General features: G+C 68.3%; 55 protein-coding genes (1 of these 55 running past the window's edge). 42 read left to right on the top strand and 13 right to left on the bottom strand.

The genetic code is table 11. The features are described from left to right. The first annotated feature begins 254 nt into the window (after positions 1–254). The gene (locus tag ACIA49_RS35795; protein ID WP_396382669.1) at positions 255–2,642 is read left to right on the top strand and encodes a hypothetical protein; all 2,388 of its coding nucleotides are present in this window, start codon (positions 255–257) and stop codon (positions 2,640–2,642) included. Positions 2,643–3,412: 770 nt separating this feature from the next. Next, complete coding sequence (locus ACIA49_RS35800) at positions 3,413–4,267, top strand: CHAD domain-containing protein (protein ID WP_396382671.1); 855 nt, start codon at positions 3,413–3,415, stop codon at positions 4,265–4,267. A gap of 16 nt (positions 4,268–4,283) precedes the next feature. Here the strand turns inward: ACIA49_RS35800 and ACIA49_RS35805 are convergent, their stop codons facing one another. Then, positions 4,284–5,444, bottom strand: a complete 1,161-nt coding sequence (locus ACIA49_RS35805; RefSeq protein ID WP_396382673.1) for a DUF1015 family protein — start codon at positions 5,442–5,444, stop codon at positions 4,284–4,286. Positions 5,445–5,468: 24 nt separating this feature from the next. On the opposite strand from ACIA49_RS35805, the gene ACIA49_RS35810 reads away from it, so the two are divergent. From ACIA49_RS35810 to ACIA49_RS35870, 13 genes are all read left to right on the top strand, one after another. Beyond that, a complete protein-coding gene (locus tag ACIA49_RS35810) occupies positions 5,469–6,581 on the top strand; it encodes an HAD-IIA family hydrolase (RefSeq protein WP_396382675.1) in 1,113 nt (370 codons plus the stop codon). Positions 6,582–6,648: 67 nt separating this feature from the next. After that, positions 6,649–7,170 carry a polyhydroxyalkanoate synthesis protein PhaF gene (locus ACIA49_RS35815; RefSeq protein WP_396382677.1) on the top strand — a complete coding sequence of 174 codons (522 nt, stop codon included), beginning with the start codon at positions 6,649–6,651 and terminating at the stop codon, positions 7,168–7,170. A gap of 1 nt (position 7,171) precedes the next feature. Further along, entirely contained in the window at positions 7,172–7,609 is a 438-nt protein-coding gene (locus tag ACIA49_RS35820; RefSeq protein ID WP_396382679.1) for a hypothetical protein, read from the top strand. Further along, positions 7,610–8,425 carry a TlyA family RNA methyltransferase gene (locus ACIA49_RS35825; RefSeq protein WP_396382681.1) on the top strand — a complete coding sequence of 272 codons (816 nt, stop codon included), beginning with the start codon at positions 7,610–7,612 and terminating at the stop codon, positions 8,423–8,425. A 17-nt stretch (positions 8,426–8,442) separates the two neighbouring features. Continuing rightward, positions 8,443–9,369: an NAD kinase gene (locus ACIA49_RS35830; protein ID WP_396382683.1), complete on the top strand. Its 927-nt coding sequence runs from the start codon at positions 8,443–8,445 to the stop codon at positions 9,367–9,369. 3 nt (positions 9,370–9,372) lie between these two features. After that, positions 9,373–11,100 (top strand): DNA repair protein RecN, encoded by a 1,728-nt coding sequence (gene recN / locus ACIA49_RS35835; protein ID WP_396382685.1) that lies wholly within the window; start codon positions 9,373–9,375, stop codon positions 11,098–11,100. A gap of 98 nt (positions 11,101–11,198) precedes the next feature. Next, entirely contained in the window at positions 11,199–12,380 is a 1,182-nt protein-coding gene (gene steA, locus ACIA49_RS35840; protein ID WP_396382687.1) for a putative cytokinetic ring protein SteA, read from the top strand. After that, positions 12,377–13,324, top strand: a complete 948-nt coding sequence (locus ACIA49_RS35845) for a copper transporter (protein WP_396382688.1) — start codon at positions 12,377–12,379, stop codon at positions 13,322–13,324. The genes steA and ACIA49_RS35845 overlap by 4 nt, the downstream gene beginning before the upstream one ends. 1 nt (position 13,325) lies before the next feature. Further along, on the top strand, positions 13,326–14,138 hold the full coding sequence (locus ACIA49_RS35850) for a hypothetical protein (protein ID WP_391547708.1): 813 nt from the start codon (positions 13,326–13,328) through the stop codon (positions 14,136–14,138). Further along, positions 14,135–15,700, top strand: coding sequence for a murein biosynthesis integral membrane protein MurJ (gene murJ, locus ACIA49_RS35855; RefSeq protein WP_396382690.1), 1,566 nt, complete (start codon positions 14,135–14,137; stop codon positions 15,698–15,700). Before ACIA49_RS35850 ends, murJ begins: the two co-directional genes overlap by 4 nt. Further along, on the top strand, positions 15,697–16,722 hold the full coding sequence (locus tag ACIA49_RS35860; RefSeq protein ID WP_396382691.1) for a glycosyltransferase family 4 protein: 1,026 nt from the start codon (positions 15,697–15,699) through the stop codon (positions 16,720–16,722). Before murJ ends, ACIA49_RS35860 begins: the two co-directional genes overlap by 4 nt. Before the next feature lie 21 nt (positions 16,723–16,743). Continuing rightward, on the top strand, positions 16,744–18,474 hold the full coding sequence (locus ACIA49_RS35865; RefSeq protein ID WP_396382692.1) for a CTP synthase: 1,731 nt from the start codon (positions 16,744–16,746) through the stop codon (positions 18,472–18,474). Next, positions 18,474–19,121 carry an NUDIX domain-containing protein gene (locus ACIA49_RS35870; RefSeq protein ID WP_396382903.1) on the top strand — a complete coding sequence of 216 codons (648 nt, stop codon included), beginning with the start codon at positions 18,474–18,476 and terminating at the stop codon, positions 19,119–19,121. The genes ACIA49_RS35865 and ACIA49_RS35870 overlap by 1 nt, the downstream gene beginning before the upstream one ends. A 199-nt stretch (positions 19,122–19,320) precedes the next feature. Here ACIA49_RS35870 and ACIA49_RS35875 read toward each other — a convergent pair whose 3' ends face one another. Genes ACIA49_RS35875 through ACIA49_RS35890 form a run of 4 tightly spaced genes read right to left on the bottom strand, consistent with a single transcriptional unit; the run spans position 19,321 to position 21,469 of the window. Beyond that, complete coding sequence (locus ACIA49_RS35875; RefSeq protein ID WP_396382694.1) at positions 19,321–19,851, bottom strand: flavoprotein; 531 nt, start codon at positions 19,849–19,851, stop codon at positions 19,321–19,323. Between the two features lie 15 nt (positions 19,852–19,866). After that, positions 19,867–20,709 carry a helix-turn-helix domain-containing protein gene (locus tag ACIA49_RS35880; protein WP_396382696.1) on the bottom strand — a complete coding sequence of 281 codons (843 nt, stop codon included), beginning with the start codon at positions 20,707–20,709 and terminating at the stop codon, positions 19,867–19,869. Then, positions 20,706–21,275, bottom strand: a complete 570-nt coding sequence (locus ACIA49_RS35885) for a DUF6879 family protein (protein WP_396382698.1) — start codon at positions 21,273–21,275, stop codon at positions 20,706–20,708. Before ACIA49_RS35885 ends, ACIA49_RS35880 begins: the two co-directional genes overlap by 4 nt. Beyond that, positions 21,275–21,469, bottom strand: a complete 195-nt coding sequence (locus ACIA49_RS35890; protein WP_396382700.1) for a hypothetical protein — start codon at positions 21,467–21,469, stop codon at positions 21,275–21,277. The genes ACIA49_RS35885 and ACIA49_RS35890 overlap by 1 nt, the downstream gene beginning before the upstream one ends. Before the next feature lie 130 nt (positions 21,470–21,599). Here ACIA49_RS35890 and ACIA49_RS35895 point away from each other — a divergent pair, with 130 nt between their 5' ends. The 3 genes from ACIA49_RS35895 to ACIA49_RS35905 all read left to right on the top strand — a co-directional run bounded on the left by ACIA49_RS35895 (position 21,600) and on the right by ACIA49_RS35905 (position 26,173). Continuing rightward, complete coding sequence (locus ACIA49_RS35895; RefSeq protein WP_396382702.1) at positions 21,600–22,004, top strand: hypothetical protein; 405 nt, start codon at positions 21,600–21,602, stop codon at positions 22,002–22,004. 243 nt (positions 22,005–22,247) lie between these two features. Further along, a complete protein-coding gene (locus ACIA49_RS35900; protein WP_396382703.1) occupies positions 22,248–25,454 on the top strand; it encodes a GH92 family glycosyl hydrolase in 3,207 nt (1,068 codons plus the stop codon). Next, positions 25,454–26,173 (top strand): peptidylprolyl isomerase, encoded by a 720-nt coding sequence (locus ACIA49_RS35905; RefSeq protein WP_396382704.1) that lies wholly within the window; start codon positions 25,454–25,456, stop codon positions 26,171–26,173. The genes ACIA49_RS35900 and ACIA49_RS35905 overlap by 1 nt, the downstream gene beginning before the upstream one ends. Here the strand turns inward: ACIA49_RS35905 and ACIA49_RS35910 are convergent. Beyond that, positions 26,156–26,764 (bottom strand): hypothetical protein, encoded by a 609-nt coding sequence (locus ACIA49_RS35910; protein WP_396382705.1) that lies wholly within the window; start codon positions 26,762–26,764, stop codon positions 26,156–26,158. The genes ACIA49_RS35905 and ACIA49_RS35910 overlap by 18 nt on opposite strands. Positions 26,765–26,841: 77 nt before the next feature. Here ACIA49_RS35910 and ACIA49_RS35915 point away from each other — a divergent pair, with 77 nt between their 5' ends. Both ACIA49_RS35915 and ACIA49_RS35920 read left to right on the top strand, forming a co-directional pair. Then, positions 26,842–27,582 (top strand): hypothetical protein, encoded by a 741-nt coding sequence (locus tag ACIA49_RS35915; RefSeq protein WP_396382706.1) that lies wholly within the window; start codon positions 26,842–26,844, stop codon positions 27,580–27,582. Beyond that, a complete protein-coding gene (locus tag ACIA49_RS35920) occupies positions 27,572–28,003 on the top strand; it encodes a cupin domain-containing protein (protein WP_396382707.1) in 432 nt (143 codons plus the stop codon). The genes ACIA49_RS35915 and ACIA49_RS35920 overlap by 11 nt, the downstream gene beginning before the upstream one ends. 5 nt (positions 28,004–28,008) lie before the next feature. Here ACIA49_RS35920 and ACIA49_RS35925 read toward each other — a convergent pair whose 3' ends face one another. Further along, positions 28,009–28,839, bottom strand: coding sequence for an LLM class F420-dependent oxidoreductase (locus ACIA49_RS35925; protein ID WP_396382708.1), 831 nt, complete (start codon positions 28,837–28,839; stop codon positions 28,009–28,011). A 284-nt stretch (positions 28,840–29,123) separates the two neighbouring features. On the opposite strand from ACIA49_RS35925, the gene ald reads away from it, so the two are divergent. The 11 genes from ald to ACIA49_RS35980 all read left to right on the top strand — a co-directional run bounded on the left by ald (position 29,124) and on the right by ACIA49_RS35980 (position 41,275). Beyond that, positions 29,124–30,239 (top strand): alanine dehydrogenase, encoded by a 1,116-nt coding sequence (ald, locus tag ACIA49_RS35930; RefSeq protein ID WP_396382710.1) that lies wholly within the window; start codon positions 29,124–29,126, stop codon positions 30,237–30,239. Then, the gene (gene xerD, locus ACIA49_RS35935) at positions 30,236–31,162 is read left to right on the top strand and encodes a site-specific tyrosine recombinase XerD (protein WP_396382904.1); all 927 of its coding nucleotides are present in this window, start codon (positions 30,236–30,238) and stop codon (positions 31,160–31,162) included. The genes ald and xerD overlap by 4 nt, the downstream gene beginning before the upstream one ends. Positions 31,163–31,172: 10 nt before the next feature. After that, on the top strand, positions 31,173–32,432 hold the full coding sequence (locus ACIA49_RS35940) for a low temperature requirement protein A (RefSeq protein ID WP_396382711.1): 1,260 nt from the start codon (positions 31,173–31,175) through the stop codon (positions 32,430–32,432). Positions 32,433–32,762: 330 nt separating this feature from the next. Next, positions 32,763–33,671, top strand: a complete 909-nt coding sequence (locus ACIA49_RS35945; RefSeq protein WP_396382905.1) for a ParA family protein — start codon at positions 32,763–32,765, stop codon at positions 33,669–33,671. Then, positions 33,656–34,021, top strand: coding sequence for a hypothetical protein (locus ACIA49_RS35950; RefSeq protein WP_132407981.1), 366 nt, complete (start codon positions 33,656–33,658; stop codon positions 34,019–34,021). Before ACIA49_RS35945 ends, ACIA49_RS35950 begins: the two co-directional genes overlap by 16 nt. A gap of 2 nt (positions 34,022–34,023) precedes the next feature. After that, positions 34,024–35,013: a segregation and condensation protein A gene (locus ACIA49_RS35955; protein ID WP_396382713.1), complete on the top strand. Its 990-nt coding sequence runs from the start codon at positions 34,024–34,026 to the stop codon at positions 35,011–35,013. Next, positions 35,010–36,677: an SMC-Scp complex subunit ScpB gene (gene scpB / locus ACIA49_RS35960; RefSeq protein ID WP_396382715.1), complete on the top strand. Its 1,668-nt coding sequence runs from the start codon at positions 35,010–35,012 to the stop codon at positions 36,675–36,677. The genes ACIA49_RS35955 and scpB overlap by 4 nt, the downstream gene beginning before the upstream one ends. Beyond that, entirely contained in the window at positions 36,670–37,404 is a 735-nt protein-coding gene (locus ACIA49_RS35965; protein WP_391547728.1) for a pseudouridine synthase, read from the top strand. Before scpB ends, ACIA49_RS35965 begins: the two co-directional genes overlap by 8 nt. A gap of 93 nt (positions 37,405–37,497) precedes the next feature. Next, on the top strand, positions 37,498–38,859 hold the full coding sequence (pafA, locus tag ACIA49_RS35970; protein WP_325056951.1) for a Pup--protein ligase: 1,362 nt from the start codon (positions 37,498–37,500) through the stop codon (positions 38,857–38,859). Between the two features lie 51 nt (positions 38,860–38,910). Continuing rightward, on the top strand, positions 38,911–40,155 hold the full coding sequence (locus ACIA49_RS35975) for a GNAT family N-acetyltransferase (RefSeq protein WP_396382717.1): 1,245 nt from the start codon (positions 38,911–38,913) through the stop codon (positions 40,153–40,155). A gap of 142 nt (positions 40,156–40,297) precedes the next feature. Next, positions 40,298–41,275, top strand: coding sequence for an FKBP-type peptidyl-prolyl cis-trans isomerase (locus tag ACIA49_RS35980; protein WP_396382718.1), 978 nt, complete (start codon positions 40,298–40,300; stop codon positions 41,273–41,275). 34 nt (positions 41,276–41,309) lie between these two features. Here the strand turns inward: ACIA49_RS35980 and ACIA49_RS35985 are convergent, their stop codons facing one another. Both ACIA49_RS35985 and ACIA49_RS35990 read right to left on the bottom strand, forming a co-directional pair. Next, positions 41,310–41,768: a hypothetical protein gene (locus ACIA49_RS35985; protein WP_396382720.1), complete on the bottom strand. Its 459-nt coding sequence runs from the start codon at positions 41,766–41,768 to the stop codon at positions 41,310–41,312. A gap of 69 nt (positions 41,769–41,837) precedes the next feature. Next, a complete protein-coding gene (locus ACIA49_RS35990; RefSeq protein WP_396382722.1) occupies positions 41,838–42,914 on the bottom strand; it encodes a DUF3866 family protein in 1,077 nt (358 codons plus the stop codon). 77 nt (positions 42,915–42,991) lie between these two features. Here ACIA49_RS35990 and ACIA49_RS35995 point away from each other — a divergent pair, with 77 nt between their 5' ends. Both ACIA49_RS35995 and ACIA49_RS36000 read left to right on the top strand, forming a co-directional pair. Beyond that, complete coding sequence (locus ACIA49_RS35995; RefSeq protein ID WP_396382723.1) at positions 42,992–43,948, top strand: helix-turn-helix transcriptional regulator; 957 nt, start codon at positions 42,992–42,994, stop codon at positions 43,946–43,948. Beyond that, positions 43,941–44,912 carry a helix-turn-helix transcriptional regulator gene (locus ACIA49_RS36000; protein ID WP_396382724.1) on the top strand — a complete coding sequence of 324 codons (972 nt, stop codon included), beginning with the start codon at positions 43,941–43,943 and terminating at the stop codon, positions 44,910–44,912. The genes ACIA49_RS35995 and ACIA49_RS36000 overlap by 8 nt, the downstream gene beginning before the upstream one ends. Here the strand turns inward: ACIA49_RS36000 and ACIA49_RS36005 are convergent. Then, complete coding sequence (locus tag ACIA49_RS36005) at positions 44,909–46,117, bottom strand: winged helix DNA-binding domain-containing protein (RefSeq protein WP_396382725.1); 1,209 nt, start codon at positions 46,115–46,117, stop codon at positions 44,909–44,911. The two genes, ACIA49_RS36000 and ACIA49_RS36005, sit on opposite strands and share 4 nt — an antisense overlap. Positions 46,118–46,217: 100 nt before the next feature. Here ACIA49_RS36005 and ACIA49_RS36010 point away from each other — a divergent pair, with 100 nt between their 5' ends. From ACIA49_RS36010 to ACIA49_RS36040, 7 genes are all read left to right on the top strand, one after another. After that, complete coding sequence (locus ACIA49_RS36010) at positions 46,218–46,412, top strand: hypothetical protein (RefSeq protein WP_396382727.1); 195 nt, start codon at positions 46,218–46,220, stop codon at positions 46,410–46,412. A 60-nt stretch (positions 46,413–46,472) separates the two neighbouring features. Then, positions 46,473–46,772 (top strand): twin-arginine translocase TatA/TatE family subunit, encoded by a 300-nt coding sequence (locus ACIA49_RS36015; protein WP_396382729.1) that lies wholly within the window; start codon positions 46,473–46,475, stop codon positions 46,770–46,772. A gap of 22 nt (positions 46,773–46,794) precedes the next feature. Further along, positions 46,795–47,613 (top strand): twin-arginine translocase subunit TatC, encoded by an 819-nt coding sequence (gene tatC / locus ACIA49_RS36020; protein WP_396382730.1) that lies wholly within the window; start codon positions 46,795–46,797, stop codon positions 47,611–47,613. Positions 47,614–47,633: 20 nt separating this feature from the next. Continuing rightward, the gene (locus ACIA49_RS36025) at positions 47,634–48,485 is read left to right on the top strand and encodes a diacylglycerol/lipid kinase family protein (RefSeq protein WP_396382731.1); all 852 of its coding nucleotides are present in this window, start codon (positions 47,634–47,636) and stop codon (positions 48,483–48,485) included. A gap of 116 nt (positions 48,486–48,601) precedes the next feature. Continuing rightward, positions 48,602–49,429 carry a chitosanase gene (locus tag ACIA49_RS36030; protein WP_396382733.1) on the top strand — a complete coding sequence of 276 codons (828 nt, stop codon included), beginning with the start codon at positions 48,602–48,604 and terminating at the stop codon, positions 49,427–49,429. Positions 49,430–49,523: 94 nt separating this feature from the next. Further along, entirely contained in the window at positions 49,524–50,396 is an 873-nt protein-coding gene (locus ACIA49_RS36035) for an alpha/beta hydrolase (protein ID WP_396382735.1), read from the top strand. A gap of 42 nt (positions 50,397–50,438) precedes the next feature. Beyond that, positions 50,439–53,294: a DEAD/DEAH box helicase gene (locus ACIA49_RS36040; RefSeq protein WP_396382737.1), complete on the top strand. Its 2,856-nt coding sequence runs from the start codon at positions 50,439–50,441 to the stop codon at positions 53,292–53,294. Here ACIA49_RS36040 and ACIA49_RS36045 read toward each other — a convergent pair. Both ACIA49_RS36045 and ACIA49_RS36050 read right to left on the bottom strand, forming a co-directional pair. Beyond that, a complete protein-coding gene (locus tag ACIA49_RS36045; protein ID WP_396382738.1) occupies positions 53,267–54,301 on the bottom strand; it encodes an SDR family oxidoreductase in 1,035 nt (344 codons plus the stop codon). The two genes, ACIA49_RS36040 and ACIA49_RS36045, sit on opposite strands and share 28 nt — an antisense overlap. After that, positions 54,298–55,347: an aldo/keto reductase gene (locus ACIA49_RS36050; RefSeq protein ID WP_396382739.1), complete on the bottom strand. Its 1,050-nt coding sequence runs from the start codon at positions 55,345–55,347 to the stop codon at positions 54,298–54,300. The genes ACIA49_RS36045 and ACIA49_RS36050 overlap by 4 nt, the downstream gene beginning before the upstream one ends. Before the next feature lie 78 nt (positions 55,348–55,425). Between ACIA49_RS36050 and ACIA49_RS36055 the strand changes: the two genes are divergently transcribed. Together ACIA49_RS36055 and ACIA49_RS36060 are read left to right on the top strand one after the other, a co-directional pair. Further along, positions 55,426–55,956 carry a TetR/AcrR family transcriptional regulator gene (locus ACIA49_RS36055; RefSeq protein ID WP_396382741.1) on the top strand — a complete coding sequence of 177 codons (531 nt, stop codon included), beginning with the start codon at positions 55,426–55,428 and terminating at the stop codon, positions 55,954–55,956. A gap of 59 nt (positions 55,957–56,015) precedes the next feature. Further along, the gene (locus tag ACIA49_RS36060; protein WP_396382742.1) at positions 56,016–57,248 is read left to right on the top strand and encodes a serine hydrolase domain-containing protein; all 1,233 of its coding nucleotides are present in this window, start codon (positions 56,016–56,018) and stop codon (positions 57,246–57,248) included. A gap of 72 nt (positions 57,249–57,320) precedes the next feature. Here the strand turns inward: ACIA49_RS36060 and ACIA49_RS36065 are convergent, their stop codons facing one another. Then, on the bottom strand, positions 57,321–57,671 hold the 3' portion of the coding sequence (locus ACIA49_RS36065) for a TetR/AcrR family transcriptional regulator (protein WP_396382744.1). It continues 162 nt past the right edge of the window; only the last 351 of its 513 coding nucleotides appear in the window; its start codon lies beyond the right edge, outside the window; its stop codon occupies positions 57,321–57,323.

Below are 57,671 nucleotides of genomic sequence, written 5' to 3' on the forward strand. Positions count from 1 at the left end.
GAAGTTAAGCCCTTCAGCGCCGATGGTACTGCGATCGGGAGGTCGTGGGAGAGTAGGACGCCGCCGGACTTTCACACTGTTAAGGGCCACCCCGTAAGGGGTGGCCCTTAACATATGTCCGGCTATTTTTTCGCTGCACCGGACCTCCGGGCGATGCTCGCCAGGTGGGCTCCGGGCCTCTCGATGAGGGTCTCCGGGGCGCGGGGCGGTAGGTTAGTGCGGTTACCCCGCACGTCAGCATCGAAGGAGTCACTGTGGCGACGCCACCTCGCAATCCCCGGTCCGGCTCGGGGGACCGTCGCGGTTCCTCCGGGAGCGGTGGCCGTTCCGGCCGTAGTAGCGGGGGACGTCCCGAATCCGGTGGCGCCGGCTACGGCGGTAAGCGCTCCGGTTCTGGTTCCGGGGGCGGTTCGAGCTTCGGCGGTCGTTCGGGTTCGAGTGGTGGTTCCAGCGGTGGGAACCGTTCTGGATCCGGTGGCTCGAGCGGCGGCTCTGGGTACGGCGGCAACCGCTCCGGTGGCGGTTCCGGTGGCAGTGGTGGTCAGCGCAGCTCTGGTGGTTTCCGGGGTGCTTCGAGTCGTGGGGACACCCCGCGTACCGGTGCTCCGCGCAGTGCGCCGCGTAGCGGTGGTGACCGGGACGAGCCGCGTACGGAGAACAGGCGTGGATTCGCCGGCTCCCGTGGTGACGACAAGGGCCGCCGCGATCCGTTCGGTGGCCAGCTGGCCGGCGGGCGTGATGACCGCGGTGGCGACAACCGTTCCGGCGGATACCGCCGCGACGACCGCTCTGGTGGTGGCGACCGCGGTGGTTACAACCGCGACGACCGCTCCAGCGGCGGCTTCAACAGAGACAACCGCTCCACGGGCGGGCGTGACGATCGCCCCAGTGGTGGCGGCTACAACCGTGATGACCGTTCCGGTGGTGGCGACCGCGGTGGATTCCGTGGCGGCGACCGTCCGGCGCGTGACGACCGCGGTGGCTACAGCCGCGACGCGCGCCCGGCGCGCGACGACCGCAGTGCGCCGCGGACTGAGCGTCCGGCCCGTGACGATCGGGGCGGCTACAACCGCGACGACCGCTCCAGCGGCGGTGGCTACAACCGCGACAGCCGTCCCGCCAGTGGCGGATACAACCGCGATGACCGTTCCAGCGGTGGTGGCTACAACCGCGACAGCCGTCCTGCCAGTGGTGGGTACAACCGTGATGACCGTTCCAGCGGCGGTTACAGCCGTCCGGCCGGTGGCGGCTACAACCGTGATGACCGTTCCGGTGGTGGCGACCGCGGCGGATTCCGTGGAGGCGACCGTCCGGCGCGTGACGACCGCGGTGGCTACAGCCGCGACGCGCGCCCGGCACGCGACGACCGCAGTGGGTACAGCCGGGATGCTCGGCCTGCTCGCGATGACCGTAGTGCGCCTCGGACCGAGCGTCCGGCGCGGGACGATCGGGGTAGTGCTCCCGGTGGGTTCCGGCGGGATGACCGGGGCGAAGGCCGTCGGGATCAGCGCTCGGCGCCGCGGGACGACCGTGGTGGCGTGCGCGGCGGTGCTCGCAGTGCGGGGCCGGCGCGTGGTGAGCGTGGCGCCTTCAAGCGGGACGATCGCGACGCCCGCGGTGGGCGCGGTGGACGTGACGACCGGCGCGGTGGGCCGCGACGGGACGACGAGGAGAAGGTCGGTCCGCGTCGCGACGACCCGGTGATTCCCGAGGGCATCACCGGCGCGGAGCTGGACCGTGGCCCGAAGGCCGAGCTGCGCTCGTTGCCACGCAGCCTGGCGGACCTGGTTGCGCAACACCTGGTGGCGTCCGGGCGATTCCTGGACGACGACCCGGAGTTGGCGTACCTGCACGCCAAGACGGCTCGTCGGCTTGCTGCCCGCCTCGGTGGTGTCCGCGAGGCCGTAGCGATCACGGCGTACCTGGCTGAGCACTACGACGAGGCCTTGACCGAGTTCCGCGCCGTACGGCGGATGACCGGCAACCACGAAGTGCTCGCCATGATGGCCGACTGCGAGCGTGCCCTGCGACGCCCGGAGAAGGCACTGGCGCTCGCGCAGGACAAGCACGTTCGGGACCTGTCCGAGCCGACGCAGATCGAGCTGTTGATCGTGACGGCCGGCGCCCGGCGTGACATGGGTCAGGTCGCCGCCGCCATCCAGGTGCTCGAGGTGCCGGAGCTGACCAAGCGCACCCGTGCGGACTGGTTGCCGCGCCTGCGCTACGCGTACGCCGACGCGCTGGCTGCGGCCGGCCGGACCGAAGAGGCCCTGGTCTGGTTCCACCGCGCTGCCGGCGCCGACGCCGACGGCTCCACCGGAGCCGCCGAGCGCGCCGCCGAGCTCGAGGGACTCGAGTTCACCGACCTCGACGAAGACCTCGAGGAAGAGGTCGAAGAGTCCGACGCCAATACGGCCGACGACACCGCGACCGTCCTGGAGGTCGACGAGGTCGACAACGAAGACAACTTCGGCGACCTCGACGACTCCGAAGACGACGAGTCGGACGACGCCCCTGAGGTGGTGGCCGAGGACGAGACCGACGACTCCGACGACGACACCGCGACGGACAACGCCGAGGAAGACGCCGACGAGGCCTCCGAGGTCGTGGCCGAGGACAAGCCGGAGAAGTCCGACCAGTAGACCAGCAACGCACAGACGGAGCCGCCGGGTAACCCCCGGCGGCTCTTTCACATCCGGGGACCAAGCCCACAACCTCGACCGAACCGATCGCCGAGTGTGCCGCCTCCCTGTCGATGTACATCGTTTACCGGCGACACTCTCCTCACAGTGGAGGCGGGGCGGAGGGTCATGGCGTGTCGAGCGAAGCCACCGTGCCGATGGGGATTTGGGTGGGGTGACGGGTGGTCGCGCGTCGAGCGAAGCCACCGTGCCGATGGGGATTTGGGTGGGGTGACGGGTGGTCGCGCGTCGAGCGAAGCTGGCCTGCGGGTAGGGAACTGGGAGGAGCGGACCGCTGGCACTCACTAACTCTGTGCGGACGGGATGGTTCACGCTCAGCGTGCTCTGCGCCGGCGGGTCAGGAGTGGGTTAGTGAGTGGCGCACGTCCGCCCCAACCACCCGCCCCAACCGCCCGCGCCGACCACCTCGCGCCAACGCCCAACCACCTCGCGCCGATCATCCCGCGCCGATCACCTCGCGCCGACGGCCGACCACCTCGCACCGACCACCTCGCACCGACCAGCTCGCCGCCGACCACCTCGGCGCCGACCACCTTGCCGCAGCCTTCTCGACTAGCTCGCGGTCGGGCGGTCCGTGTGGCGGCTGCGTGGGGTGCAGGGGCCGGGGACACGCTGGCGAGGTGCTGTGGGGGTTTGGATGTTGCGGTGGCTGGTGGTGGGCGACGCGCGCGGAGTGATCGGGGGTGGGGTGGGGTCGGGAGAATGGGGCGATGGGAGCAAGCGTGGGGCTGCTGGGGGCGGAGACGCCGGTTGAGGTGCTGATTGGGAACGCGCTCGCCAAGGGTGGCCGGCGGCTCCGGCGAGCGGTGGTGATGGTGGAGAAGGGCGAGGATGACGCCATCCATCAGGTTCGGGTCTCGTGCCGGCGGTTGCGGAGCAATCTGAAGCTCTTCAAGGGGTTCTTGGCGGGTGAGTGGGCCACAGACCTGCGGAGCGAGCTGTCGGAGCTGGCGAACGCCTGTGGTGAGGCACGGGATCTGGAAGTGATCGCAGCACTCGTCAAGGAGACGTCGACGAGTGAGGACGACCCGGAACACGTCGAGCAGATCCTGCAGACCCTCACCGCCGGGCTAGAGCGCGCCGCGGCTCGCTCAGCCGAGGTTGTCGCTGGTGAACGCACCACCACGTTGCTCTGCACGCTGGAGTCAGTGGCGGCCGCGCCCGGGCTCAAACGGAAGGCCGCGAAGCCGTGTGGGGAGGTGCTGCCCGAGCTGCTGGACAGCGCCGTACAGGTGTTTGCGGGGGAGGCGGACAAGCTGCAGCCGTGGACACAGGACGACGACTGGCATGAGGTGCGGTTGCTGGCCAAGCGCGTGCGGTACGCCGCTGACACCTGCGCGACTGTGCTCGGGGACGAGGCACACGCGACTGCAGTCCAGGCGGCCAGGTACCAGGAGTTGCTGGGGCAGCACCAGGACCAGTGCGCTGCTGCAGACGCCCTGACCGCGCTCGTACCGACTGCGGAGCCCGAGCTGGCCTTCACCCTCGGACGGCTTGTGGAGCGGCACCGAGCGGCCCGCAAGCCGCTGCGTGCCGAGTTCCTCGGTTTGTACCACCGCTCGTGAAGGTAAGAGGTCGAAGCTAGAGGACTCTGAACAGCAGGCCGACGCGAGGCTTCGGGCCGAAGGAGGTTGCCTTCTGCGGCAGGATGACGCCTTGGACGGCTGAGCCGAGCACCTGGTCGAGGCGTGGTGCAGTGAGCTCGACAGCCGCTTGGGTGGGCCCAGCTAGCGCTAGGGCGTCGGACAGCGTGTGGTGGAAGGTGATGTCGTCCAGCGGTGCGCCCCAGGCGGGCAGCAGGTGCTCGTGGAGCGATGAGACGACGGGCACGGTCTGACCGTTGGCCGGCCGGACCGTGATCCAGTCGGTGCCGTCGGTGATTGTGAGTCGGTCGGGGAGGTCGACCAGGCGGCCTGGCAGCACGTGCCAGCCCTCGGGGGTGCGGGTGCGCACCATGTCGAGCGTCAGACCGGGTACTACGCGGTGAATGGGATCCAGCGTCAGCGGGTGCCGGTTGTAGTCGACCAGCATCGCCAGGCCGACGTCAGTGCCCGGACGGTTCGGCTCACGGCGACGGCGCTCCAGGTACGCCGCGTAGCGGTGGTGGCCGTCGGCGATCAGCGCCTCGTGCTTGCCGATCTCCTCGGCGATCACTGCGAGGGTCTCAGGGTCTTCGATGCGCCAGATGCGATGTTCGGCACCGTTCTCGGTCTCGGCCTCCACCCACGGCACCCCGGCCCGGGCCGCGTCCACTGCGTCGCTGGCCGCGCCACCGTCGCCGTACGCGAGCAGGATGGGCTCGAGGTCCGCGTCGGTGGCTTCCATCAGTTCGAGGCGGTCGTCGACCCAGTGCGGCATCACGTTCTCGTGGGGGAGCACCACGCGCCGCTGCGGATCCAGTGCGAGTGACCCGACCAGACCGCACAGTACGGCGTCGCCCAGCCGCTGCTCGTAGACGTACAGCGCGGGGCGTGGGTCCTGGATCACCACACCGGCCTCCCGCCAACCGGCGAGGCGCCGGGCCGGCTCGTCGTACCGGCTCGGACCCAGGTTGGGGTCGCGTGGAAGGATGAGCCTCACCATGTTGTGCAGATCAGACGCAGTCAGCCGCCGGACCAGCGCGGGTTCCAGCACGTCGTACGGTGGTGAGGTGACCGCGCCCAGGCCGCTCACCATCCCCGCGACGAACCGCCACGCACGCAGCGGGTCCAGCCGCAGCACGCTCCCCCTCGAATCCAGCATGTCTCGCATCGTAGGACGGGACTCATGAGCACGCATGGCGAAGCGCCCGCGCCGCTGTCAGAGTGTGATGAACCGCTCGCGAGCCGGTACGACGTCGCGCTGCTCGATCTGGACGGCGTGGTGTACGTCGGTCCGGACCCGGTGCCCGAGGCGCCTGACCACCTGCGCAAGGCGGCCAAGGAAGGCATGCGGATCGGCTACATCACCAACAACGCCAGTCGGCCGGCACGGGTCGTGGCCGAGCACCTGGCGTCGTTCGGGCTGGATGTGATCGCTGACGACGTGGTGACCTCCGCACAGGCCGCAGCGAAGCTGATCGCGAGTGAGTACCCCAAGGGCTCGCCGGTGCTCGTCATTGGCGGTGAAGGGCTCTATGCAGCCTTGGAGGAGTACGGGCTCACCGCGGTGCGCAGCAGTGACGCCCGCCCGGTGGCCGTCGTACAGGGCTTCCACCCGGATGTGAACTGGGTGATGCTCGCCGATGGTGCGCATGCGATCAACGAGGGCGCGAAGTGGTTCGCGACCAACCTTGACCTGACCATCCCGACCGCCGCGGGGATGGCGCCCGGCAACGGCACGCTGGTGCAGGCAGTCCGCGCCGCGGTCGAGGTGGACCCGATCGTCGCCGGCAAGCCGGCCCCACCGCTGCTGGAGACGAGTATCGAGCGGCTGAAAGCCAAGAAGCCGTTGATGATCGGTGACCGGCTGGACTCCGACATCGCAGGGGCCCACGCGGTCGGCATTGCGAGCCTCTGGGTCGCTACTGGCGTTCACGACGCGCATGACCTGGCGCGGGCGCCGAAGAACGAGCGGCCGACGTACATCGCGCCTGACCTTGCTGCGCTCGGGCAGAAGCAACCTGGCGTGACTGTCGACGGCAGCAAGCACACCTGTGCGGGCTGGTCGGCTGAGGTCGTCAACGGTTCCGTGGCGGTCAAGGGCGAGGGCGAGCCGTACGACGGGCTGCGCGCGATCCTGTCGGCCGTGTGGACCGCGACAGACGAGCCGGCCAAGCCGACCGCCAAGACTGCCAAGTCGGCGACCCGCAGCAGCCGCCGTCCGCTGCCGAAGCCCGCACCGGCGCTCGGCACGATCGCCATCGACGCCGCTCTGCACCGCATCGGGCTCGAGAAGTGAAGCGATCCCTGGCTGGTAATGCAGGGCAGAGGCGCTACCGTTGCTGGAACGAAGCGAGGAGGCAGTCATGGTGATGGACGCACTGCGCGGCTACGTACAGCTGGCGAACGGCCTGACCGAGGTCAGCAAGCAGAAGGCCCAGGCGGCGGCGAAGGCGCTGCTGCAGCAGACCGGCGCGGACGCGCTGACGTCCGGGCTGACCACGAAGGTGGGCGACCTGGCCGACGAGATCGTTGCCACCAGCAAGAGCAACCGTCAGCTGCTGCAGGCGATCGTGACGAACGAGGTCGAGGGCGCGGTCGCGCGGCTCGGGTTCGTCCGCACCGAAGAGGTCGCAGCACTGGCCCGCCGGGTGCAGCAGCTGGAGACTGAGCTCGCCGAGGCGCAGGCCCAGGCTGCAGCACCTGTTCCGGTAGCGGCACCGGTGGCGCCCGCCAAGAAGGCTCCGGCCAAGAAGGCGGCCCCGGCCAAGAAGGCCGCCGCCAAGAAGGCCGCCGCCAAGAAGGCAGCTCCGGCCAAGAAGGTCGCTGCCAAGAAGGCGCCCGCCAAGAAGGCGCCCGCCAAGAAGACGGCAGCGAAGAAGGCCTGACGTGACCGAACACCCTGGCGAGCAGTTCCCCCCGGACGTCGACCCTGACGTGGAACCGGACTACGCGCCGGAGCGCGGCGAGGAGCCCCAGGCCCAGCCCGACTACGACTCGGAGCCCGGCGCCCAGAACGACCAGTACGACGAGAACGGCCAGTACGGCGCGGAGCCGGCCCGAGTGGACCCGGCCGAGGTGGAGTTCGGTCCGGAGTTCGCCCGCGAACCCGACGAGCAGCACGAGCAGCCGTTCGAAGCAGAGTCCGCCCAGGACGAGTCGCCCCAGGACGAGTCCGGGCACCCGCTGGTGGAAGAAGTGATGGCCCGGCTGGACGATCTGCGGGAGAAGCCGGTCGGCGAGCACGCCGAGGTGTACGCCGACCTGCACGAGCGGCTGCAGACCGCGCTGGTCGAGGCCGACTCCGACCAAGGCGACAGCAGGTAAGTGGCCAAGGGAGTCAAGCGGTCGCGGTTGGACGCAGAGCTGGTACGGCGTGGTCTGGCGCGCTCGCGTGAGCAGGCGAGCGAGCTGATCGCGGCCGGCAAGGTGAAGGTGTCCGGCGCGGTCGCGTCGAAGCCCGCGACCGGTGTGGGGACCGATGCGGCGATCGTCGTCGACACCTCCGAGACCGACGACCCGGGGTACGCGAGCCGCGGCGCGCACAAGCTGATCGGTGCGCTGGAGGCGTTCCCCGAGGTCCAGGTGAAGGGCCGGGTCGTGCTCGACGCGGGTGCGTCCACCGGTGGGTTCACCGACGTGCTGCTGCGCAACGAGGCAGCGCGGGTGTTCGCGGTCGATGTGGGCTACGGGCAGCTGGTGTGGGCGCTGCAGACCGACGACCGGGTCACCGTGATGGACCGGACCAACGTCCGCACGCTGACACTGGAGCAGATCGGTGGTGAACCGGTTGATCTGGTGGTCAGCGACCTCAGCTTCATCTCACTCACGCTGGTGCTCCCGGCGCTGCTCACAGTGGTGAAACCGGACGGCGAACTGATGCTGATGGTGAAACCGCAGTTCGAGGTCGGCAAGGAGCGGCTCGGCAAGGGCGGCGTGGTCCGGGACCCCGAGCTGCGCGCGGACGCCGTACGGGGTGTTGCCGCCAAGGCGCAGCAGCTCGGCTGGGGGATCGCGGGGGTTGCGGCCAGTCCACTGCCTGGTCCGTCGGGAAATGTCGAGTACTTCCTGTGGATACGGCGTTCCGCGCCGCCGCTGGATGAGACGATGCTGCAAGACGCGATCGAGCGTGGACCGCAGTAGTAGGGGAGGCAGGCAGAGTGGCTGAGCCACGGCGCGTGCTGGTGGTGACACACACCGGCCGGGACGAGGCGGTGGAGGTGGCGCGTGCTGCGCACCGGCTGCTGACAGACGCCGGTCTGCTCGTCCGCCTGCTCGCTGACGAGGCCGAAGCGCTCAAACTCGACCCGGTCGAGATCGCCGACAACCCCGAGAAGGCGGCGCTCGACGTCGAGCTGATCATCGTGCTCGGCGGCGACGGGTCGATCCTGCGCGCCACCGAGCTGGCCCGCCCGCACGGTACGCCGGTGCTCGGCGTGAACCTGGGCCATGTCGGGTTCCTGGCCGAGGCCGAGGTCGACGACCTGGAGCGGATCGTCCAGGTGGTGGTGGACCGTAGCTACACGGTCGAGGAGCGGATGACGCTGGCCGTCGACGTCCGTCACGACGGCGAGCTGATCTTCGAGACCTGGGCGCTGAACGAGGCGAGTGTCGAGAAGGCCGCCCGCGAGAAGATGCTCGAGGTGCTGGTCGAGGTCGACAACCGTCCGCTGTCCCGCTGGGGCTGCGACGGTGTCGTCGTCGCGACGCCCACCGGCAGTACGGCGTACGCGTTCTCGGCCGGTGGACCGGTCGTCTGGCCCGAGGTCGAGGCGATCGTGCTGGTACCGGTCAGCGCCCACGCACTGTTCTCGCGGCCGATCGTGGTGGCGCCGTCGTCGCGGTTGTCGATCGAGCTGGTGCGCACCTGGAACGGGCGCGGCGTGCTGTGGTGCGACGGCCGGCGGATGGTCGAGGTGCCGCCGGGGGCCGAGATCGTGGTCCGGCGCGGAGCCCGCCCGGTCCGGCTGGCCCGGGCCCACAAGGCCCCGTTCACCGACCGGCTGGTGGCCAAGTTCGACCTCCCGGTGCTCGGCTGGCGTGGTGCCGCCGAACGCAAACGCAACCCCAACGGAAACGGGAACTGAGTCATGCTTTCGGAGATCCGCATCACCGGCCTGGGTGTGATCGAGGACGCGACACTGGACCTCGACCCCGGGTTCACGGCAGTGACCGGTGAGACCGGTGCCGGTAAGACGATGGTCGTGACCGGCGTGAACATGCTGCTGGGCGGCCGGGCCGACAGTGGTCTGGTGCGTCACGGTGTACGGCGGGCTCGGGTCGAGGGACGGGCGACGAATGTCCCGAAGTCGATCGTGCAGCAGGCCGAGGACCGTGGCGGCGAGCTGGATGACGACGACGAGTTGCTGATCGCGCGCGAGCTGTCGTCGGAGGGGCGCTCGCGGGCGTTCCTCGGCGGGGCGTCCGTGCCGGTGTCGGTGCTGGCCGAGGTGTCCGGCGACCTGGTCGCCATTCACGGACAGGCTGACCAGTGGCGTCTGCTGCAGCCGGCTCGGCAGCGCGAGACGCTGGATACCTTTGCTGGTAAGCCGGTTCTGGTGCCGCTGCAGGAGTACCTGACGTCGTACAAGCGGCACCGTGAGGTCGAGGCGGAGCTGACAGAGCTGACCACGCGGCAACGCGATCGGCTCGCCGAGGCGGACCGGCTGCGGTTCGGTTTGGAAGAGGTTGCGAAGGCGGAGCCGCTGCCCGGTGAGGACACCGAACTGGCGGCCGAGGAAGGGCGGCTCGCGTACGCCGACGGTCTGCGGACCGCGGCCACGAACGCTGCCGACGCCCTCGCCTCTGAGGACCTCGAGTCGACGCGACCGGGCGACGTACTGGGCTTGCTGGCCCTGGCCAAGCAGTTGCTGGACGGTGAACGCGACCACGACGCCAAGCTGGCCGGGCTGGCAGACCGGGCCGGTGAGCTCGGGTATCTGGCCGCAGACCTGGCTGGCGAGCTCTCGTCGTACGCCGCCGACGTGGACACCGACCCGGCGCGGCTGTCTGTCGTGAGCGAGCGCAGGTCGTTGCTGACCACGCTGATTCGCAAGTACGGCGCTGAACAGGGGACTGTGGATGAGGTGCTCGACTGGGCCAAGCGGTCCGCCGAGCGCCTGGCTGAGCTCGACGGCAGTGATGAGCGTGTCGAGCTGCTGACCGCGGAACTGACTGAGCTGGACGCGACGCTGACCGAGCTGGGTCGACAGGTCCGCGAGGCGCGGGTCGAGGCGGCCGAGCGGCTCGGCGTACTGGTGTCGGAGGAGCTGACCGGGCTGGCGATGCCGCACGCGACGCTGTCGGTCGAGGTGCACGAGACCACGGCCGGTCCGTACGGGATCGACGAGATCGAGTTCTGCTTCGCGGCGAACCCGGGCAGCCCGGCCCGCCCGCTGCAGAAGTCGGCCTCCGGTGGTGAGTTGTCGCGCGTGATGCTGGCGCTCGAGGTGATCCTGTCCGACACGCACAAGGTGCCGACGCTGGTGTTCGACGAGATCGACGCCGGAATCGGTGGTCGCGCGGCGGTCGAGGTCGGTAAGCGGTTGGCGCGGTTGGCCGAGAAGGCTCAGGTGATCGTGGTGACGCACCTGCCGCAGGTGGCCGCGTTCGCCGACCGGCACGCCGTCGTACTGAAGAGTGACGACGGTTCGGTGACCACGAGTGGCCTGGTCGCACTGGATGACGATGCCCGCTTGAAGGAACTGTCCCGGATGATGGCCGGCCTGGAGAACTCCGACGCGGCCCAGGCACACGCCGAGGAACTGCTCGCGCTGGCGGCCGAGCGGCACACCAAGCCCAAGAAGAAGAAACGGTAGCCAGGACCGGGTCAAGCGCTCGTTACAAAGGATGAAATGGCCCGCGGGCGGGGTCATGAGCCGGAACGGCTCTGGTGACGTGGCAGGATGAGAGCGCGATGAAACTGCCCAGCCTGCGGAGAGCACGCCCGACTGAACTGCCCGGAACCACCGGAGTGGTCCGGCTGGATCGGCGTACCAAGAATCTCACCAAACGGCTGAAATCAGGCGAGATCGCGGTCATCGACCATGTCGACCTGGACCGGGTCAGCGCCGAGGCACTGGTGGACTGCAAGGTCGCCGCGGTGGTGAACGTCGCGGATTCGATCAGCGGCCGCTATCCGAACCTCGGCCCGGAGATCCTGGTCGCCGCCGGGATTCCGCTGGTGGACGGGATCGGCCGCGAGGTCTTCTCGGTCCTGCACGAAGGTGAGCACGTCCGGCTGCACGACGGCACCCTGTACCGCGGTGACGAGGTCGTCGCGAAGGGTGTTGCCCAGGACAGCCAGACTGTGGCCGAGCTGATGGACGAGGCCCGGGCCGGGCTCTCGACGCAGCTCGAGGCGTTCACCGCGAACACGCTGGACTACCTGCGCCGCGAGCGCGACCTGCTGCTCGACGGTGTCGGCGTCCCCGAGATCCACACGCCGATGGACGGCAAGCATGTGCTGATCGTCGTCCGTGGCTACGACTATCGCGAAGACCTGGTCGCGCTGCGGCCGTACATCCGGGAGTACCGGCCAGTCCTGATCGGTGTCGACGGCGGTGCGGACGCACTGGTCGAGAACGGGTACGCCCCGGACCTGATCGTCGGCGACATGGACTCGGTCAAGGACGAGACGCTGAAGAGCGGCGCCGAGGTGGTCGTGCACGCGTACCGCGACGGCCGCGCGCCCGGCTCGGAGCGGCTGGAACGGCTCGGCGTGGACTCGATCGAGTTCCCGGCCACCGGCACCAGTGAGGACGTCGCGATGCTGCTGGCCGACTCCAAGGGCGCCTCGCTGATCGTTGCGGTCGGCACCCACAACTCGCTGGTGGAGTTCCTGGACAAGGGCCGCTCCGGGATGGCCAGCACCTTCATCACCCGCTTGCGCGTCGGCGCCAAGCTGGTGGACGCGAAGGGCGTCGGACGGCTGTACCGCAGCCGGGTCTCGACGTTCCAGATCGTCGCGCTGGTCGCGGCCGGTCTGTTCGCCCTCGGGATGGCGATGGTCGCCATCGACGCCGACGCTGTGCTGTGGTCGATCCTGCGGGCGCGCTGGAACGACTTCGTCTACTGGATCCGGGAGCTGTTCACGTGATCGACTTTCGCTACCACATCGTCTCGATCGTGGCGATCTTCTTCGCCCTGGGCGCGGGGGTGGTGCTCGGCGCCGGGCCGCTGAAGGGCACCGGCAGCGACATCATCGCGAACCAGGCGAACATCGACCGCCAGAACCTCGTCGACGCCCGGGCCAAGAACGACGAACTGCAGGCGCTGAACAAGTACCACCAGGACTACGAGGCCAAGGTGACGGCCGGGCTGGCCACCGGCAAGCTGACCGATCGCAAGGTCGCGATCATCACGATGCCGAACGCCGACAACAGCGTGGTCGACAGCCTCGACGACGAGCTGCAGAAGGCCGGCGCTCAGGTCACCGTCCGGGCCGCGCTGAACGCGAAGCTGTTCGATCCCGGTCAGCGGCAGCTGGTCGAGCCGCTGATCACCCAGCTGGCCACGGCCGACGTCGACTTCCCGAAGGACTCCACGACCTACGAGCGGGCCGGGCTGATCCTGGCGCGGGGGCTCGCGGCCAAGGAGGGCGGCAAGCCGGTCGACACCGACTCGACCCGGATCCTCAGCGGGCTGACCGATGCCGGACTGGTGTCGCTGAAGCCGGCCACGATCAAGGACCGGTCCACGCTGATCGTGGTGGTGGCCGGCAAGCCGGCCGATCCGCCGGTGACCAACTCGGCGTACACCGACGCGGTGGACTTCGCCGCGGGTCTCGACGCGGGCAGCGCCGGTGTGGTGGTGGCCGGGACGCCGGACACCGCGCAGGATGGCGGACTGCTGAAGGCCTTGCGCAGTGACTCCGACGCCACCAAGATCGTTTCCTCGGTGGACGTGGCCGATCTGCCCGCCGGGCAGATGACCGTCGTCTTCGCGCTCGTCGAGCAGGCGACCGGCAAGGCCGGTCAGTACGGTGCTTTCGGCGCGAAGGACGGCATCGCGCCGGCCGCCGTACAGGTGAAGGACAACTGACGTGGGATTTCTGAGCGCTGCCGTTGCGGCGGCTGCGACTGCCGCACTGGAGAAGGCCGCGGAGAAGCTGCCTAAGGAGAACCGGCAGCCGTTCGAGCGGACCAACCACCGGGGCGAGACCGTCACGCTGCTGGAGGGACCGGTCGCCGTACTGGGCGCCCTGGCCGGCGTCGCTGCCGCACCGTCCACTCCGGGCAAGGTGAAGGCCGCCGCACTGCTTGCCGGCTCGGTCTCGGGAGCTGTTGGCGCGTACGACGATCTGCGCGGAACCACGCAGGCCAAGGGCTTCCGGGGTCACCTGTCCGCGTTGAAGCGCGGTGAGGTGACCAGTGGTGCAGTGAAGATCCTCGGCGTCGGTGCGGCCGGTCTGGCCGCTGCGGCGCTGCTGCCGCGCAAGTCGTCCGGTGTGAAGGCACTGGTCGGCGTGGTTGCCGACGGCGCTCTCATCGCCGGTACGGCGAACCTGACCAACCTGCTCGACCTACGCCCCGGCCGCGCGCTCAAGGCGGTTGCCGCAGTCAACGCGCCGCTTGCTGTCGTCGACGGCCCAGCTGGTGCAGTACTCGGAGCAGCCGTCGCCAGTGCGCCGTCTGACCTCGGCGAGCGTTCCATGCTCGGCGACTGCGGCGCCAACGGCCTGGGAGCCATCACCGGTACGGCGCTCGCCGCGTCCCTCCCGCGGTGGCTCAAGACCCTCGTCCTGGCAGGCGTCGTCGGCCTGAACCTGGCCAGCGAGAAGGTCAGCTTCACCAAGGTGATCGCAGAGAACCCGACGCTGGACAAGATCGACCAGTGGGGCCGACGCCCCCGGTGAAGTCGCGCATTGCGCAGGCCGCCCTCTTGGTGGCCGGTGTCACCGTCCTTGCCCGGGTGGTGGGGTTCGGGCGATGGCTTGTCTTCTCGAAGACTGTGGGCGCTGGCTGTCTGGCTGAGGCCTATACGACGGCCAATCAGCTGCCGAACATCCTGTTCGAGATCGTGGCCGGTGGTGCGCTAGCGGGTGCGGTGATCCCGGTGCTGGCTGGTCCGGTGGCTCGGGGCGACCGCGGTGCGCAGGGGCGCATCATCGGGGCGCTGCTGTCGTGGTCGTTCCTGTTGCTGGCGCCGTTCGCGATTCTGTCGTGGGTGCTGGCCTCCAGCTACACCGACGCGTTGCTGGACCCTGGCCCTGACTGTGCCGGGTCCGCGGCGACTGCGACGAGGATGCTCATCATCTTTGTGCCGCAGGTGTTCGGCTATGCCCTCGCTGTGATCGCTACTGCGGTCCTCCAGTCCCACAAGAGGTTTGGGGCAGGTGCGTGGGCACCACTGGTCTCCAGCTTGGTGGTCGTCGGCACCTACTTCGTGTTCGCGGTCATGGCTCCTCAGGCGGACAGTGCATCGCGCGGTGCGAATGATCTGCTCGCGTGGGGGACGACAGCGGGCGTTGCTGCACTGGCGTTCACAGTGCTGATCCCGATGCTGCTACTGCGCCTACCGATCAAGCTCACGCTCAGACTCGGCCCCGGCGTCGGTCCGGTACTGCGGAAGCTCGCACTCGCCGGACTGGCCGTGCTGATCGCTCAGCAGCTCACTTTCGTCGTCACCACGTACCTGGCCAACCACCGTGGTGTTGCGGGCAGCATCGCCGTCTACACCTGGGCCAACGCGGTCTACCTGCTCCCGTACGCCGTGCTCGCCGTACCGATCACCACTGCGGTGTTCCCACGTCTTGCTGCCGCGTACGAGGCGGGGGAGCAGTTCGACCTGTACGCCGCTGCCTCGACTCGTGCAGTGATGCTGGCCGGTGGTGCTGGCGCAGCGCTGCTCGTCGGGACCGCCGTACCGGTTGCACGGATCTTCGCGTACGACGATGGCGCCGTACAGGAGGCTCAAGCGACCTCACTCGGTCATGGGCTGATGGCGTTCGCTCCGGCCGCTATTGGGTTCGCCGTACTGATGCATGTCGGGCGGGTGCTCTACGCGCGGCACTCCGGTCGCCAGGTCGCTGTGGTTACCTCAGCTGCCTGGGCGCTCGTCGCTGTGTCGGCCGTCGTCCTCACTGGGCAGTGGGATGCAGTCCCGGCCCTGGCGGCCGCCATGTCGATCGGCATGGTCCTCGGAGCTGTCACCCTGGTGGTGGTGCTCCAACGGGACGCGGGCGGCGCCGTACTGGCTGGTCTGGCCCGGGCCACGCTGGCTGCGGTGGTCGGCGCCGTACTGGCTGGTGCAGCTGGTTGGGCCGTCGCACTGCCGGCTGCTGATGCGGGAGTCGGTACGGCGGTGCTGTTCTCGGTGCTGTCCGGTCTGGCCGTCGTCATCGTGTACGCCGGAGTTGCCGTCGTACTGGATCGTGGGGATGCCCGCGCGCTCCTCCGTCGAAAGGTTGTGGCATGAAGATTGGCCTGCTGCTCGCGGAGTCGCGAGGCGGGATCGGTCAGCACGTCGCCTCCTTGGTGCCGCGATTCCTGAGCGCGGGGCATGAGGTGGTGGTCTGCGCGCCGCCCGGTACGGCTGAGCACTTCGACTTCGGCGCCGCGACCGTCGTCACCCAGGCACCGGCACTCCGCGGGTCGGACATCATCCATGCGCACGGCTACCGCGCCGGGATGACCGCACTGCGTGACCGGGCCAAGCTGCGCCCACTGGTCGTCACCTGGCATAACGCGGTGATCGCTCCGGGCCCCAAGGGCCTGGTGATGCGTCTGGGACAGCGTCTGGTCGCCAAGGGTGCGGACCTGACCCTAGGAGCCTCCAGCGACCTCGTGGAGCTTGCCAAGAGCCTTGGAGCGCGTGACGCCCGCCTCGCGCCGGTCGCCGCGCCCACGATGTCCCAGCCGACCGTGTCCGCTGCGGATATCCGCCTGGAGCTCGGTCTCACCGACCAGCCGCTCATCCTCACCGTTGGCCGGCTCGCTCCACAGAAGGACTACCCGACGCTGCTGTCCGTGGCGGCCCGGGTGCACGAGTCCAACCCGCAGGCGGTCTTCGTGGTCGTCGGCGACGGTCCGCTCCGTGACAACCTGCAGGCGCGGATCGACGCCGAGCAGCTGCCAGTGCGGCTGCTGGGTCACCGCAGCGACGTGGCGAACCTGCTCGGCGCCGCTGACGTGTTCCTGCTCACCTCACACTGGGAGGCGCGCGCTCTGGTCGTCCAGGAGGCGATGCAGGTCGGCGTACCGGTGGTGGCGACCGCGACCGGCGGTATCCCCGAGCTGGTCGAGGACAGCGCCGTACTGGCGTTTCCCGGCGACGCGGACGGACTGGCCGACGGGGTCCGGGCGATCCTCGCCGAGCCCGGTACGGCGAACGCTATGCGGACGCGTGGCCGGGAATTGGCCGCGAGATGGCCGGACGAGGACGCCGCGGCGAAGAATCTGCTCGACATCTACGCGGGTCTCGTCGCGACCACCCCTTGACAACAGGTAGGCTGGAGGCCCGTGGACAGGGTTTCGAACTCGCAGCAGACCAAGCACGTTTTCGTCACCGGTGGCGTCGCCTCCAGTCTCGGCAAGGGGCTGACGGCGTCAAGCCTCGGCAGTCTGCTGACGGCGCGCGGCATCCGGGTGACCATGCAGAAGCTGGATCCGTATCTCAACGTCGATCCCGGCACGATGAACCCGTTCCAGCACGGCGAGGTGTTCATCACCAACGACGGCGCCGAGACCGACCTCGACATCGGTCACTACGAGCGGTTCCTGGACCGCGACCTGTCCCAGGTCGCGAACGTGACCACCGGGCAGGTCTACCAGCATGTGATCGCCAAGGAGCGCCGCGGCGAGTACCTGGGCGACACCGTCCAGGTGATCCCGCACATCACCAACGAGATCAAGGAACGGATGCTCGCGATGGCGGGCCCCGATGTTGACGTCGTCCTGCACGAGATCGGCGGCACGGTCGGTGACATCGAGTCGCTGCCGTTCCTCGAGGCCGCGCGGCAGGTCCGGCACGACGTCGGCCGCGACAACGTCTTCTTCCTGCACATCTCGCTGGTGCCCTACATGGCACCGGCCGGTGAGCTGAAGACGAAGCCGACCCAGCACTCGGTCGCCGCGCTGCGCTCGATCGGTATCCAGCCGGATGCCATCGTCTGCCGCGCGGACCGGCCGATCCCGGACAACGTCAAGCGCAAGATCTCGCTGATGTGCGACGTGGACGTCGAGGCCGTGGTGGCCGCCGCGGACGCGCCGAGCATCTACGACATCCCCAAGGTCCTGCACGCCGAGGGCCTGGACGCGTACGTCGTCCGGCGGCTCAGCATGCCGTTCCGCGACGTCGACTGGACCCGCTGGGACGAGCTGCTGAAGGTCGTCCACCACCCGAAGGACGAGGTCACCGTCGCGCTGGTCGGCAAGTACGTCGACCTGCCGGACGCCTACCTGTCGGTCGCCGAGGCGCTGCGGGCCGGTGGTTTCGGCAACGACGCCAAGGTGAACCTGCGCTGGATCGCCTCCGACGAGTGCGCCACCCCCGAGGGTGCCGCGAAGCTGCTCGGCGACGTGGACGCGATCTGCATCCCCGGTGGGTTCGGGGTGCGCGGGATCGAGGGCAAGATCGGCGCCATCCGGTACGCCCGCGAGAAGGGTGTCCCGATCCTCGGCCTGTGTCTCGGGCTGCAGTGCATGGTGGTCGAGGTCGCCCGCGACCTGGCCGGTCTGACGGACGCGAACTCGACCGAGTTCGACCCGGACGCCGAGCAGCCGGTGATCGCGACCATGGAGGAGCAGAAGGACATCGTCGCCGGTGGCGGCGACCTGGGCGGCACCATGCGCCTCGGCCTCTACCCGGCGAACCTGGCCGAGGGCTCGATCGTCCGCGACCTGTACGGCGCCGCCACCATCCAGGAGCGGCACCGGCACCGCTACGAGGTGAACAACGCCTACCGCGACAAGCTCGAGGCCGCCGGCCTGGTCTTCAGCGGTCTGTCGCCGGACCACGAGCTGGTCGAGTTCATCGAGCTGGACCGGGCCCAGCACCCGTACTTCGTCGCCACCCAGGCGCACCCGGAGCTGCGCTCGCGGCCGACCAAGCCGCACCCGCTGTTCGCCGGCCTCGTCGCGGCCGCCCTGGTCCGCCAGCGCGAGTCCCGGCTCCCGGTCGAGGACCCTGCTCCCGCTGCCGCCGCGAAGAAGCCGGCTGCCAAGACCAAGGCCGAGACGGTCAAGGCGTGATGGAGCACCCGGAACTCCGCTTCGGCGCCGGACTGGCCGACGTACCGGAGAAGTGGCCGGTCTCGGCGTCGGAGACGGTGCACTCGACGGGCCGGGTCATCTCGGTCCGCCGGGACACCATCGAGCCCCCGGACGGCGACACGTTCGTCCGCGACATCGTCGTACACCCGGGTGCCGTTGGCGTGGTGGCGCTCGACGAGCGCAACCGCATGCTGCTGGTGCGCCAGTACCGGCATCCGGTCGGCTACCGCCTGCTCGAGCCACCCGCCGGCCTCCTCGACGTACAGGGCGAGCAGTACCAGCTGGGCGGCGAGCGTGAGCTCTGGGAGGAGACCGGCACCAAGGCCGCCGACTGGCGCATCCTGGTCGACGCCTTCACCTCACCCGGCATGACCACCGAGGCCATCCGCATCTTCCTCGCCCGCGACCTGTCACCCGCCGACGAGACCTACACCCGCCTCCACGAGGAGGCGGACATGGAAACCGTCTGGGCGCCGCTGGTCGAGGTAGTCGGCGCCGTCCTGGCCGGCCACCTCCAGAACCCCTTCATCATCATGGGCGCCCTCGCCGCCTGGACCGCCCTCAACGGCCCCGGCTTCGAGTCCCTCCGCCCAGCCGACTCCCCCTGGCCGGCCAAAGACCTGTAAGACTTCCCCGCGTGCTACGCAGTCGCTCCTTCGTCGCACCTGCTACGCGCGCACCCGCCCGCCCCACATTCCACCGGGCTACCGCCCAGCCCCTGCGGGCTACCGCCCAGCCCCTGCGGGCTACCGCCCGCCCCGACTACCCGTGGCCGGCGCCGCCTGTGCACATCCGCGGTGGCGCTGACGCGCGTACCGACCCTGTCTACGCGAGGCAGTCGAACGCCCAATCCCAGCGGAACTCCCGCACGATTCGCCCACGCGTGCCTGACACAACTGGTTCGAGCGACTCGGTCGAGCCGGTCTGAGGGTCAACCATTCGCACACCTGCTTGCCGCAACACCGCGACCGACGCAGCCCAGGCAGGATGGTTGGTGAGCTCCGCACTGGCGTACGGCACAGCGACCGTCGGCGTCCGTGAGCCGAGAGCCGCGCAGAGCGTGGTCAACGGATACGAACTCGCTATCCCACCAGCCCAGGCATTGAGGGTGTGAAACGTCGCCGGAACCACCAGCACGGCATCCGCGGTCGGTGTGCGCCTGGGCTCGTGAGGCTTCCGATTGCCCACGACGATCGGCACATCAGCCAGGTCCAGGTCCTCGAGCCAGGGCATCGCGGCGTCGGTAGGTACGACATACGGCGTCCAGCCCAGCTCGCGGGCAGCCCGTACGCCGTCCTTCAGCCGTGCCGCAAGCGGCGCCCCACAGGTCACAAGAAGCAGAGTGCGGTCGCCCACGGAAACTCCTGCAGCTCATCGACCGAGGAGCTGGTAGTCGCTCCTGATCCGCAGCAGCTCTCGCCGTGCGTCGTCTCCGGTGGATGAGACATGGTCGAGTCGATCGAACAGCTCGTCGTACACCGTCACGTCGCCACTGGAATCGAGGATCGCTGAGGCGATCTCCGTCCCGATGAGAACGGCCGCGGAATCGTAGATGTGGAAGGCATGGGTGCAGAAGACCTCGACAGGTGTCGTCCACGGGATCACACCCAGACGGAGGTTCGGGCGGCGTGACGCCGTGATGATGGCGTCGAGCTGATCGACCATCACCTGCGGGTTACCTGCCTGCCATCGCAATGCGCCTTCGGTGAGGACGAGCCTGAACTCCTTCGTCTCGTCGTCCAGCGCGCTGCTGCGGCTCGAGCGGGCGTCGACTGCGGCGTCGCGCTCCTCGTCGGCGAGGCCGGCACCGAAGACGAGACTTGCATAGGCGCGTGTCTGCAGGAGCCCAGGCACCATCGCCGGTTGATAGCTGCGCAGCAGCGTTGCCTTGGACTCCAGCTGACCGATGTGGTGCTGGAGCCGTGCAGCGCCTCGAGTCATGACGACTCTCGACAAGCGACTCGAGGACTTCAGGTCGGATGCCAGCCCGACCAGGTTCTCTCGCTCGTCCGCGGATACGCCGTAGACGTCACACAATGAGCGAACATCCTCGGGGCTTGCTCGCAGCAGCCCGTTCTCGAGCTTGGAGATCTTCGACTGGCTCACGCCGGCCCGGCGGGCGGCTTCGAGACCGCCAAGGCCAGCACGGCGCCGAAACTCACGCAGCACCGTGGCCAGATCGAGAGCACCCGAGGTGTGGTCCGCACCAGTCATGCGTGGCTTGGCTTCTCCGGTTCTTGTTGGTTGGCTCGCCGGTACTCGGGATGATCGCTCCACCAGATACTGAAGGTTGTGCTCGCAGCGAGGGCGGCGTCGCGGCTCCGACGATACGGTACGACGTCCTCGGCGAGGCTTGCGCCGAGGTAGACGCCCCGCTCGTCGTAGTGCATGCGCAGGACTGTGTCGTCGTCCATCAGCCAGAAGTCCTCGAGCGGGTCGACCTCGATCGGCAACCGCTGCTCCGAGAGATCGAGAATGTGGATCTCTTCCCCGGCCGCCGCATTCGGCAGATACCCCCACTCGCATTCGTAGCGAAGGTAGTCGGTCAACGGCGTACGCAGGACGTGGACGCGATGTCTGAGCTTGCCGGCCGCTCGTTCGGCACGAAGCTGCTCCAGCCACGGTCCCTTGCGCTCGGGATCCGGATCCGGTTCACCGGCGAGATAACGCGCGACGTCGCCGCCGTCCGACCCGACGTCGTAATGGTCAAGAGTTTCGAGGCGGAACGCGCTGCGACGGAAACCCTCGAAGATCGCGTCCACCTGTTCCTCGGGCAGCATCAGCGGCGCTCCCACAGGCTTCTAGGGAAGCGAACGACGGCTTCACCCGGCCCCGCCTTCGCGAGGAGGTCCTGATCGTTCTCGACGATCGAGCCGACGACATAGATCGAGTCAGGATCGGTGTCCGTCGTCCAGGCCGCCGGACACGTCTTGTTGTCCGGGCAATCTCCAGCGATCCGCCGTAGCTGAGACATCCATGCTCTCCTTCGGCCAAGGGGTGATGACGATACGAGTCTACCGTGATGCCAATCGATATGGAATATGGGCTACAGGGTTTCGCAAATTCGCTCGATATTCCACTTTTTATGTGGAATATTCACTGCCATGGCCGACGGTCCTGCTCAGATCACGCCAGCGGTTGGCTACCTGCGGCGGTATCCGTCGATGACCTGGGTCGAGCTCGACCAGGCGGTGGTGCGACTCGCGATCTTCGCCAGGCGGCAAGGCTTATTTCTGAGTGAGGTCTTCGTGGAGCAACTCGCCACAGATCCGGTCGCGTTCGACGCGCTCGTGCAGGTGGTCAAACGGCGCGACATTCCCGTAGTTGTGGTGCCGACGGATGCGCACCTGAGTGCGGTGGGACGTGGTGAGACCAAAGGGCAGCGACTCGAGCGCGAGACCGGTGCGTGTGCCTTGATCGCGGCGGATCACTCCCAGGAGCCGGTGGGCGGGCGTACTGATCCCTGCGTCTGCGCCCGTCCGCCGTACCAAACTCCGTTGAGTGCTTGACCTTGTGCGGGTGGTGAGGGTATTTGTTGCTGACAACGATGTCACGCCGCTCTGTTCCGACGTCTTAGGTGGGGAATCCTTATGTCGCGCACCGCCCTGCGCCGTCGTACTGCTGTGCTTGTGAGTGTGTTGTCGGTTGGCCTTGCGCTGACTGCGACTGCTCAGGCCGCGTCTGGTCCACCTGTGCCGAGTTGGCCGACTACGAAACCACCTGCTGATCCGGCTGTGGCTGGGCTGCGTGGGGTGGAGGCTGTTGGCTCTAGCGGCATCACTGGTACGTCGGCCGATCCGACCGAGCATGTGGACCCGCTCATCGGTACGTCGAACCTGGGGGACGTGTTCCCGGGTGCGGTGTCGCCGTTCGGGATGTTCTCGTTCAGCCCGGAGACGAGCCGGGGGAACGCGTACCGGACTGCTGCGCCTGGTGGGTACCTGTACTCGGCTACGAAGATCCGTGGCTTCAGCCTGACGCACATGAGCGGTACTGGGTGTGCCGGTGGATCGGGTGACATTCCGATCTTCCCGTACGTCGGGGACGTGACCAGCTCGCCGCAGAGTGATGCGAAGGACGAGGTCTACGCCAGCACGTTCAGCCACGCCAATGAGGTCGCCAAGGCCGGGTACTACAAGGTCGGACTCGACTCTGGCGCTACGGCGGAGCTGAGCGCCACACCGCGCACTGGATCGGCTGAGTTCACGTTCCCGGCGGACAAGGCCAAGTCGCTGCTGTTCCGGACGTCGAACTCTGAGGTCGGCTCCAGCGACGCGCAGATCAGCATTGACCCGAAGACGCGCACTGTCTCCGGTGAGGTGACCAGTGGGAACTTCTGCGGCTATCTGGCCAGTGTTGGCCGCCGTAGCTACTACACGCTGCACTTCGTCGCGCAGTTCGACCAGCCCTTCAAGAACACCGGGACGTGGACCGACACGACAGTCACCCCGGGCAGCACGTCCGCACGCGGCGGTACGACGTACGGGACCGACGGCTGGATGCCGCCGAACAAGGGCTCTGGTGGGTACGTCGGTTTCGACAGCAGCAAGGTGACGATGCGGATCGGCATCTCCTACGTGAGCAAGGCCAACGCACAGGCCAACCTGCGTGCTGAGAACCCACATGGTTCGTCGGTGACCGCGACTGCGGCTAAGGCCAAGCAGGCTTGGCGAAAGCAGCTCAACCGCATTGAGATCAGCGGTGGCAGCACTGACCAGCGCACCACTTTCTACACCGCGCTGTACCACGCACTGCTGCACCCGAACGTGTTCAGTGACGTCAACGGGCAGTACTGGGGTTTCGACCAGAAGGTGCATCGCGTAGCGCGCGGTCAGGAGGCGCAGTACGCGACCTTCTCCGGGTGGGACGTCTATCGCTCGCAGGTGCAGCTGCTGTCGTTGCTCGAGCCAGACAAGGCAGGTGACATCGCCCAGTCGCTGCTCAACCAGGCCGATCAGAACGGCGGCGTCTGGGACCGCTGGACTCACGCCTCCGGCAGTACGGCGGTGATGACCGGTGACCCGGCTGCACCGGCAGTGGCTGGCATCTACGCATTCGGTGGCACGAACTTCGACGTACGGAGTGCCCTGAAGTCGCTGGTGAAGGCTGCGACGGTTCCGACCGCGAAGGACCTCAGCTCGGCCGGCAAGCCGGTGATGTCGATCGGTCAGCGGCCGTCGCTCGACAAGTACCTGGCGCTGCACTACATCCCGACCAAGTCCAACGCCTGGGGCGGTGCCGTCGAGACGCTCGAGGACACCACCGCGGACTTCGCGATCGCCCAGTTGGCCCAGCGGACCGGGAGCAACACGACGTACAAGCAGTTCCTGAACCGGTCGCAGTACTGGCAGAACGTGTTCAACCCGGAGAACGGCGGCTACGTCCAGAACCGGGACGAGAACGGCGCCTGGCCGGGCTTCACACCGGCGACGGGTGACGGGTTCGCCGAGGGCAGCAGTGCGCAGTACACGTGGATGGTGCCGCACAACCGCGCCGGTCTGGTCGATGCGATCGGTGGCGTGGACAAGACGAACCAGCGGTTGGATGCGTTCTTCAAGAACCCGGACGGCACCTGGGCGCTCACCAAGGCGGGCGACCTGCACGCCGAGATGGACAACGAGCCGTCGATCAACACACCGTGGATCTACAACTACACCGGCAAGCCGTACCAGACGCAGGAGACGCTGCGGCAGGCCATGACCCAGCTCTGGAACACCAGCACCGGTGGCATTCCTGGCAACGACGACCTGGGCGCCATGTCGTCCTGGTACGTGTGGACCGCGCTCGGGCTCTACCCCGACGTACCGAGCCGTTCTGAGCTCCAGGTCGCAGCACCGCTGTTCCCGCGCGCAGTCATCCACCGCGACCGCGGCAAGACCATCCGGATCAACGCTCCGGGCGCAGACGCGCCGTACGTGCAGTCTTTGAAGGTGAACGGGCGGACGTCGTCCAAGGCGTGGCTGCCGGAGAGCTTCGTGCAGCACGGCGGCACTCTGGACTTCACGCTCGGTACGACGGCCAATGTGGCCTGGGGTTCGAAGCCGGCCGACGCACCGCCGTCGTGGCGCACCGGTGAGATCCCGTTCCAGACGTCCACGGATCTGAGCCGCGTGGTGATCGCACCGGGCACCACCAGTGCGCCAGTGGCGATCAAGGCGCACCGTCTGAGCGGTACACCGCAGAACGTGACCTATACGGTGCAGACGCCGCCCGGTCTGACCGCCAACCCGGCCACTGGCTCGTTCCGCGTCGAGCAGGACGGCAGTGCGCCCGTGACCATCACAGCTGCACCCGGTACGCCGGATGGTCGCTACCCGGTCACGGTGTCGGTCAAGGCGGCTGACGGCACTGCACTGCCGCAGGTGGGCTTCACCGTGGTTGTCGGGCTGCCGAACTCGTTCTTCGTGCTGCGGGAAGGCACAGCGGCTTCCGACGACGCTGGTGACCACACCGAGGCTGACTACGACGGTGGGGGAGTGAGCTACTCGCGGCAGGCTCTGGCCGCGGCCGGGCTGACGCCCGGTGGCACCGGCGCCGTACAGGGGCTGACGTTCACGTGGCCCGACGTACCGGTGGGAGACCCGGACAACGTGCCTGCGGACGGCCAGCTGCTCAACCTGAACCTGCCGGCCGGTACGACGAAGCTGTCGTTCATCGGCAGCGCGGTGAACGGGAACCAGCAGACGACCGCCACGCTGAACTTCAGCGACGGCAGTACCCAGCCGATCGACCTGTCCTTCAGCGACTGGACTCTGGGCGGTGGTGGCGACACTCTGCACTACGGCAACCTGATTGTCGCGACCACGCCGTACCGGAACGAGTCCGGCGGCGGGCGTGACAACGTGACGACGCACATCTTCGCCACGGCACCTGTGACCTTGACCCAGACGCCGGTCAGCATCACGCTTCCGAAGAACCGCGATCTGCGGATCTTCACTGTGGCAGTGGGAGGAAACTGATGAAGGTTTCGGCTGTGATCGCAGGTGCGACGTTGATGGTGGCCACGCTGCTGGTCGCCACTCCGGCGCACGCTGCACCACCGACCGGCACCAAGGGGCCGTGCGGCTACACCTCGACCCCGGACGACCCGCCGGCCCGACCGGTCTCGCTGCCGCCGGACCCGCAGCACACGCCGGACAAGGGCATCGTCAAGGTGGTGGTCGCGACCAACCAGGGGCTGATGCTGCTGTCACTCGACCGCGCCAAGGCGCCGTGCACGGTGCAGAGCTTCCTGCACCTGGCCAAGAGCCGCTTCTACGACTTCACCACCTGTCACCGGCTCACGCTGTACCCGACGCTCAAGGTGCTGCAGTGCGGCGACCCGAGCGGTACCGGTGAGGGCGGTCCGGGCTACTCCTACAAGGACGAACTGCCGACCGGCCTGCCGAACTGGCCGACCGACCCCTCTGGCGCCAGCAAGGTCTACGCCCGTGGTGTCCTCGCCATGGCGAACGCCGGCCCCGACACCAACGGCAGCCAGTTCTTCCTGGTCTTCGCGGACTCGCGGCTGCGGCCCAACTACACGATCTTCGGCACGGTGGACCGCACCGGGCTGAAGACGCTGGACAAGGTCGCCGCGGGTGGCACCGTCGTCAGCGACGACAACCCGGACAACCTCGACGGTCCGCCGGTCCGCAAGACCGACATCCTGATCGCCCGCTCACTCGGCAGCTGGTAGCTCGACCGCCTCGCCGCCGCCCTCAGCCAGGGCGGCGGCGACCAGCCGCACGTGCTCCTGGTGCTGCTCGGACGGGACGTTCGGCAGCAGGTCGTCCCAGATGGCGAGCATCGCGCCGCGCAGCTGCATCTGCCCGAGCGGCCGCGCCAGGAACCACACGTGGAAGTGCTCGCTCCCGTCACCCCACCGGCTGAAGTGCGTCCGCCCGACCGCTTCGAGACGGCTGATCGCGCCGCTCACCCGCTGGATCACGCCGCCGAGGGTCGCCGTGAGCTCCGGCGGCAGGTTGTCGAGCCGGTAGTGCTGCCGAGGCTCGAGGACGGCGACGAACGGCAGCCCGTGGTTCTCGAACGCCTTCAGGTGCCACTGGTCGTCGCGCCAGATCACGAACCTGCCCGGCTCCGTGCAGGTGTAGCAGGGCTTCCCGCCCGGCTCACCGGCGCGCAGCGGTTCAGGCAGCTCGGGATCGGCCAGCGGCACGACCTGGAGGTCGCCCTCGAACGGGAACAGCGGGTCGCCGATCAACTCCGCGGCGGACAGACGTTCGCCGTACGGGAGGTTGCGGTGGTACTGCGACGGAAGTTCGGTCATGTGCCGCAGTCTGCCGGGGTTGGCCGCAACAGGTCATCCCAATTGCAGGAACCTGCCGAGGCACTACCGTCCCGCGCATGGGGCTGGAGTGGGATCCGAAGCTGGGGGCGGCGGCTGCGGAGTGTGTGGCCGGGTTCCGGCCTGTCTTCGGGGAGTTCGTCGCGCGGGCCGGCAGTGGTGGGCCGGAGCGGATCAAGGTCGCCGCCGAGAAGCTGCTGGACTACGTGAGCGCCCGGTCGATCACCGTCGATCGGCGGCTCGAGCACCGGGAGACGTGGATCGCGCTGCGCACCGCAGCCGAGCTGGCTGTGCGCTACCTGGACGCCTGCTGGACGCCGGCCGGAGACGTGGTGCACTGCTGGGTCGAGTACCTCGGTGTGGGCTTCGGGTTCGAGCAGCAGAACGACGAGGAGCTGCGGCTGGAGGACTGGACGAAGGCCTTCGAGCTGGCGGTGATCCTGCGCGATGAGGAGCTGGTGCTCCGGCTGATCGAGTTCACCGACAGCTTCCCGGTCGACGACCTGACCCCTGACATCCGCGGCTACTTGGCGATCACCGCAGGTGAGCCGCTGGACCCTGACGCACCACCTGTCCTCCGAGCGATCGCTGACCACGATGCGGCCCAGTTCACTCAGGAGCTGGCCCAGGTACTGCAGCAGCGACCAGTTGCGACGGCTGACACTCTGCGGGACCTCCTGCCGTGGTCAGCGCTCGCCATGTCGTCGTACGCCTTCAAGGCCGACCTCGGCATCGAGACCGGCGCCCTGCCTCGCCGACTGGTGGAAGGCACTGGCTACCGTTCTGGGTATGGCGACTGATGACGTGAAGCGGCCGAAGCTCGCGGAGCTGTTGGACCTCGAGGCGCACCCGGAAGGTGGTTGGTACCGCGAGACCTGGCGGTCCGAGGTGACGTTCCAGCCCGACGGGTACGACGGTGAGCGGGCCAGCGCGACGGCCATCTACTTCCTGCTCGGTCCGGGGGAGGAGTCGGTGTGGCACCGGGTGCGGTCGGCAGAGATCTGGCTGTGGCACTCCGGCGGACCACTGACACTCCAGTACGGCGAATCGCCGGAGCAGGCGGTGTCGGTCACGCTGGGATCTGATGTGGCGGCCGGACAGCAGCCTCAGGTGGTGATCCCGGCCGGCGCATGGCAGGCAGCCAGGCCGGCCGGGGATCAGGAAGTGCTCGTGTCCTGCGTGGTGTCGCCCGGCTTCGACTTCGCCGACTTCACCATGTGACTCATTTAGCTCAGTACGGTCGCGAGGGCTTCGTAGCCAGGCAACAGGTCGATTCCCTCGCGACCCAACTGCTGGACTGCGACATGGTCGGCTCCGGCCTCCAGGTGGGCGTTCAAGCCCTCGGCGATCTCCACCGCTGACCCGTGCAGCACCAGGGCGTCGACGAGCCGGTCGCTACCACCGTCGGCGACGTCTTCATCAGTGAACCCGAGCCGCTTCAGGTTGCTCACGTAGTTGCTCAGCGCGAGGTAGTTGGCGAGGTAGTCACGGGCAGTCGTTCGGGCGATGTCCACATCCGTTTCGAGCACAACTTTCTGCTCGGGTGCGAGCAGCACTCCGCCACCCAGCGTGCGCCGTGCCTCCCGGGTGTGCTCCGGAGTGGTCAGGTACGGCAGTGCACCGGCGGTGCGGCTGCCGGACAGCTGCAGCACCTTCGGACCGAGCGCGGCCAGTGCCCGCCGCTCGACCGGCACCTTGGCGTCGTCCAGCTCGTCGAGGTAGGACACGATCGTCTCGTACGGCGACTTGTACTCAGCACTCCGTTCCCGGTGCCCGATGCCCACTCCGAGCAGAAAGCGTCCCGGCGCGGAGTCCTCGAGGCGGTGGTACGACTCCGCCACGTCCTCGGCCGGTGACTTCCACATGTTCACCACGCTGGTGCCGACAGCAACAGAGCTCGTTGCGGCCAGCAACACCTCGGCGTCGCGCAGACCGGCTCCCGGGGACGCGCCCAGCCACAGCGCGCCGTACCCGGCTTGCTCCAGCCCGGCCGCGAGCTCCGGACCCCAGTGCTGCGCACCGTGCCAGACCCCGAAGCGTCCCAGTTCGATCGCCACGTCGTACCCCTCTCGTCGTCCCACTGTCAGGCGCAACCCGGGGCGGTCGGGCAGTACTGCCAGGTTCAAGCATCTCCGATGGGACGGCGGTCGCGTCAATGATGGTTGTCACGTCAAAGGTGACCCGACCGCTACTTGCCGGTCACATGTCCATCAGACCAACCGATCAGGTGGTATGGCCTGAGCAGGCATACACTCGGCACCGACCTGGCATCATCCGCTCACCGCCGGGCCGCGGTCACAACGATGTGCGCCGTCCTCCTGGAAGGAAAGAAGGGCAAGCAGTGAAGGTCGGAGTTCCGAAGGAAGTCAAGAACCACGAGTACCGGGTGGCCATCACGCCGTCCGGTGTGCACGAGTTCGTGCGCCACGGGCACGAGGTTCTGATCGAGCAGAACGCGGGCAGCGGATCGCTGATCCCCGACGAGGAGTTCGTCACGGCCGGGGCGCGGATCGTGCCCACCGCTGACGAGGTGTGGGGCGAGGCGGACCTGATTCTGAAGGTCAAGGAGCCGGTCGCCGAGGAGTACCACCGGATGCGCAAGGACCAGGTGCTGTTCACGTACCTGCACCTGGCCGCCAGCAAGGAGTGCACCGACGCTCTGCTGACCGCCGGCGTCACCGGCATCGCCTACGAGACGGTCCAGCTGCCGGACGGCTCGCTGCCGCTGCTGGCCCCGATGAGCGAGGTCGCCGGCCGGCTCGCGCCGCAGTCCGGCGCCTACCACCTGATGCGCAGCGGTGGTGGGCGTGGTGTCCTGCTCGGCGGTGTCTCCGGCACGCACCCGGCCCGCGTGGTCATCCTGGGCGCCGGTGTCTCCGGCATGAACGCGGCCGCGATCGCGCTCGGGATGCAGGCGCAGGTCCAGCTCTTCGACCGCAACATCGCGCGGCTCCGCCAGGCCGACCAGATCTACCAGGGCCACCTGCTGACGATCGCCTCGAACGCCTACGAGATCGAGCGTGCGGCCCTGGAGGCCGACCTCGTCATCGGTGCGGTGCTGGTGCCCGGTGCCAAGGCGCCGAAGCTGATCGACAACGAGCTGGTGAGCCGGATGAAGCCGGGCAGCGTGCTCGTCGACATCGCGATCGACCAGGGCGGCTGCTTCGAGGACTCGCGTCCGACCACCCACGCGGACCCGGTCTACCAGGTGCACAACTCGCTGTTCTACTGCGTCGCCAACATGCCCGGCGCGGTCCCGAACACGTCGACGTACGCGCTCACCAACGTGACGCTGCCGTACGCGATCGAGCTGGCCAACCTGGGCTGGCGCGAGGCGCTCAAGCGCGACCACAGCCTGGCGCTCGGCCTGAACACCTACGACGGTCAGGTCACCTACGGCCCGGTCGCGGAGGCTCACGACGTCTCCCAGCTCAAGCTGGACGAGGTCCTGGTCTGAGCATCAGCCGTGCGGTTGGTGCTTACCTCGACCACCTGACGGTCGAACGCGGTCTCGCCGCGAACACCCTGGCGTCGTACCGGCGTGATCTGCGCCGGTACGACGCTCACCTGGCCGGGACCGGTATCACCGGGCTCGGCCAGGTCACTGAGGCAGTGGTCAGTGACTTCCTGATGCGGTTGCGTGAGGGCGACGAGGACCATCCGCCGCTCACGGCCTCCAGTGCGGGCCGCACCCTCGTCGCAGTGCGTGGCTTTCACAAGTTCTGCCTGCGTGAGGGGCTGACCGCAGTGGACCCGGCTGCGGCCGTGAAGCCGCCGGCTCCGCCACAGCGGTTGCCGAAGGCGCTGTCCGTGGACGAAGTGACCCGCATCCTGACTGCCGCGGCCGGTGCGGAGGCGGAGCCCGCCGTACTGGCCACTCGGGACGCTGCGCTGCTGGAGTTCCTCTATGGGACCGGTGCGCGGATCTCGGAGGCTGTGGGGCTCGACGTGGACGACGTCGATCTGGAGGTCGGTGCAGTGCTGCTGCGCGGTAAGGGCAGCAAGGAGCGGGTGGTTCCGGTTGGGACCTACGCGCTGAAGGCGTTGTCGGCGTACCAGGTGCGTGGCCGTCCTGACCTGGTCGGGCGGGGCCGCGGCACGCACGCACTGTTCCTGAACGCGCGCGGTGGTCGGCTCTCGCGGCAGAGTGCCTGGACGGTACTGCGGCGCGCGGCGGAGCGGGCCGGGATCGCGAAAGAGATCTCCCCTCACACGCTGCGGCACTCGTTCGCGACCCACCTGCTGGACGGCGGCGCCGACGTACGGGTGGTGCAGGAGCTGCTCGGCCACGCGTCGGTGACCACGACGCAGGTCTACACGCTGGTGACCGTCGACAAGCTTCGTGAGGTCTACGCAACGTCCCACCCACGCGCGCTTTAAGGTTCATCGCGTGAGTGAACAGACGGGGGCGGCCGAAGAGCGGCATGCCAGTTGGCTGGAGTTGTTCTTCGACCTGACGGTGGTGGCCGCGGCGGCGCAGATCTCGCACCGCCTGCACGGCGCCGAGACGATCGGCCAAGTCGCCATCTGTGCAGCGATGTTCTACGCGGTGTGGAGCGTGTGGACCGCGACCAGCGTCTATGCGAACGTCGCGGGCGAGCGGACCCGCCGCCGTACCGTGTTGTGGACGATGCTGGGCATCGGGGTGATGGCCGCGGCCGCTCCGGGTGTCTGGCCGGGACTGCTGCCCGAGCACGAGGCTTCCGAGCTCAGTGCGCGAGCATCCGGGGACACCCGAACCATCGCATTCACCATCGCGTTCCTGCTCTGCCGCGGTCTCGCCTCCCGGTCGGCCAGTAGTGACGGCAAGGTCATCGGCTTCTGGCCGGCTACGCAGGGTGTGACGGCCGCGCCGTGGGTCGTCGCTCTCGTCGTGAAGCCGGAGACGGCGTACTGGCTCTGGCTCGGGGGGATCGCCGCGGACCTGCTGTTCTCGGTGATGGGTGCCCGCAACCCCAAGGCGATGGAGCAACGCGCGGACAGCATCCGGCGGGACCAGGACAAGCAGCAGCGCCGGGACCGGTTGTTCTACCGGTTGCCGTTCGGCCGGCCCGACGACGTACCGGTGCAGCCGCCGCTGATCTCGATGGCGAAGGTCGAACGAGGGCATCTGGACGAGCGCCTGGGACTGTTCGTGATCATCGTTCTCGGTGAGGCCCTGGCACAGGTGGTCGCGGCCGATACGGCGCTGGAGTGGGACTGGCGGGTGGTGCTGGCGTCCCTGGCAGCGTTCTGGCTGCTGGTCGAACTGTGGCAGCTCACCACGCTGTACGGGTTCACCCCGGCGCCGCGCAGCACCACCCCACTGCAGCCGTGGGCCGCACTGCTCGCCCACCTCGGCGTCACCGGCGCGATCGTCGCGATGGCGGCCGGACTGGGTGGGCTGATCGCGGAGTCCGGTGAGCACCCGGAGACCAAGGAACGCTGGTACCTGTTCGGCGGCCTGGCCCTGTACTGCGCGATCAGCGGAGTGGCCGGGGTGATCGGCCGGGTGCGGCTGCGGTGGTTCCTCGGCTGGCAGTTGCCCTGCCTGCTCGCGGCGGTGCTGATCGCGGTGCTCGGGCACGGATTGCCGGGCTGGGCGCTGGCGGCGCTGGCGGCCGTCGTACCGACCTGGTTGGCCGGCTACACGCGGCTCGTGAAAAGGTAGGGCCCGGTGCAGGGCTTTCCGGAACGGTGTGCAATGATCTGCTCACGGTCGGTCACCACGACGGGGTGATCGGTCTACTGTGGAATGCCGACCGGAAACCGCTCGACCCGGGTGCGGAGTGGCCGCTTGAGAGTGCTTGAATGCACGCTTACAGTCGCAGGCGTCGCCCGTATCGGTTGAAAGGTTTGGCGAGTCATGAACGAGTCGACATTCCCGGGCACCGAGCAGCACCTCGAAGGCGCTTCGCAAGAGCCGCCGGCGGTGACACCTGCCGAACCAAGCGCGCCGCCCCAGCGCACCACGTTGACCCCACCCGAGAACTATGCGGCGATGCCCAGGCCCACGGCCAAGCTCACCGCGGAGGACCTTGCACCTGTGAGCGATCCCAGCGGCCCGCGCAAGATCGGGCCGACCGGCCGTCCGATGCCGGACCTGCCGGAAGTCCTGCCGCCGACCAAGACCGGTCCGGCGCAGGTGATCGCCATGTGCAACCAGAAGGGTGGCGTGGGTAAGACCACGACCACGATCAACCTCGGTGCCGCGATCGCCGAGACCGGCCGCAAGGTGCTGCTGATCGACTTCGACCCGCAGGGGTCCGCCTCGATCGGGCTCGGCGTGCAGCCGCACGACCTGGAGCTGTCGGTCTACAACCTGCTGATGCAGCGCGACATCACCCCGGCCGAGGTCATCCAGGCGACCCGGGTGCCGAACCTCGACCTGCTGCCGGCCAACATCGACCTGTCCGCGGCCGAGGTCCAGCTGGTCCAGGAGGTCGCCCGGGAGTACACGCTGCAGCGCGTCCTCGAGTCGATCATCCCCCACTACGACGTGATCCTGATCGACTGCGCTCCGTCGCTCGGTCTGCTCACGGTGAACGCGCTGACCGCGTCGAACGGCATCGTCGTACCGCTGGAGTGCGAGTTCTTCGCGCTCCGTGGGCTGGCCATGCTGACCGACACGATCGGCAAGGTGCAGGACCGGCTGAACCCGAAGCTGGAGATCGTCGGCATCCTCGGCACCATGTTCGACGGGCGCACCACGCACGCGCGTGAGGTGCTCGACCGCGTCGTCCAGGCCTTCGACGAGCGGGTTTTCCACACTGTCATCCGGCGCACCGTGAAGTTCCCCGAGACCACGGTCGTCGGCGAACCGATCACGACGTACGCGCCCTCGTCCCAAGCGGCCACGCAGTACCGCGACCTTGCCAAGGAGGTGCTCGCGCGTTGTCCCGCCGGGTGAGCCTGCCAGGTGCCAGTGAACTCTTCGGGGGTGCGGCACCGCAGCAGACCAGACCCGAGAAGCGCACCACCACTGACGGACCGGCTTCGAGTTCCGTGCGTTCGCGTACGGCGGTCGCCGACGACCGGAAGTCCAGTGGACGGATCCGCCACGACACGAAGATCACCGTGTACGTGACGGAGGAAGAGCTGCTCGGATTGGAACAGGTGCGGCTGGCGCTGCGGGCCGAACACGGCCTCAGCGCGGACCGCGGCCGGATCGTGCGCGAGGCGATCGACGTCCTGCTGGCCGACTTCGTCGACCACGGACCGGACTCGGTGCTGGTACGGCGGCTCAAGGCGTCGGAGTGACCGTGTCCTCCGACTCTCTGCCGTTGGACCTGTCGGCCGGTGACAGCACCGTGCCGATCGTTGCCGAGGGCAAGGGGTTCGAGGTTCACCTGGTGAACTTCGACGGACCGTTCGACCTGCTGCTGCAGCTGATCAGCAAGCACAAGCTCGACATCACCGAGATCGCGTTGTCGGTGATCACCGACGACTTCATCGCGCACATCAAGGCTCTCGGGTCTGATTGGGATCTCGATCAGACGTCGGAGTTCCTGCTGATCGCGGCGACGTTGCTCGACCTGAAGGCTGCTCGGTTGTTGCCGAAGGGCGAGGTCGAGGACAGCGAGGATCTCGAGCTGCTCGAGGCGCGGGACCTGTTGTTCGCGCGGCTGTTGCAGTACCGGGCTTTCAAGCAGATCGCGGCGCTGGTGCAGGAGCGGATGGCGACGCAGGCCAAGAGCTTCCCGCGCGCTGTCGGCGTGGAGCCGCGGTTCGCGGAACTGCTGCCCGAGGTGCTGCTCGGTCTGGACCCGAACGGCCTGATGCTCCTTGCGCAGAAGGCGATGGCGCGCAAGGACATCGTCCCCGAGGGGGTATCCCTCGCCCACCTGCACGCGCCGGCGGTCACGGTTCGCGAGCAGGCGCTCGTGATTGTCGACCGGCTGCGGCGGCAGCGCACCACGACGTTCCGCATGCTCGTGTCGGACTCTCCGGACACAGTGACCACGGTCTGCCGGTTCCTGGCGCTGCTGGAGCTGTTCCGTTCGGCCGACGTGGCGTTCGACCAGGTGACGCCGCTCGGCGAACTCACCATCCGCTGGACCGGTACCGACGACGGCGAGATCGCCGTCAGCGACGAGTTCGACGAGGAGAGCCTCCCGGCCTCGGACGACGGCGAAGCCCCCGTTGTCACCGACGACGACTCCTTCCTCGAGCCCGGCGACTCCCTGACCGAAGACACCACCCCTGAGGCCCCCGCCCAGCCCGAACCACCCCACGAGACGGTGCCCCAGTGACCGAACACCCCCCAACAGACGAGCTGGACCCGCAACCCCCGTCGAAAGACGCGGACACGGTCACCACCTCCGACGTGGACGAAGTCTCAGCAGACGAAGCGGACGCACCCTCAGCGGTCGACACGGGTGCGGACGAGGATGCGGTCACCACCTCCGACGACCTCTCCACCGACACCCCCTCAGCGGAGGACGTGGACCCGGCGGACGCGGACGAGCCTTCAGCGGTCGACGCGGGTGCTGACGAGCTCACCACTGACAGCTCCTCAGCAGGGGATGCGGACGGACCTGCTGGTGAGCCCACGTCGGCTGACGGGCCTGCTGATGCTGCACCCACCTCCGAGGCCGGTACGCCGGACGGCGCCGCCCCGGATGCCGAGGACGCTCACCGGGAGACCGACGTACCGGGTGAGGACGCCGAGCTGGCGGACGTCGTACCGGGTGAGGACGCGGCACCGCAGGACGTCGTACCGGGTGAGGACGCTGAGGCGGCGGACGGCGTACCGGCTGATGAGGATCATTTGCCGCCGGGGCAGACGGAGGTGCCTACCGGCGACGAGGTGGTGATCGATGACGACACCATGCGGCGGGCGCTTGAGGCGATCTTGATGGTGACGGACGAGCCGTTGCCGGTGCTGACGTTGGCGCGGGCGGTGGGGCGGCCGACGGGTGAGGTGGCTGCTGCGCTGAGTGGGCTGTCGGCTGAGTACACCGAGCAGGGGCGTGGGTTCGACCTGCGCGAGATCGGTGGTGGGTGGCGGTACTACACGCGCCCGGAGGCTGCGGCGTTCGTTGAGCGGTTCGTGCTCGACGGGCAGCAGGCGCGGCTCACGCAGGCGGCGCTCGAGACGCTGTCGGTGGTTGCGTACAAGCAGCCGGTCAGCCGGGCGCGCGTCTCCGCGATCCGTGGTGTGAACGTGGACGGCGTCATGCGGACGCTGATCGCGCGGGGGCTCGTGGAAGAGGCCGGTTCGGATACCGACTCGCAGGCGACGCTCTACCGCACCACGTCGTACTTCCTCGAGCGGATGGGCATGCAGTCCCTCGACGACCTCCCCGAGCTCGCGCCGTACCTGCCCGACATGGACGACATCGAGGATGAGCTGGCCGCCCAGTCCCTCCCGCCGGCCACGGAGGAAGCAGCACCCGACGGTACGACGCCCGCCGAGCCCGAGCCCGAGGACGACAACACTCCCCTCGAGAACGACCTGGCCCCGGAGCCCGCCGCCCCAGCCCCCGAAGACGACGACGAGGACGACGAGTCCGAGTACGGTGAGACCGGCGTGGACGGCTCCGTCGACCTGACCCCCGAGGACGACGACGAGAGCGACGAGTCCGAGTACGGCGCGACCGCGGCCGGACCGGACGACGAGGCCTCGACCCTCAGCGACGACGAGGCCCCGAGCACCGACGAGCCTGCCGCGGACAGCGCCGACGACTCCGATGCCGACGGCTCCGGCGACTTCAGCGCCGAGAACTCCGGCGACGAGGTCGACGAGACTGACTCCGAGGAGAGTACGGACGAGACCGACTCCGACGGCGACGGGTCGCTGGGCTCGGGGGATGCGCCTAGTCGGTGGTACCCGTACGACCAGACTGCCGAGGAGATCGACTCCGCGGCCGACGTACCGAATGGTGATGGAGAGTTGCGTGAGCGGGGTGAGTGAGGACGAGGGGATTCGGCTGCAGAAGGCGTTGGCGCAGGCCGGGGTCGCGAGCCGGCGGAACGCCGAGATTCTGATCGAGCAGGGGCGCGTCGAGGTCGACGGCGCGGTGGTGACGGAGTTCGGGAAGCGGGTGGACCCGGCGGTCTCGGTCATCCGGGTGGATGGTGAGCGGATCCCGCCGACCAGCGCGCACGCGTACCTCGTGCTGAACAAGCCGCGCGGCGTCGTCACCACGATGTCCGATCCGCAGGGTCGTGCGTGCATCGCCGACTACGTGCAGGATCGCGAGGAGCGGCTGTTCCACATCGGCCGGCTCGACACCGACACCGAGGGTCTCCTGCTGCTCACGAATCACGGTGAGTTCGCGCACCGCCTCGCGCATCCGTCGTACGAGGTCTCCAAGACGTACGTCGCCGAGGTCGAGGGCAACGTGAAGCCGGGCACCCTGCGCCGTCTCCTCGACGGCGTCAACCTCGAGGACGGCCCGGCCCAGGCCGACACCGTCAAGGAAATGAGCAGCATCCGCGGCCGCACCCTGGTCCAGATCACCCTGCATGAGGGCCGCAACCGGATCGTCCGCCGCATGTTCGACGCCATCGGTCACCCGGTCAAGCGCCTTACCCGCACCGCCATCGGCCCGGTCCGGCGCGGCAACCTGCACACCGGCGAACTCCGCGAGCTCGACCCCAAGGAACTCGGCCAGCTCCTCGACATCGTCGATCTGTGAGCACCTCGCCGCAGACCACAAAGGGATAACGCCGGGCGGCGGCGCGCCTGAGACAGCGCACGGTTGTCGGAGGCGGGACGTAGTGTGGTGGATGTGAACCGGCGAATCTTCGGACTGGAGAACGAGTACGGCGTCACGTGTACCTTTCGCGGTCAGCGCCGACTGACCCCCGACGAGGTGGCGCGGTACCTGTTTCGGCGGGTTGTGTCCTGGGGGCGGAGCAGCAATGTCTTCCTCCGCAACGGGGCACGCCTCTACCTCGACGTGGGCTCCCACCCGGAGTACGCGACCGGCGAGTGTGACTCGGTCACCGACCTGATCGCGCACGACAAGGCCGGTGAGCGGATCCTCGAAGGGCTGCTGGTCGACGCACAGAAGCGGCTGCACGACGAAGGCATCTTCGGTGACGTCTACCTGTTCAAGAACAACACCGACTCGGCCGGTAACAGCTACGGCTGCCACGAGAACTACTTGGTCAGCCGGCACGGCGACTTCGCCAAGCTGGCCGATGTGCTGATCCCGTTCCTGGTCACCCGGCAGTTGATCTGCGGGGCCGGCAAGGTGCTGCAGACGCCGCGCGGTGCGGTGTACAGCGTGAGCCAGCGGGCCGAGCACATCTGGGAGGGCGTCTCCAGCGCGACCACGCGCTCCCGGCCGATCATCAACACCCGCGACGAGCCGCATGCGGACGCCGAGCGGTTCCGCCGGCTGCATGTGATCGTCGGCGACTCGAACATGTCCGAGACCACGATGCTGCTGAAGGTGGCCAGCACCGACCTGGTGCTGCGGATGATCGAGGCCGGCATCGTGATGCGCGACCTGACACTCGACAACCCGATCCGGGCGATCCGCGAGATCAGCCACGACATGACCGGTCGCCGCGAGGTGCGGCTGGCCAACGGTCGTGAGGCGAGCGCACTGGACATCCAGGGTGAGTACCTGAACAAGGCGCGCGACTTCGTCGACCGCCGCGAGCTGGGGACCCCTGCCGTGGAGCGGGCGCTGAACCTGTGGGAGCGCTGCCTGAAGGCGATCGAGTCCGGCGATCTGTCCGGGATCGAGCGCGAGATCGACTGGGTGATCAAGTACCGGTTGATCGAGCGCTACCGCCAGCAGAACAACCTCGGCCTGGCCAGCCCCCGGGTCGCCCAGCTCGACCTGGCGTACCACGACATCCACCGCCCGCGCGGGCTCTACTACCTGCTCGAGCGTCGGGGCGCGGTGACGCGAGTGGTCGACGACCTGCGCGTCTTCGAGGCCAAGTCGGTGCCGCCGCAAACCACGCGGGCGCGCCTGCGCGGCGAGTTCATCAAGCGGGCCCAAGAGCGCCGCCGCGACTTCACCGTCGACTGGGTGCACCTGAAGCTGAACGACCAGGCCCAGCGCACGGTCCTCTGCAAGGACCCGTTCAAGTCCCACGACGAGCGCGTCGAAAAGCTCATCGCCAGCATGTAGCCAATGCCTTAATCGAGTGCCCGGCCGATCTGGACCGTCTAGAAAGACTGCATGACGATCGAGATCCGGCCGGTTACTCATGCTGAGGCCAAGGAGTACCTGCGGGTGCTGCCGTGGGTGAACGGGTTGCCGCAGGAGGAACCTGAGCCTTCGGCTTGGTACGCCGGGCGCGCGGCTAATCCGCCGCAGCGCAAGGCGACGCCTGAGCAGCTCGACCGGTACGCCGATGAGCTGTTGACCGACTGGTTCCGTCCGCAGGCGGCGTTCGTGGACGGCAAGGTCGCCGGCGGGTCGGCGATCGTGTCGGTGGAGCTCACGTTGCCCGGTGGGCGACAGGTCCCGATGGGCGGCGTGACCTCGACCGGTGTGCTGCCGACGTACCGGCGTCGTGGGCTGCTGCGGAAGGTCATGGGTGCGATGCTCGATGACTGCCGTGAGCGGGGTGAGTTCCTGGCGGGGCTGAGTGCGAGTGAGGCGACGATCTACGGCCGGTACGGGTTCGGTCCCGCGACCTTCCAGCACCGGTGGGAGGTCCGTCGTACCGACGTTGCTTTCCAGACGCCCTTCACCGACCCGGGACGGTTGGATTTGGTGGAGGGTGCTGAGGCAGCGGCTGTGTGGCCGGTGCTGCATGAGCAGGTGCGCGCTGTGCGCGTCGGTGAGGTCAGTCCGCTGCCAGGCAAGTGGAGTGGTCTAAGTGACGCGTACCACCTCGTCCACCGTGACGCTGCAGGACAGGCGGACGGCGCAGCGATCTTCCAGCTGCCCTGGTCGCCGGATCCCGAGTACGCGGGTGAGCTGCAGGTAGAGGCCTTCGAAGCGCTCAACCACGACGCCTACCGCGCACTGTGGGGTCTACTGCTCGACTTCGATCTCACCAAGCGGGTGGTGGCAGCACGGAGACCAGTGGACGAACCACTCCGCTGGATGTTGACGAACTCGCGGGCACTCAAGCTCGCCCGCACGCGTGACAACCTCTGGCTGAACATCCTCGACGTACAACGCGCATTAACAGCCCGTACCTACGCAGCGACCGATTCACTGGTGCTGGAAGTCGACGGTGTGCGGTGGCGCCTTGAGACCAACGAAAGCGAAGCAGCCTGTACGGCGGCGCCCGGGGCGGCTGCGGACGTCAGCCTGACCGTGAGTGAGCTGGGATCGCTGTATCTGGGCGGAGTCCGGCCCAGCGAGTTCCGAGACGCCGGCCGGCTCACCGAGCACACCAGCGGCGCTGTGTCTCGGCTTGACGCTGTGTTGCGACCAGACCGCGCTCCGCACAACGCGGTGGGCTTCTGAGCGGTGTGACTGTACGTGGTGTGACCCAACGGTGACGCATGCGGCCGGTGGCGTGGTTGCGTGTGCAGGCTAGGGTGGTCCGCGTTGTTGCCCGTCGATCGAATGGCGCAGACCGCGCCGGGATGTTTCGAGGTGCTGGTTCGTGCGCAAGTTGCTGAGTCTGGTCGCAGTCGTGGCCCTGGGGTCTTCGATGGTGGCCTGCGGTTCCGACAAGAAGGACGAGTTCGGGGCCGGTGGGGTCAAGGTGACGTCGGACTTCGGTCAGAAGCCGACCATCACGCACCGCGAGGGTGAGCCCGACAAGGCTCTGGTGACCGAGGTCCTCAAGGAGGGCGACGGTCCCGAGGTGAAGAAGGGTGAGCTGCTCACCGCGAACTACCTCGGCCAGATCTGGCGCGACGGCAAGGTCTTCGACAACTCCTACGACCGTGGCGCGCCGTCGTCGTTCCCGATCGGTACCGGCGGCGTCATCCCCGGCTGGGACGAGGGCCTGGTCGGCAAGAAGATCGGCAGCCGGGTGATGCTCTCGATCCCGTCCGACAAGGGTTACAAGGCAACGGGCAACGAGCAGGCTGGTATCAAGGGTGACGACACGCTGATCTTCGTCGTCGACCTGGTCGGTGCCGCGGCCAACGACACCAAGCTCGACGCCGAGCCCGCGACCTCCGCAGACACCAAGATCAAGGTCACCGGCGAGCTGAACGCCGAGCCCAAGGTCACCGTGCCGGCCGGCACCAAGCCGCCGGCGAAGCCGGGCAAGCCGGTCGTGATCGCGCTCGGCAAGGGCAAGCCGGTCGAGAAGGCCAGCCAGCTGATCGGCCGCTACGTCGTCTTCGACTACACCGGCAAGAAGCAGGCCAGCACCTGGGACGGCCAGCCCGCCAGCCAGACCGCACCGGCTCAGCCGGGCGCCCCGACCGACCAGCTCCAGGTCGGCCCCGGCCCGGGTGGCCAGGCCGGTGCACTCGACGGCCTCGCCGGGATCCCGGTCGGCAGCCGCGTGCTCGTCGAGCTCCCCGCGACCAAGGACGCCAAGGGCAAGGCCGTCAACGCCTTCGCCGTCATCGACATCCTGAACGCCTTCCCGGCCCCGAAGCAGCAGCCGCAGCCGGGCCAGTAGTTCTTCCCGAGGACGGCCTGACCACCTGAGGTGGTCAGGCCGTTTTTGCGTTGTGGCGGAACCAGCGGGTGGTTTCGGGGGTGAAGGTCAGTAGGAGCGCTGTGAGCACTGCGGTGATGTGCACGCTGCGCAGTACGACGGTGAGGACGAAGTCGGCCGTCCAGTTGAGGCTGGCGAGGTCGTGGTCGAGGAGCCAGCCGATGGGGCCGACCACGAGGGAGGCGATGCCGACGGTGCCGAGGAGGCCGGCCAGGAGGTAGCGGGCCCAGTTGACGCCGTACCGGAAGTAGCGGTCGATGACGACGAAGAGGCCGCCGTAGATCAGGGTGCGGATGGCGATCTGGGCGGCGATGCCTGTCATGGGGGCGTGGTCGCCGACGGCGCCGACGACTCCGACCACGGACTCCGCGACGCCGGTGGCGACGGCGAGCAGCCACAGCATGGTGGCCCACCGCGCGGTCAGCGGTGCTTGGGAGGGAGCGAGGACTGTCATGCTCCCAGAGTCGCCCGGTACGGCGTCGCGCTCAGGAGCCCTGTGACCACACTCCGAGTGGTGCTACCTCTACTTCGGTACGTCGACCAGACCGGCCGCGTGGCGACCCGCAGCGGCCGCGGCCTCGAAGTAAGCGCGGTCCTCGTCGAGTGAGCGGCCCATGGTGGACAGCTTCACCGGGGCGGCCAGCATGGCGTCGTACAGGCCGTCTACACCGACCCGTACGACGCGGTGGCGAGCTTTGAGCGGTTCGGCCGCGTCACGGACCGCATCACCGAAGTCGCCGTCCAGATCCGGTACGACGACGTCCGCCCGCTGCAGTGCGACCCGGCCGTACGCCGTGAGGCTGTGATGCGAGATCCCGCGATGACGTGGTCGCGGATCAGCCTCGGAGATCCGCAGCGACGCCACCGCCCGACCACCGAGCGTCTCGACCGCATTGACCGCCTCACCCGACTGGACTCCGCTGAAGCCCCAGCGAGTCCCCGTCCCCAGGTTGCCCGGTCCCTGCGTCAGTACGACGAGCTCCGCCGCCAGCACGTTCACCGCGGTCAGCAGCCCGGTGTGAACCGTGACGGCTTCCCGGTCACCGCCGTACGCCTGGCCGACCGTCACAGTGCCGCTCAGCCAGCTACTGTCGCGCAACGCCGCCACAGTCCGCGAGAACGCGATTGGCAACGCCCCACCGTCAGTCATCACATAGACGACCCGAGTGTTCGGCCGCGCCTCATAGACCCCAGCCAGTACGGCGGGCAGCGCGGAGTGCAGGTCAGCCACGACCACCGGCGTACCGAAGAGGTCGTCGGCATCGCGCAGTACGTCGTGGTCCGGCGACTCCTGGTCGTCCGCGCCCATGACCATCGCCTGCAACGGTGTGTAGCGCGCCTTCACCAGATGACCGCCCTCTGGCGGGTCCTCCGGCAGCCGGTCGGGTAGGGCGACCACCATGGCGTAGCCGCCGGTCCCGAGCCCCTTGTCGAGCGCTCCGACGTTCAGCAGCACGCGGTCACCCACCACCGGCGTACCGACGAGCTCTGGGTAGGCCAGCGCCCGCACGGGCTGCTCTCCGACCAGCACCGTCAGCTCGACCGCACCTGTCCAACTCCGACCGACCTGCGACACCACACCATCACGCCAGCGAATCACAGGCCGACACTAGTCGTCCGAACACCTGTTCGGTGGGGGAGGAGGGTTTTGGCCGCGGAAGGCCGTAAGGTGGTCGGGTGTCGGCGCGCAAGAGTGAGCGACTGCTCAACGTGGTCATCTGCCTGCTGGTCGCGCGCACCTACGTGACGAAAGAGCGTATCCGCGAGGTCGTCGAGGGGTACGCGGGCCAGACCGACGATGCCTTCGAGAAGATGTTCGAGCGCGACAAGGACGAGCTGCGCGACCTCGGCATCCCGATCGAGATGGGCACGATCGACAAGTTCTTCTCCGACGACGTCGGCTACCGGATCCGCCGGGACGTCTTCGAGCTGCCGGAAGTGCAGCTCGAGCCGGACGAGGCCGCCGTACTGGGCGTCGCGGCTCGCGTCTGGCAGCACGCTGGGCTGTCCGAGGCGACCACGTCGGCAGTGCTCAAGCTGAAGGCGGCCGGAATTCAGACCGACCAGTCTGCGCTGAGCGCGATCGAGCCACATGTCGGAGCGTCGGAGCCGGCCTTCGACACCGTCTGGTCGGCTGTGGTCAGCCGGACGGCAGTGCGGTTCCAGTTCCTCCGCAGCGGCGCCACCGAGCCCATGACGCGGACTCTGGAGCCCTGGGGCATCGTGTCCTGGCACGGCCGTTGGTACGTCGTCGGCCGCGACCGGGACCGGGAAGCGACCCGCATGTTCCGGCTGTCCCGCATCGGCGCTGACGTGAAGACAGTCGGCGACGCAGGAGCGTTCACCGTCCCGGAGGGCACCGACCTGCGCTCGCTGGTCTCAGAGCTGGCACCGCCGCGTCCGACGTCCGAGGCGAAGGTCCGGGCCCGCACCGGCTCGTGTGTCAGCCTGCGCCGTCGCGCCAATGCCATCGAGCCGTACGAGGAGGGCTGGGACCTCCTCCACGTCCCGTACGCCGACTCCGCCGTACTGGCTGAGGAGATCGCGTCATACGGTCCGGATGCCGTGGTCGAGGGCCCTGGGGACGTGCTGGACGGTGTGCTGTGGAGACTCCGGACGGTGGCCGGTGTCTAACGCACGTGACCAGGTACAGCGGCTGCTCGCCCTGGTGCCGTACCTGCGGGAGAACGACGGAGCTCGCGTCGACGACGTCGCGAAGGAGTTCGGCGTCCGGCCGAAGCAGATCCTCGCGGACCTGAAGGTGCTGTGGTTCTGCGGTCTGCCCGGCGCTCAGATGGGCGATCTGATCGAGATCGACATCGAGTCCGCCGAGGGCGAAGGCGTCATCCACATCAACAACGCCGACTACCTGGCGCGGCCGCTGCGGCTGGCCGCTGACGAGGCGCTGGCGCTGCTGACCGCACTGCGGACGCTGCGCGAGGTGACTGCCGGTCACGACCGCGATGCGGTGGACCGGGCGATCGCCAAGCTGGAGACAGCTGCTGGTGAGGCTGCCGCGGCGCACGAGGGCTCCGCCGCCCACGTGCACGTCGAGCCGACCCGACCGGAGATCGCCGAGACGGTCAACCGCGCTCTGGCTGGGAAGAGGCGCTTGCACCTCACGTACGACGTACCGTCGCGGGACGAGACCACTGAGCGCGACGTGGACCCGATGCGGCTGGTTGTGTCCGATGGGCGCAGCTATCTGGAGGCGTGGTGCCGGCTGGCGGAGGACGTGCGGCTGTTCCGGCTGGACCGGATCGCCGCGGTCAAGCTGCTCGACCTGCCGAGTGAACCGCCGCCGGAGGCGACTCCGCGGGACCTGTCCAACGGCATGTTCCAGCCGTCGGAGCGTGACCTGCTGGCGACGATCCGGCTGGCGCCTCCGGCCCGCTGGGTCGCGGAGTACTACCCGAACGAGTCGGTCGAGGAGGGGCCCGAAGGCTCGCTCATCGTCAAGCTTCGGGTCGCCGACATCGCCTGGCTGCAGCGTCTGGTCCTCCGCCTCGGCGGTGCGGCCACGGTGCTCGATCCGCCCGACCTGAGCAGTCAGATCGCCGAGACGGCCCGCGAAGCGCTCTCGGCGTACGACTTCTAGCCCTGGCTGAGCAGTCGCTCCAGCGGGACCCGAAAGCGGGGTGTTACCCGGACTCCGGCCAGCCACGTGGTCCAGCGAGCGGCCTCTGCCTCGACCATGGTCTGCGTCTCGCGGCCGACGTCATCGAGCATCTGGAAGCGCACCTCACCTGACTCCGGCTGGCCCCAGCCGCCGATGATCCGGCCGTCGGCCCAGACCGTCGGACCGATGTTGCCGGTGCTGTCGAACAGCCTGGCCTTGTGCTCGCCGAGGTACCAGCCGCGGTCCTTCCAGCCCATCGGCGTCGGGTCCAGCGCCGGCAGGAACGCCACCCACGGCTCGACCGGAACCTCGGGCTCCTCGTCACCAGGCAGCACGTAGCCCACTTGACCGTCCAGATCGACCTCTACGGCCTCCACCGCCGCCAGTGCCTTCTTCGTCTGACCACCTGTCCAGCCGGTCCACCACTGCAGGTCTGCCGCCGTACCGGGCCCGAACGACGTCAGCCACGCGCGTGCGAGCGTCACTCGGGCCTCCTCGGCCACGGGCTTGTCGCCCAGACCACCGGTCAGCCAGTCCGCCGCAGGAGACCACTGGTGCTGGCTGCTCAGCCAGGTGCCGAGAGGCCGGCCGCGGACGATCCGGCCCTCAGCAGCGAGCAGGAACAGCACCCGGCTGGTCACATACGGCGCAGCGGCGTACGCCTTGCCCTCAGCCATGTTGAGCCGGGTCCGCAACCGGGGCTCGTCCGCTGACAGCTCCTGGGCAGTGGCCGAGCCCCGGAGCGCCAGCGCGGTCGCCGTGGACTCCTCGACGGTCTGCAGCCACGTGCCGCAGCTCTCCGCATCGTCGGCCACTCCGGCCTCAGCGAGGTGCTTGACAAGCAGTCTGCGCTGTTTGACCGCAATGTCGTCCGCACAGGCGGCCTGGATGACCGGCCCGAAAGACGTCGGTACGACGAACACGGTCCGGCGCATGCCCAACATGCGGATGAGTGAGCGGTCGTCGTACAGGGCACGCTCTGTAGCTGCGACGTCACTGCCTGGCACTCGCGCAGCCACGGACAAGTGCACGGTGGCCGGATCCGTGGCGTGCAACGCGACCATCGCGGCAGCGGCCTCAGCCGCGTCCGCCGCCTGGTTCGACGCTGCGAGACGGTGCCGGCGCCCGATCCGCGCCCGCCGCTCCTCGACCCCGATCTGCCGCATCCCGCCCTTTCGAGTCACCGGTGGACACCTGGTTTTACCATCACGTTCCGACACCGTTGTCGGCCGGGACGCCCCGGCCGAGGTGGGTTGCGGCGAGGGACCGGCTAGGCTCCTTGTTATGTTCTGGCTCTTGCTCTTCCTCGCGGTCGTGGCGGTGTGGCTCCTGGTCCTCGCCCTGCTCGCGAAGAAGTTGTGGGGCAAGTCCAAGGCGCTGCTGCGTGAGTTGGGTGCCGCTCAGTCCAAGCTGGACGGTGCGATGTCGTCACCGGCCGCCGTCCAGCAGCCTCGCGCGGACGACCGGGTCCGGGCGTAGTATCCGTCTCGAAACTCCGGCGTCAGCCTCGAGTAGAAGTTCTGTGAAAGGGAGACCGACATGAACCCGCTCATCACGATGCCCTCGGGCGCCGAGTGGCTGGTCGTCCTCGCGATCGTCGTGCTGCTCTTCGGATCGACCAAGCTGCCGCAGCTGGTTCGCCAGCTGGGGAAGTCGAAGAAGATCTGGGAGGACGAGGTCGGCACCCGCAAGAAGGACGCGGAGCTGACCGACGAGGCCAGTGTGCCGCCGGCCCAGGCCCCGGTGCAGCAGGCGGCCCCGCAGGCGCAGACCCAGCCGAACCAGGCCAACAGCCAGGCGCCCGGCGACGGTCTGCCGCCCACGCACACCGCCAACTGAGCCCGAGTAGTACGTCTTGTCGATGGTGAGGTTCGGACGGCGCAAGGAGAAGAAGGAGCGCCGCCCGAAGGACGAAGAGGGTCGGATGACCCTGCGCGAGCACATTGTCGAGCTCCGGAACCGGTTGCTCATCAGCGTGCTCGCAATTGTGGTGTGCACGATCGCCGCCTGGTTCTTCTACAACGAGGCGTTCAACTTCCTCACCAAGCCGTTCAACACCGCGATCAGGCCGTACGCCGAGGCGCGGGCGCTGAAGCCTCAGCTCACGCTCCAGGGTGTCGGTGATCCGCTGACGTTCCGGATCAAGGTCTCGGCGATGATGGGTCTGGTCGCATCCGGCCCGGTGTGGCTGTTCCAGCTGTGGGCGTTCATCGCCCCCGGCCTGCACCGCAACGAGAAGAAGTGGGCGTACCTGTTCGCCGCGATCGCCGCGCCGCTGTTCGCCAGCGGTCTCGCGGTCGCGTACTGGACGCTGCCGAAGGGTATCGAGATCCTGCTCGGGTTCACCCCCGAGGCGATCCAGAACCTGGTGGAGATCAGCAAGTACCTCGACTTCGTGATCCGGACGATGCTGGTCTTCGGCATCGCGTTCCTGATACCGCTGGTCGTCGTCCTGCTGAATATGCTCGGCATCGTCCCGGCCGCCGCGCTCGGGAAGTTCCGGCCGTACATCATCCTGGTCATCTTCGTGTTCGCCGCGGTGGCGACGCCGTCCGGTGACCCGTTCACGATGTGTCTGCTGGCGGTCCCGATGTGTCTGCTGTTCTTCGTGGCCGAGGTGATTGCCCGCATCAACGACCGCCGTCGTAAGGTTCGCGGCGAAGAGCTCGAAGCCGCCTAGTGGGGCGCAGGATCGCGCTGGTGGTCAACCCCACCAGCGGGCGCGGCCTGGGTGCTCGGGTGGCTCCGGTGGTCCGGGCGCGGCTGGAGTCCGCCGGGCTGACCGTCGACAGTTACGAGACCACCTGCGCCGAGGACGTCGGCCGGATCTCGGCCGACGTGGTCAGCAGCGGTGCGGATGCGGTCGCCCTGATCGGTGGCGACGGCACGATCCACCTCGGGGCGCAGGTGCTGGCCAAGTCCGGGATGCCGTTCGGCGTCATCCCGGCCGGGACCGGTAACGACTTCGCCCGCGGCCTCGGCGTACCGCTGAAGGATCCGGCTGCGGCGGCCGACCTCATCGTGGCCGGCCAGACCCGCACGATCGACCTCGCGGTGGCCAAGGACGAGTTCATCACCACCGTCGTGGCCGGCGGCTTCGACTCGCTCGTGAACCGGCGGGCCAACGCGATGAGCTGGCCCAAGGGCAATGCCCGCTACACCGTCGCCACCTTGGCCGAGCTGCGCACGTTCACGCCGCTCGAGTACGTCATCACGATCGACGACCAGGTGATCGAGGGCCCGGCGATGCTCGTCGCGGTCGGCACCGGACCGACGTACGGCGGGGGACTGCAGATCTGCAAGGGCGCGGACATCGCCGACGGACTGCTCGACATCACGATCATCCAGCCGGTCTCGCGGCTGACGCTGCTGCAGATGTTCCCCAAGCTCGGCAAGGGCACGCATCTCGGGCATCCCGCCGTGCGTACGTACCGGGGGCGGTCCGTGCGGATCGAGTCGCCCGGCATCACCGCGTACGGCGATGGTGAACCCCTCGGCCCGCTCCCTGTGGACATCACCATCGCGCCGGGCGCACTCACCGTTCTCGCCTGATCGCGCTCGGCTCACAAACATTTGTTCGCGAACTATTCTCAACTCTGCTCTCCATCTGATAGTAAAGCTTCCTATCAGTTGCAGTCCTCTGGAACGCCCCCTCGGAGGTACACATCATGGAGAACCGCCCCACCCGCAGGAGTGCGCTCCTGCTCGGTCTCAGCCTCGCCGCCGTCCCGGCCGCCGCGACGCTCGCCACCCGGCTCGCCCCGGCCGCCGACGCCGCCGTCCAGGCCGTCAACCTCGACGATCCCGCGAAGAAGGAGATCGCGATGAAGATCGTCTGCAGCGCGGAGAACTCCTCGCTGGACTGGAAGGCGCAGTACAAGTACATCGAGGACATCGACGACGGCCGCGGCTACACCGCGGGCATCATCGGGTTCTGCTCGGGCACGCACGACATGCTCGAACTGGTCGAGCTCTACGCGAACCGCAAGTCCGGCAACATCCTGGCCAAGTACCTCCCGGCGCTGCGCCGGGTGGACGGCAGCGACTCGCACTCCGGTCTCGACCCGAACTACACCAAGGACTGGGCCACCGCCGCCAAGGACACCGTCTTCCAGCAGTGCCAGAACGACGAGCGCGACCGGGTCTACTTCAACCCGGCCGTCTCCCGCGGCAAGTCCGACGGCATCCGCGCCCTCGGCCAGTTCTGCTACTACGACGCGATCGTCATGCACGGTGACGGCGACGACGGCACCAGCTTCGGAGGGATCCGCAAGCGCGCCCTGGGCAAGGCCAAGCCGCCGGCCCAGGGTGGCAACGAGACCACCTGGCTGAACGCTTTCCTGGACGCCCGCGTCTGGGCGATGAAGCAGGAAGAGGCTCACAGCGACACCAGCCGCGTCGACACCGCGCAGCGCGTCTGGCTCCGCAACGGCAACCTCGACCTCAACACCCCGCTCGACTGGAAGGTCTACGGCGACAGCTACCACATCGGCTGACGTCCCCTGCTCAGCTGCCGGACCCCACACCACCAGGGTGGGGTCCGGTGTTTTTGTGAAGACGCCATGAAGCGCCGCGTGGTCAGATAGCCGCATGAGTCGTGAAGACCGCGCAATCGCGCGTCAGGTGCTGGACAAGGGCAAGGTCGGGCAGTCCCACGAGGAACTGCGCGCCGACTTCAACGGCCGGTTCTCGGTCCTTCCGCTGGGCGATGACGTCACTCTCACGCCGCGCACGCTCGGGGGAGTGCCTGCGCTCGATGTGGTGGTGGAGGGCGCTCAGGGCGACGGAGTGATCCTCTACCTGCACGGTGGCGCGTATGTGGTCGGCAACGCGCGGACCGGGGCGAACCTGGCCGCACCGCTGGCCCGGCGGGTCGGCGTACCGGCTGTGTCGCTGGACTACCGGCCGGCGCCGGAGGACCCGTTCCCGGCCGCGGTGGACGACGCACTGGCCGCGTACCGCGAGCTGGCGGGGCAGAACGTCGTACTGGCTGGAGACTCAGCTGGTGGTGGGCTGGCGCTCGCACTCCTGCTGGCTGCGCGGCGCGAGGGCTTGCCGCTACCTGCTGGCGCCGTGCTGTTCTCGCCGTGGACCGATCTGACCCTGAGCGGTGCCAGCATCGATGCGCGCGCTGACTTCGACCCCCTGTTCAGCAGGGAGAACATGGCGGAGTCGGCTGCGTTGTACGTGAGCGAAGCGGAGGCTGGTACCGAGCTAGCCAGCCCGGTGCTGGCGGATCTGACGGGGCTGCCGCCGCTGCTGATTCAGGTCGGTACGGCGGAGGTGCTGCTGGACGACTCGCTCCGGCTGGTGACGCGAGCGGCGGAGTGTGAGGTCGATGTGAGCCTGGATGTGGTTGCCGGTGCGCCCCATGTCTTCCAGTACTTCGCCGGGATGATGCCGGAGGCCGACGAAGCGCTGGATCACGCGGCCGCGTTCCTGAAGGCCCGCCTGGCGCGGTAAGTGCGTGGGTTTTTGGGGGTGGGCTCGAATAGTGTGGGGGGTATGAGTACTCCGTCCGAGAAATATGCAACCTTCCGCTCGGACCAGGAGCACCCCGCGGTGAAGGAGTTCCGCGGGCTCTACGACTTCGCGCTGGATGAGTTCCAGCTGCGCGCCTGTGCGGCGCTGGAGGACGGTCACCAGGTGCTGGTGGCCGCGCCGACCGGCTCCGGGAAGACGCTGGTCGGTGAGTTCGCCGTCCATCTGGCGCTGCAGCGGGGGCAGAAGTGCTTCTACACGACGCCGATCAAGGCGCTCAGCAACCAGAAGTACTCCGACCTGGTCAGCCGGTACGGCGCCGACAAGGTCGGACTGCTGACGGGGGACAACTCGGTCAACTCCGAGGCCCCGATCGTCGTCATGACGACCGAGGTACTGCGGAACATGCTGTACGCCGGTTCGTCCACCCTGCTCGGCCTGTCCTACGTGGTGATGGACGAGGTGCACTACCTGGCGGACCGGGCGCGGGGCGCGGTCTGGGAGGAAGTGATCATCCACCTGCCGGACTCGGTGTCGGTGGTCTCGCTGTCGGCGACGGTCAGCAACGCCGAGGAGTTCGGCGACTGGCTGGCGACGGTCCGCGGTAACACGGTCGTCGTGCTGGAGGAGAAGCGGCCGGTGCCGCTGTTCCAGCATGTGATGGTCGGGAAGCGGCTGCACGACCTGTTCGCCGGTGAGACGCCGACGGCGGGTGCTGGTGCGCAGGCGCAGTTCGGCCCGTCGGCCGGCCGTCCGAATCGCTCGGGCAACCCGGCCAAGGCGGCGACCGGCGGTTCGACCGACCTGCGCGACATGGTCAACCCGCAGCTGGTCAAGATCGCCCGCGACGACAACCGTGTCTTCCGTGACGACTCCCGCAAGCCACGCCGTCGCCGTGATCTCCCGAAGGGGCGGCCGCAGCGGTCGCACTTCACGCCGTTCCGGTCGGATGTGGTGGAGGAGCTGGACGCGGGCGCACTGCTGCCGGCGATCTTCTTCATCTTCTCGCGGAAGGGCTGCGAGGACGCGATGCTGCAGTGCCTGCGTTCCGGGCTGCGGCTGACCAAGCCGTCGGAGCGCGACGAGATCAAGCGGGTGCTGGCCGAGCGGACGATCGACCTGCCCGACGAGGACCTCGGCGTCCTGGGGTATCACGACTTCTCCGAGGCGCTCAGCCGCGGCATCGCGGCGCACCACGCGGGCATGCTGGCCGCGTTCAAGGAGGTCGTCGAGGAGCTGTTCGCGCGCGGCCTGATCAAGGTCGTGTTCGCCACCGAAACGCTTGCCCTGGGCATCAACATGCCGGCGCGCACCGTCGTACTGGAGAAGCTGTCCAAGTGGAACGGTGAGGCGCACGTCGACATCACCCCGGGGGAATACACGCAGCTCACCGGGCGGGCCGGACGGCGCGGGATCGACGTCGAGGGGCACGCGGTCGTGCTCTGGCAGCCCGGGTTCGACCCACGCGCTGTGGCCGGGCTCGCGTCCACGCGAACCTACCCACTGCGGTCGTCGTTCTCGCCGTCGTACAACATGGCCGTCAACCTGGTCCGCCAGGTCGGGCGGACGCGGGCCCGCGACATGCTGGAGCTGTCGTTCGCGCAGTTCCAGTCCGACCAGGCCGTGGTCGGACTGGCGCGGCAGGTGCAGCGCAACACCGAGGCACTCGAGGGATACAAGGAGTCGATCGACTGTCACCTCGGCGACTTCCTCGAGTACGCCGCTCTACGCCGCCGGATCGGGGAGCGTGAGTCCTCGGGATCGAAGGCGCGCAAGCTGGACCGCCGGGTCGAGGCGCAGGAGTCGATCGAGAAGCTTCGGATGGGCGATGTCATCCGGATCCCGGCCGGTCGCAGCGCCGGCTGGGCGCTGGTGCTCGACGCCGGGATGCGGTCGGAGCGCGAAGGACCGCGACCGACCGTGCTGACGCTGGACCGGCAGGTGCGGAAGCTGTCGATGATCGACTTCCCGACTCCGGTCGAGGCGATCAGCTCGCTGCGGATCCCGAAGAAGTTCAACGCCCGCAACCCCCAGCAGCGCCGTGAGCTCGCGCAGGTGCTGCGGGTTCGTACCGACATGCTCGGCGAGGACGGCCCGCCGTCGCGGACCCGCGGCCGCGATGTCATCAGTCACGCGGACGACCCGGAGCTGCAGGAGATGCGGGCCCAGCTGCGCGCGCACCCGTGCCACGGTTGCTCCGATCGCGAGGACCACGCCCGCTGGGCCGAGCGCTACTTCCGGCTCGACCGGGAGAACCGCGACGTCCAGCGCAAGATCGAGCAGCGGACGAACACGATCGCCCGCCAGTTCGACCGGGTCTGCCAGGTCCTCGACGCCCTGCACTACCTGGAGGGCGACAAGACCACCGAGGCCGGTGACCGGCTGGCGCGGATCTACACCGAGCTCGACCTGGTCGCGGCGGAGTGCCTGCGCCAGGGCGTCTTCGACGACCTCACCGTGCCCGAGCTGGCGGCAGCGCTGGCCGCGCTCGTCTACGAGTCGCGCTCGAAGGACGAGCCGACCTCACCCCGGCTGCCGCGCGGCGACGTCCGCCCGGCCCTGGAGAAGATGGGCAAGATCTGGAGCGAGCTGTCGGCGCTCGAGCGCGACATGCGCGTCGACTTCCTGCGCTCGATGGACCTCGGGTTCTGCTGGCCGGCCTTCCGCTGGTCCTCCGGTGCCTCCCTGGCCGAGGTCCTCTACGAGTCCGACCTGGCTGCCGGCGACTTCGTCCGCTGGACCAAGCAGCTGATCGACCTCACCGAGCAGGTCGCCGACGCAGCAGGAGACAACTCCGCGCTGCGCCACACGGCCCGCCAGGTGGTCGAGCAGATCCGCCGCGGCGTCATCGCCTACGCAACGGTGGTGGACGAAGGCTGACCTATTCCGTGGGCGAGCAGACTTTCGGCCGTGTCGGCGATGGTGTCCTCGATAGGGCGTGCTCGCCAGCCCAGTAGCCGCTCGGCTTTCGCGCTGGTGGCGTTGAAGTCCTGCCCGAGCTGGGGACGCAGGACGCGCATCAGTGGGATGAATCGGCTCATCAGCCGAGCGAGGAAGAGCGGCAGCTCGCGGGTCGGGGCCTTCGCCGCGCGGTCGCCGAGCCGCTCGCGCAGGATGCGGGCGACTTCGATGATGCGTAGGCTGGGGCCGGCCGAAGCGATCCAGCGTTCGCCGGCCGCGGCCGGGTCGGTCATCGCGCGCAGGTGCAGGTCGGCCACGTCGCGCACATCGACCCAGCTGGAGGCGAACGGCGGACAGGCCGACATCTCGCCGGTCAGCATGGTGCGGATGGTCCGTAGCGACGGCGGGTCGTCCGGGCCGAGCACAGGCCCGAGCACTCCGGTGGGATGGACGGCCGCGAGCTCGAGCCCGTTGCCTTCATCCCGCACGAACTGCCAGGCCGCGCGCTCCGCGAGCGTCTTCGAGCGCTGGTACGGCGGGATGTCCGCGTCGATGTTGGTCCAGTCCTCCTCGGTGAACGGGGTGGTCCGTCGCGGATGTCCGTAGCCGACGGCTCCGAACGCGCTGGTCAGCACCACGCGACGAACGCCGGCATCGCGCGCAGCCCGCAGTACCCGCAAGACCCCGTCCCGGGCGGCGGACACCATCGCATCCTCACTGTCGACCCCGTTGCGCAGTGTCGGCGAGGCGACGTGCAGGACGTACTCACAGCCGTCGACCGCTTCGGCCCAGCCGTCATCGCTCTGGAGATCGGCCCGGACGACGCTCAGTCGCTCTGTGGTTGCCATGGGCAACTGTGGGCGCAGGCCCGCCTCGCGGGACAGGTCGCGCACGGTCGTGCGTACGTCGTACCCGGCCTCCAACAGCGCGCGGACGCACCAGCTTGCGATGAAGCCGGACCCTCCGGTGACCAAGACCTTGCTCATGCGAGTGCCATCCCTGGGATCCGGGCCCGAATGACGGCGAGCTCGGCTTCGTCCGAGATGCCTTGCCAGTCGTAGCGGGCGGTGTAAGGAGCTTCAAGAGCCTGTACGTCGTCCTCGGTCAGGTCGACGTCGAGCGACTGCACGGCCTCGTCGATCTGCTGAATCGAACCGGCCCCGACCAGCGGTGCGGTGACGACCGGCTGCCGGCGGAGCCACGCGAGTGCGATCTGAGCCCGGCTCACGCCGTACCGGGCCGCGACCTGTCCGACCGCGTCGATGATCGCGCGGTTGGATGCCTCCTGCTCCGGCGAGTACAGCGTGTCGGCGAAGGCGCCGTCGGTCTCGGAGCGCGCTGTCGCTCGCGCATCGTCCCAACCGCGGGCGAGCCGGCCGCGGGCCAGCGGCGACCAGATGATCGTGCCGACGCCCTCGTCCAGACAGAGCGGGATCATCTCCCGCTCCTCCTCGCGGGCGAGCAGGTTGTAGTGGTCCTGCATCGACACGAACCGTGCCCAGCCGTGCTGCTTCTGCAGGTGCAAGGCCTTCGCGAACTCCCAGGCGTGCATCGAGGACGCACCGAGGTAGCGGACCTTGCCGGACCGGACGAGGTCGTTGAGCGCCTCGAGCGTCTCTTCCCACGGCGTGGTGTGGTCGTTGCGGTGAATCTGGTACAGGTCGATGTAGTCCGTGCCGAGGCGGCGCAGCGAGTGCTCGACCTCGGTCATGATCGCCTTCCGCGACAGGCCTTTCCCGTTCGGGCCGGTCCGCATCGGGTGCCGGAGTTTCGTCGCGATCACCACGTCGTCACGGTCGGCGAAGTCCGCGAGCGCCTGGCCGAGGATCTCCTCGCTGGACCCGTTCGAGTACATGTTCGCGGTGTCGAAGAAGTTGATGCCCGCGTCCAGCGCGTGCCGGATCAGTGGCCGCGCCTCGGCGGCGCCCTTCGACCAGACCGGATGGCCGCGGTCGGGTTCGCCGTACGTCATCGCTCCGATGGCGATCGGCGACACCTCCAGGCCCGTCGTACCGAGCTTGATGTACTGCATGATGCTCCTCTAAGCTATGCGGAGAGTTCTCCGGATACATTAGTGGAGAGCTCTCCGCTTAGCAAGTGAGGGACTGTTGTGGTTCGTTCTGACGCCCGGGAGAACCGGGCTCGCATCCTTGAGGTGGCCCGCGCGGCCTTCATCGAGGACGGCGCCACCTCGATGAACCAGATCGCTCAGCGGTCCGGGGTCGGAGCCGGCACGCTGTACCGCAACTTCCCGACCCGGGAGGCGCTGGTGCTCGCCGTCTATCAGGACGAGGTGGAGCGGATCCTTGCCGCCGTACCGGAGTTGCTGGCCGAACTGCCGCCAGTCGAGGCGTTGCGGCAGTGGACGACCGGTCTGGTCGACGCGATGCGCCGCAAGCACGGGCTCGGCGACGCCCTCGGTCCCGCCGCGACCCAAGCGGTCACCGAACAGACCTATGAGCCGGTCATCGGTGCCATCACCGCGCTACTCGACGCGGGGAAGCGTGACGGCAGCATCCGTGCCGATGCGGACGCCGGCGACTTCCTCCAGTTGACCGCCGCGCTCTGGCGCGCGTCCGACGACAGGTCGCCACGCATGCTCGCGCTGATCCTGGACGGACTCCGCCCGCAGTCGCGCTGATCGACCCCGCAGGTTTATAGGGTCGATGGCATCCGCCTGCCATTGAAGGAGTCGTCTCTGTGGAACTGTCCCGCCGGAGTCTGGGAAAGCTTGCTGTCGCATCTGGAGTGACCTGGGCCGGGGCGGCTGCCTCGGCCGATGCTGCGACCTGGAAGGTGACCGGGACCGCCGTACCGGCGCTGGCCGGGTTCGACAACCAGATGAAGACGTTCATGCAGGCGCGTGGGGTGACGGCCGGCCAGTTGGCTGTTACGTACAAGGGGCGTCTGGTGCTGGCGCGTGGCTACAGCGCCAGTACGGCGGATGTGCAGCCGACGTCGCTGTTCCGGATCGCGAGCCTGTCGAAGTCGTTCACGGCCGCTGCGATCCTGCGGCTCGAGCAGGACGGCAAGCTGACGCTGTCGTCGAAGGTCGTTGACCTGCTCGGCATCACCGCACCTGTTGACCCACGCTGGTCGGACATCACGCTAGGGCGACTGCTGCAGCATCTGGGTGGTTGGAACCGTGACGTCTCCGGTGACCCGAACTTCAAGGACGCTGCGATCTCACAGGCGCTCGGCGTACCGATGGAGCTGCAGCACGCGGACGTCATCAGGTACATGACCGGACAGAAGCTGGACGCCGCACCGGGCGCCAAGTACGCGTACTCGAACTTCGGGTACCTGCTGGCCGGGCGGGTGATCGAGAAGCTGTCTGGGCTGAGCTACGAGGCCTATGTGCAGCAGAAGCTCCTTGCACCGTTGCAGATCAAGCGGATGGCACTCGGGTGGAGCATTGCCAAGCACGCCGGCGAGACGTCGTACGAATCGCAATACACCGGGCGGACTGTGCTCAACAACACCGGCGCGACGGTCGCAGCGCCGTACGGGTCGTTCAGTATGCGCATCCAGGACGCCAACGGTGGCTGGATCGCCAGTGCGCCGGACCTGGTCCGGTGGGCGAAGATGTTCGACGCACCGGGTGCAGTGCTGAACAGTACGTCGCTTGGCCGCGTCTGGGCGCAGCCGGAGACGGGGATCGATCCGACGGGCTGGTACTACGGTCTCGGGTGGCAGGTGCGATCAGTCACCACAGGCGGTACCGGCCGCAACACGTGGCACACCGGGAGCATGCCGGGTACCTCTACCATCCTGGTCCGCACGTACAACGGTATGAGCTGGGCTGCGCTGTTCAACCGGCGCGACGACCCGTCCGGCAAGTCGTACGGCGACATCGACCCGGCCATGTGGACCGCGGCCAACGGGGTCACGTCCTGGCCGACGCACGACCTGTTCCCGCAGTACTTCAGCTAGCCATCACCGCCGGCTTCACTGGCTCCATGGCCGACGGCACTACCGTCCAGCCTCCCTGGTCGCGGTGAGCTGTTAGCTGAGGCCGCGGAGGATCACGGCGAGCGTGCGCTGCCGGAGGTCCGGCGTCCAGGAGGCTTGCTGTGCGGCGTACGTCGCTGCCGTCAGTAGCGCCATCACCTCGTCGACCTGAGCGGTAGGCCGAGCCGCGCCCGCTGCCTTGGCCTGGTCGAGCAGCCGCGCGACGCTGTCGGTCAGACCTCGCAGTGCGTCGCCGATGTCCAGTCGTGAGTCGCCGAGTGCGGTGACGACCATTCTGGTCCGGACGGCCTCGTCGACGACGGCATCGAAGAAGTCCGCCAGGGTCGACTCGTCGGCGAGGGTGGTCAGTCGCTCCAGTGACTCCTTCATGATCGCGACGAGCAG

This window comes from Kribbella sp. NPDC051587 (assembly GCF_044453945.1).
GTDB lineage: Bacteria > Actinomycetota > Actinomycetes > Propionibacteriales > Kribbellaceae > Kribbella.

Excerpts from the sequence above, each read along its gene's own strand:
- ACIA49_RS35800 (WP_396382671.1), top strand. The coding sequence starts at position 3,413 with ATGGGAGCAAGCGTGGGGCTGCTGGGGGCGGAGACGCCGGTTGAGGTG.
- ACIA49_RS35975 (WP_396382717.1), top strand. The coding sequence starts at position 38,911 with ATGACGATCGAGATCCGGCCGGTTACTCATGCTGAGGCCAAGGAGTAC.
- ACIA49_RS35815 (WP_396382677.1), top strand. The coding sequence starts at position 6,649 with ATGGTGATGGACGCACTGCGCGGCTACGTACAGCTGGCGAACGGCCTG.
- tatC (WP_396382730.1), top strand. The coding sequence starts at position 46,795 with ATGGTGAGGTTCGGACGGCGCAAGGAGAAGAAGGAGCGCCGCCCGAAG.
- ACIA49_RS35915 (WP_396382706.1), top strand. The coding sequence starts at position 26,842 with ATGGGGCTGGAGTGGGATCCGAAGCTGGGGGCGGCGGCTGCGGAGTGT.
- ACIA49_RS35860 (WP_396382691.1), top strand. The coding sequence starts at position 15,697 with ATGAAGATTGGCCTGCTGCTCGCGGAGTCGCGAGGCGGGATCGGTCAG.
- ACIA49_RS36045 (WP_396382738.1), bottom strand. The coding sequence starts at position 54,301 with ATGAGCAAGGTCTTGGTCACCGGAGGGTCCGGCTTCATCGCAAGCTGG.
- ACIA49_RS35985 (WP_396382720.1), bottom strand. The coding sequence starts at position 41,768 with ATGACAGTCCTCGCTCCCTCCCAAGCACCGCTGACCGCGCGGTGGGCC.
- ACIA49_RS36050 (WP_396382739.1), bottom strand. The coding sequence starts at position 55,347 with ATGCAGTACATCAAGCTCGGTACGACGGGCCTGGAGGTGTCGCCGATC.
- ACIA49_RS35810 (WP_396382675.1), top strand. The coding sequence starts at position 5,469 with ATGAGCACGCATGGCGAAGCGCCCGCGCCGCTGTCAGAGTGTGATGAA.
- ACIA49_RS36030 (WP_396382733.1), top strand. The coding sequence starts at position 48,602 with ATGGAGAACCGCCCCACCCGCAGGAGTGCGCTCCTGCTCGGTCTCAGC.
- ACIA49_RS35805 (WP_396382673.1), bottom strand. The coding sequence starts at position 5,444 with ATGCTGGATTCGAGGGGGAGCGTGCTGCGGCTGGACCCGCTGCGTGCG.
- ACIA49_RS36035 (WP_396382735.1), top strand. The coding sequence starts at position 49,524 with ATGAGTCGTGAAGACCGCGCAATCGCGCGTCAGGTGCTGGACAAGGGC.
- recN (WP_396382685.1), top strand. The coding sequence starts at position 9,373 with ATGCTTTCGGAGATCCGCATCACCGGCCTGGGTGTGATCGAGGACGCG.
- ACIA49_RS36010 (WP_396382727.1), top strand. The coding sequence starts at position 46,218 with ATGTTCTGGCTCTTGCTCTTCCTCGCGGTCGTGGCGGTGTGGCTCCTG.
- ACIA49_RS35885 (WP_396382698.1), bottom strand. The coding sequence starts at position 21,275 with ATGCTGCCCGAGGAACAGGTGGACGCGATCTTCGAGGGTTTCCGTCGC.
- ACIA49_RS35905 (WP_396382704.1), top strand. The coding sequence starts at position 25,454 with ATGAAGGTTTCGGCTGTGATCGCAGGTGCGACGTTGATGGTGGCCACG.
- ACIA49_RS35945 (WP_396382905.1), top strand. The coding sequence starts at position 32,763 with ATGCCCAGGCCCACGGCCAAGCTCACCGCGGAGGACCTTGCACCTGTG.
- ACIA49_RS35895 (WP_396382702.1), top strand. The coding sequence starts at position 21,600 with ATGGCCGACGGTCCTGCTCAGATCACGCCAGCGGTTGGCTACCTGCGG.
- ACIA49_RS35880 (WP_396382696.1), bottom strand. The coding sequence starts at position 20,709 with ATGACTGGTGCGGACCACACCTCGGGTGCTCTCGATCTGGCCACGGTG.
- steA (WP_396382687.1), top strand. The coding sequence starts at position 11,199 with ATGAAACTGCCCAGCCTGCGGAGAGCACGCCCGACTGAACTGCCCGGA.
- ACIA49_RS36015 (WP_396382729.1), top strand. The coding sequence starts at position 46,473 with ATGAACCCGCTCATCACGATGCCCTCGGGCGCCGAGTGGCTGGTCGTC.
- ACIA49_RS36040 (WP_396382737.1), top strand. The coding sequence starts at position 50,439 with ATGAGTACTCCGTCCGAGAAATATGCAACCTTCCGCTCGGACCAGGAG.
- ACIA49_RS35870 (WP_396382903.1), top strand. The coding sequence starts at position 18,474 with ATGGAGCACCCGGAACTCCGCTTCGGCGCCGGACTGGCCGACGTACCG.
- ACIA49_RS35920 (WP_396382707.1), top strand. The coding sequence starts at position 27,572 with ATGGCGACTGATGACGTGAAGCGGCCGAAGCTCGCGGAGCTGTTGGAC.
- ACIA49_RS35890 (WP_396382700.1), bottom strand. The coding sequence starts at position 21,469 with ATGTCTCAGCTACGGCGGATCGCTGGAGATTGCCCGGACAACAAGACG.
- ACIA49_RS35910 (WP_396382705.1), bottom strand. The coding sequence starts at position 26,764 with ATGACCGAACTTCCGTCGCAGTACCACCGCAACCTCCCGTACGGCGAA.